The 54175-nt window shown below is 72.2% G+C and carries 62 protein-coding genes and 11 pseudogenes (1 of these 73 only partly in view); 48 read left to right on the top strand and 25 right to left on the bottom strand.

Annotated elements, in window-relative coordinates; translation table 11 throughout:
* Positions 1 to 409 precede the first annotated feature (409 nt).
* From RBJ77_RS18850 to RBJ77_RS18830, 5 genes and pseudogenes are all read left to right on the top strand, one after another.
* The gene (locus tag RBJ77_RS18850) at positions 410 to 562 is read left to right on the top strand and encodes a hypothetical protein (protein ID WP_372346085.1); all 153 of its coding nucleotides are present in this window, start codon (positions 410 to 412) and stop codon (positions 560 to 562) included.
* Positions 562 to 840 carry a hypothetical protein gene (locus RBJ77_RS18845; protein ID WP_372346084.1) on the top strand — a complete coding sequence of 93 codons (279 nt, stop codon included), beginning with the start codon at positions 562 to 564 and terminating at the stop codon, positions 838 to 840. The genes RBJ77_RS18850 and RBJ77_RS18845 overlap by 1 nt, the downstream gene beginning before the upstream one ends.
* A gap of 182 nt (positions 841 to 1022) precedes the next feature.
* A complete protein-coding gene (locus RBJ77_RS18840; RefSeq protein WP_372346083.1) occupies positions 1023 to 1352 on the top strand; it encodes an SDR family oxidoreductase in 330 nt (109 codons plus the stop codon).
* A 212-nt stretch (positions 1353 to 1564) separates the two neighbouring features.
* Positions 1565 to 2062 carry a hypothetical protein gene (locus RBJ77_RS18835; RefSeq protein WP_372346082.1) on the top strand — a complete coding sequence of 166 codons (498 nt, stop codon included), beginning with the start codon at positions 1565 to 1567 and terminating at the stop codon, positions 2060 to 2062.
* Between the two features lie 128 nt (positions 2063 to 2190).
* Positions 2191 to 2403 (top strand): annotated as a pseudogene (locus RBJ77_RS18830) (Imm7 family immunity protein); the annotation flags it as partial.
* Between the two features lie 64 nt (positions 2404 to 2467).
* On the opposite strand, the gene RBJ77_RS18825 reads toward RBJ77_RS18830, so the two are convergent.
* Entirely contained in the window at positions 2468 to 2590 is a 123-nt protein-coding gene (locus RBJ77_RS18825; protein ID WP_372346338.1) for a hypothetical protein, read from the bottom strand.
* Between the two features lie 946 nt (positions 2591 to 3536).
* Entirely contained in the window at positions 3537 to 3779 is a 243-nt protein-coding gene (locus tag RBJ77_RS18820) for a hypothetical protein (RefSeq protein ID WP_372346081.1), read from the bottom strand.
* Positions 3780 to 4454: 675 nt separating this feature from the next.
* Here RBJ77_RS18820 and RBJ77_RS18815 point away from each other — a divergent pair.
* A complete protein-coding gene (locus RBJ77_RS18815) occupies positions 4455 to 4781 on the top strand; it encodes a hypothetical protein (RefSeq protein ID WP_372346080.1) in 327 nt (108 codons plus the stop codon).
* Positions 4782 to 5233: 452 nt separating this feature from the next.
* Here RBJ77_RS18815 and RBJ77_RS18810 read toward each other — a convergent pair whose 3' ends face one another.
* The 3 genes from RBJ77_RS18810 to RBJ77_RS18800 all read right to left on the bottom strand — a co-directional run bounded on the left by RBJ77_RS18810 (position 5234) and on the right by RBJ77_RS18800 (position 6464).
* A complete protein-coding gene (locus RBJ77_RS18810) occupies positions 5234 to 5455 on the bottom strand; it encodes a helix-turn-helix domain-containing protein (RefSeq protein WP_372346319.1) in 222 nt (73 codons plus the stop codon).
* Positions 5456 to 5502: 47 nt separating this feature from the next.
* On the bottom strand, positions 5503 to 5769 hold the full coding sequence (locus tag RBJ77_RS18805) for a hypothetical protein (RefSeq protein ID WP_372346337.1): 267 nt from the start codon (positions 5767 to 5769) through the stop codon (positions 5503 to 5505).
* A gap of 344 nt (positions 5770 to 6113) precedes the next feature.
* The gene (locus tag RBJ77_RS18800) at positions 6114 to 6464 is read right to left on the bottom strand and encodes a hypothetical protein (protein WP_372346079.1); all 351 of its coding nucleotides are present in this window, start codon (positions 6462 to 6464) and stop codon (positions 6114 to 6116) included.
* A gap of 28 nt (positions 6465 to 6492) precedes the next feature.
* On the opposite strand from RBJ77_RS18800, the pseudogene RBJ77_RS18795 reads away from it, so the two are divergent.
* From RBJ77_RS18795 to RBJ77_RS18770, 6 genes and pseudogenes are all read left to right on the top strand, one after another.
* Positions 6493 to 6991: pseudogene (locus RBJ77_RS18795) on the top strand (urease subunit gamma).
* Entirely contained in the window at positions 6975 to 7178 is a 204-nt protein-coding gene (locus RBJ77_RS18790) for an urease subunit beta (RefSeq protein WP_372346078.1), read from the top strand. The pseudogene RBJ77_RS18795 and the gene RBJ77_RS18790 overlap by 17 nt, the downstream one beginning before the upstream one ends.
* A 33-nt stretch (positions 7179 to 7211) precedes the next feature.
* The gene (locus RBJ77_RS18785; protein ID WP_372346318.1) at positions 7212 to 7916 is read left to right on the top strand and encodes a hypothetical protein; all 705 of its coding nucleotides are present in this window, start codon (positions 7212 to 7214) and stop codon (positions 7914 to 7916) included.
* 324 nt (positions 7917 to 8240) lie between these two features.
* Positions 8241 to 8372, top strand: a pseudogene (locus RBJ77_RS18780) (hypothetical protein); the annotation flags it as partial.
* Positions 8373 to 8434: 62 nt separating this feature from the next.
* Entirely contained in the window at positions 8435 to 9088 is a 654-nt protein-coding gene (locus tag RBJ77_RS18775) for a hypothetical protein (protein WP_372346336.1), read from the top strand.
* A 347-nt stretch (positions 9089 to 9435) separates the two neighbouring features.
* Entirely contained in the window at positions 9436 to 10227 is a 792-nt protein-coding gene (locus RBJ77_RS18770; protein ID WP_372346077.1) for an amidohydrolase family protein, read from the top strand.
* A gap of 473 nt (positions 10228 to 10700) precedes the next feature.
* Here the strand turns inward: RBJ77_RS18770 and RBJ77_RS18765 are convergent, their stop codons facing one another.
* Positions 10701 to 10922, bottom strand: coding sequence for a hypothetical protein (locus RBJ77_RS18765; protein WP_372346076.1), 222 nt, complete (start codon positions 10920 to 10922; stop codon positions 10701 to 10703).
* Between the two features lie 195 nt (positions 10923 to 11117).
* Here RBJ77_RS18765 and RBJ77_RS18760 point away from each other — a divergent pair, with 195 nt between their 5' ends.
* The gene (locus RBJ77_RS18760; protein WP_372346075.1) at positions 11118 to 11402 is read left to right on the top strand and encodes a hypothetical protein; all 285 of its coding nucleotides are present in this window, start codon (positions 11118 to 11120) and stop codon (positions 11400 to 11402) included.
* A gap of 231 nt (positions 11403 to 11633) precedes the next feature.
* Here the strand turns inward: RBJ77_RS18760 and RBJ77_RS18755 are convergent, their stop codons facing one another.
* Positions 11634 to 11804, bottom strand: coding sequence for a hypothetical protein (locus tag RBJ77_RS18755; RefSeq protein WP_372346074.1), 171 nt, complete (start codon positions 11802 to 11804; stop codon positions 11634 to 11636).
* Between the two features lie 21 nt (positions 11805 to 11825).
* On the opposite strand from RBJ77_RS18755, the gene RBJ77_RS18750 reads away from it, so the two are divergent.
* Both RBJ77_RS18750 and RBJ77_RS18745 read left to right on the top strand, forming a co-directional pair.
* Positions 11826 to 11954, top strand: coding sequence for a hypothetical protein (locus RBJ77_RS18750; RefSeq protein ID WP_372346073.1), 129 nt, complete (start codon positions 11826 to 11828; stop codon positions 11952 to 11954).
* 36 nt (positions 11955 to 11990) lie between these two features.
* Positions 11991 to 12149 carry a thiamine pyrophosphate-binding protein gene (locus tag RBJ77_RS18745; protein ID WP_372346317.1) on the top strand — a complete coding sequence of 53 codons (159 nt, stop codon included), beginning with the start codon at positions 11991 to 11993 and terminating at the stop codon, positions 12147 to 12149.
* A gap of 79 nt (positions 12150 to 12228) precedes the next feature.
* Here RBJ77_RS18745 and RBJ77_RS18740 read toward each other — a convergent pair whose 3' ends face one another.
* Positions 12229 to 12717, bottom strand: a complete 489-nt coding sequence (locus RBJ77_RS18740; protein WP_372346072.1) for a hypothetical protein — start codon at positions 12715 to 12717, stop codon at positions 12229 to 12231.
* On the opposite strand from RBJ77_RS18740, the gene RBJ77_RS18735 reads away from it, so the two are divergent.
* From RBJ77_RS18735 to RBJ77_RS18710, 6 genes and pseudogenes are all read left to right on the top strand, one after another.
* Positions 12598 to 12909: a hypothetical protein gene (locus RBJ77_RS18735; protein ID WP_372346316.1), complete on the top strand. Its 312-nt coding sequence runs from the start codon at positions 12598 to 12600 to the stop codon at positions 12907 to 12909. The genes RBJ77_RS18740 and RBJ77_RS18735 overlap by 120 nt on opposite strands.
* A gap of 62 nt (positions 12910 to 12971) precedes the next feature.
* A pseudogene (locus RBJ77_RS18730) lies at positions 12972 to 13271 on the top strand (thiamine pyrophosphate-dependent enzyme); the annotation flags it as partial.
* 64 nt (positions 13272 to 13335) lie between these two features.
* Positions 13336 to 13629, top strand: a complete 294-nt coding sequence (locus tag RBJ77_RS18725; RefSeq protein ID WP_372346315.1) for a thiamine pyrophosphate-dependent enzyme — start codon at positions 13336 to 13338, stop codon at positions 13627 to 13629.
* A gap of 52 nt (positions 13630 to 13681) precedes the next feature.
* A pseudogene (locus RBJ77_RS18720) lies at positions 13682 to 13936 on the top strand (gamma-aminobutyraldehyde dehydrogenase); the annotation flags it as partial.
* Between the two features lie 28 nt (positions 13937 to 13964).
* Positions 13965 to 14666: pseudogene (locus RBJ77_RS18715) on the top strand (aldehyde dehydrogenase family protein); the annotation flags it as partial.
* Between the two features lie 106 nt (positions 14667 to 14772).
* Positions 14773 to 15057 (top strand): aldehyde dehydrogenase family protein, encoded by a 285-nt coding sequence (locus RBJ77_RS18710; RefSeq protein ID WP_372346071.1) that lies wholly within the window; start codon positions 14773 to 14775, stop codon positions 15055 to 15057.
* A 30-nt stretch (positions 15058 to 15087) separates the two neighbouring features.
* On the opposite strand, the gene RBJ77_RS18705 is transcribed toward RBJ77_RS18710, so the two are convergent.
* Both RBJ77_RS18705 and RBJ77_RS18700 read right to left on the bottom strand, forming a co-directional pair.
* Complete coding sequence (locus RBJ77_RS18705) at positions 15088 to 15309, bottom strand: helix-turn-helix domain-containing protein (RefSeq protein ID WP_372346070.1); 222 nt, start codon at positions 15307 to 15309, stop codon at positions 15088 to 15090.
* Positions 15309 to 15798 (bottom strand): annotated as a pseudogene (locus RBJ77_RS18700) (DUF2975 domain-containing protein). The gene RBJ77_RS18705 and the pseudogene RBJ77_RS18700 overlap by 1 nt, the downstream one beginning before the upstream one ends.
* Positions 15799 to 16713: 915 nt before the next feature.
* On the opposite strand from RBJ77_RS18700, the pseudogene RBJ77_RS18695 reads away from it, so the two are divergent.
* The 5 genes and pseudogenes from RBJ77_RS18695 to RBJ77_RS18675 all read left to right on the top strand — a co-directional run.
* Positions 16714 to 17613, top strand: a pseudogene (locus RBJ77_RS18695) (NAD(P)-binding protein); the annotation flags it as partial.
* A gap of 672 nt (positions 17614 to 18285) precedes the next feature.
* A complete protein-coding gene (locus tag RBJ77_RS18690; RefSeq protein ID WP_372346335.1) occupies positions 18286 to 18465 on the top strand; it encodes a hypothetical protein in 180 nt (59 codons plus the stop codon).
* A 71-nt stretch (positions 18466 to 18536) separates the two neighbouring features.
* Positions 18537 to 18968, top strand: a complete 432-nt coding sequence (locus RBJ77_RS18685) for a hypothetical protein (protein WP_372346069.1) — start codon at positions 18537 to 18539, stop codon at positions 18966 to 18968.
* 111 nt (positions 18969 to 19079) lie between these two features.
* Positions 19080 to 19528 (top strand): annotated as a pseudogene (locus RBJ77_RS18680) (diiron oxygenase); the annotation flags it as partial.
* A gap of 261 nt (positions 19529 to 19789) precedes the next feature.
* Positions 19790 to 20689 (top strand): ferredoxin family protein, encoded by a 900-nt coding sequence (locus RBJ77_RS18675; protein ID WP_372346314.1) that lies wholly within the window; start codon positions 19790 to 19792, stop codon positions 20687 to 20689.
* Positions 20690 to 21771: 1082 nt separating this feature from the next.
* Here RBJ77_RS18675 and RBJ77_RS18670 read toward each other — a convergent pair.
* Complete coding sequence (locus RBJ77_RS18670; RefSeq protein ID WP_372346068.1) at positions 21772 to 21966, bottom strand: hypothetical protein; 195 nt, start codon at positions 21964 to 21966, stop codon at positions 21772 to 21774.
* Positions 21967 to 22670: 704 nt separating this feature from the next.
* Between RBJ77_RS18670 and RBJ77_RS18665 the strand changes: the two genes are divergently transcribed.
* A complete protein-coding gene (locus RBJ77_RS18665) occupies positions 22671 to 23063 on the top strand; it encodes a hypothetical protein (protein ID WP_372346067.1) in 393 nt (130 codons plus the stop codon).
* A gap of 131 nt (positions 23064 to 23194) precedes the next feature.
* On the opposite strand, the gene RBJ77_RS18660 is transcribed toward RBJ77_RS18665, so the two are convergent.
* From RBJ77_RS18660 to RBJ77_RS18640, 5 genes and pseudogenes are all read right to left on the bottom strand, one after another.
* Positions 23195 to 23422, bottom strand: coding sequence for a hypothetical protein (locus RBJ77_RS18660; protein ID WP_372346066.1), 228 nt, complete (start codon positions 23420 to 23422; stop codon positions 23195 to 23197).
* A gap of 130 nt (positions 23423 to 23552) precedes the next feature.
* Complete coding sequence (locus tag RBJ77_RS18655) at positions 23553 to 23942, bottom strand: hypothetical protein (RefSeq protein WP_372346334.1); 390 nt, start codon at positions 23940 to 23942, stop codon at positions 23553 to 23555.
* 172 nt (positions 23943 to 24114) lie between these two features.
* A pseudogene (locus tag RBJ77_RS18650) lies at positions 24115 to 25011 on the bottom strand (carbohydrate ABC transporter permease); the annotation flags it as partial.
* Positions 25001 to 25351, bottom strand: a complete 351-nt coding sequence (locus RBJ77_RS18645) for a hypothetical protein (protein WP_372346065.1) — start codon at positions 25349 to 25351, stop codon at positions 25001 to 25003. The pseudogene RBJ77_RS18650 and the gene RBJ77_RS18645, both read right to left, overlap by 11 nt.
* A gap of 610 nt (positions 25352 to 25961) precedes the next feature.
* Entirely contained in the window at positions 25962 to 26411 is a 450-nt protein-coding gene (locus tag RBJ77_RS18640) for a hypothetical protein (protein WP_372346064.1), read from the bottom strand.
* 208 nt (positions 26412 to 26619) lie between these two features.
* Between RBJ77_RS18640 and RBJ77_RS18635 the strand changes: the two genes are divergently transcribed.
* The 6 genes and pseudogenes from RBJ77_RS18635 (at position 26620) to RBJ77_RS18610 (ending at position 30636) form a co-directional block, all read left to right on the top strand.
* Positions 26620 to 27036 carry a hypothetical protein gene (locus tag RBJ77_RS18635; protein WP_372346313.1) on the top strand — a complete coding sequence of 139 codons (417 nt, stop codon included), beginning with the start codon at positions 26620 to 26622 and terminating at the stop codon, positions 27034 to 27036.
* Positions 27037 to 27139: 103 nt separating this feature from the next.
* Positions 27140 to 27502 (top strand): annotated as a pseudogene (locus RBJ77_RS18630) (glycoside hydrolase family 32 protein); the annotation flags it as partial.
* Positions 27503 to 27758: 256 nt separating this feature from the next.
* Positions 27759 to 28187, top strand: a complete 429-nt coding sequence (locus tag RBJ77_RS18625) for a GH32 C-terminal domain-containing protein (protein ID WP_372346063.1) — start codon at positions 27759 to 27761, stop codon at positions 28185 to 28187.
* A 46-nt stretch (positions 28188 to 28233) separates the two neighbouring features.
* The gene (locus tag RBJ77_RS18620) at positions 28234 to 28701 is read left to right on the top strand and encodes an NUDIX hydrolase (protein ID WP_372346062.1); all 468 of its coding nucleotides are present in this window, start codon (positions 28234 to 28236) and stop codon (positions 28699 to 28701) included.
* Between the two features lie 51 nt (positions 28702 to 28752).
* Positions 28753 to 29631, top strand: coding sequence for an alpha/beta fold hydrolase (locus RBJ77_RS18615; RefSeq protein WP_372346061.1), 879 nt, complete (start codon positions 28753 to 28755; stop codon positions 29629 to 29631).
* Between the two features lie 180 nt (positions 29632 to 29811).
* Entirely contained in the window at positions 29812 to 30636 is an 825-nt protein-coding gene (locus RBJ77_RS18610; RefSeq protein ID WP_372346060.1) for a hypothetical protein, read from the top strand.
* Between the two features lie 59 nt (positions 30637 to 30695).
* On the opposite strand, the gene RBJ77_RS18605 is transcribed toward RBJ77_RS18610, so the two are convergent.
* Positions 30696 to 31721, bottom strand: coding sequence for a LacI family DNA-binding transcriptional regulator (locus RBJ77_RS18605; RefSeq protein WP_372346059.1), 1026 nt, complete (start codon positions 31719 to 31721; stop codon positions 30696 to 30698).
* 341 nt (positions 31722 to 32062) lie between these two features.
* Entirely contained in the window at positions 32063 to 34390 is a 2328-nt protein-coding gene (locus RBJ77_RS18600) for a hypothetical protein (RefSeq protein ID WP_372346058.1), read from the bottom strand.
* 245 nt (positions 34391 to 34635) lie between these two features.
* Between RBJ77_RS18600 and RBJ77_RS18595 the strand changes: the two genes are divergently transcribed.
* The 4 genes from RBJ77_RS18595 (at position 34636) to RBJ77_RS18580 (ending at position 37423) form a co-directional block, all read left to right on the top strand.
* Entirely contained in the window at positions 34636 to 35106 is a 471-nt protein-coding gene (locus RBJ77_RS18595) for a hypothetical protein (RefSeq protein ID WP_372346057.1), read from the top strand.
* A gap of 247 nt (positions 35107 to 35353) precedes the next feature.
* Entirely contained in the window at positions 35354 to 35635 is a 282-nt protein-coding gene (locus RBJ77_RS18590; RefSeq protein ID WP_255977859.1) for an HU family DNA-binding protein, read from the top strand.
* Positions 35636 to 35770: 135 nt separating this feature from the next.
* Positions 35771 to 36844, top strand: coding sequence for a MerR family transcriptional regulator (locus tag RBJ77_RS18585; protein WP_372346056.1), 1074 nt, complete (start codon positions 35771 to 35773; stop codon positions 36842 to 36844).
* A gap of 69 nt (positions 36845 to 36913) precedes the next feature.
* Positions 36914 to 37423, top strand: a complete 510-nt coding sequence (locus tag RBJ77_RS18580) for a hypothetical protein (RefSeq protein WP_372346055.1) — start codon at positions 36914 to 36916, stop codon at positions 37421 to 37423.
* 6 nt (positions 37424 to 37429) lie between these two features.
* Here RBJ77_RS18580 and RBJ77_RS18575 read toward each other — a convergent pair whose 3' ends face one another.
* A complete protein-coding gene (locus tag RBJ77_RS18575; RefSeq protein WP_372346054.1) occupies positions 37430 to 38656 on the bottom strand; it encodes an alpha/beta hydrolase in 1227 nt (408 codons plus the stop codon).
* Between the two features lie 164 nt (positions 38657 to 38820).
* On the opposite strand from RBJ77_RS18575, the gene RBJ77_RS18570 reads away from it, so the two are divergent.
* The 4 genes from RBJ77_RS18570 (at position 38821) to RBJ77_RS18555 (ending at position 43936) form a co-directional block, all read left to right on the top strand.
* Positions 38821 to 40560, top strand: a complete 1740-nt coding sequence (locus RBJ77_RS18570; protein ID WP_372346053.1) for a phosphatidylglycerol lysyltransferase domain-containing protein — start codon at positions 38821 to 38823, stop codon at positions 40558 to 40560.
* 207 nt (positions 40561 to 40767) lie between these two features.
* On the top strand, positions 40768 to 42207 hold the full coding sequence (locus tag RBJ77_RS18565) for an amidase (RefSeq protein ID WP_372346052.1): 1440 nt from the start codon (positions 40768 to 40770) through the stop codon (positions 42205 to 42207).
* A gap of 41 nt (positions 42208 to 42248) precedes the next feature.
* A complete protein-coding gene (locus RBJ77_RS18560) occupies positions 42249 to 42467 on the top strand; it encodes a hypothetical protein (protein WP_372346051.1) in 219 nt (72 codons plus the stop codon).
* Positions 42464 to 43936: a sodium:solute symporter gene (locus tag RBJ77_RS18555; protein ID WP_372346050.1), complete on the top strand. Its 1473-nt coding sequence runs from the start codon at positions 42464 to 42466 to the stop codon at positions 43934 to 43936. The genes RBJ77_RS18560 and RBJ77_RS18555 overlap by 4 nt, the downstream gene beginning before the upstream one ends.
* A 90-nt stretch (positions 43937 to 44026) precedes the next feature.
* Here the strand turns inward: RBJ77_RS18555 and RBJ77_RS18550 are convergent, their stop codons facing one another.
* On the bottom strand, positions 44027 to 44617 hold the full coding sequence (locus tag RBJ77_RS18550; protein ID WP_372346049.1) for a YdeI family protein: 591 nt from the start codon (positions 44615 to 44617) through the stop codon (positions 44027 to 44029).
* A 169-nt stretch (positions 44618 to 44786) separates the two neighbouring features.
* A complete protein-coding gene (locus RBJ77_RS18545; protein WP_372346048.1) occupies positions 44787 to 45410 on the bottom strand; it encodes a TetR family transcriptional regulator in 624 nt (207 codons plus the stop codon).
* Between the two features lie 78 nt (positions 45411 to 45488).
* Here RBJ77_RS18545 and RBJ77_RS18540 point away from each other — a divergent pair, with 78 nt between their 5' ends.
* From RBJ77_RS18540 to RBJ77_RS18525, 4 genes are all read left to right on the top strand, one after another.
* Complete coding sequence (locus tag RBJ77_RS18540) at positions 45489 to 46181, top strand: NAD(P)-dependent oxidoreductase (protein WP_372346047.1); 693 nt, start codon at positions 45489 to 45491, stop codon at positions 46179 to 46181.
* On the top strand, positions 46178 to 46582 hold the full coding sequence (locus RBJ77_RS18535) for a pyridoxamine 5'-phosphate oxidase family protein (protein ID WP_372346046.1): 405 nt from the start codon (positions 46178 to 46180) through the stop codon (positions 46580 to 46582). Before RBJ77_RS18540 ends, RBJ77_RS18535 begins: the two co-directional genes overlap by 4 nt.
* Entirely contained in the window at positions 46579 to 47490 is a 912-nt protein-coding gene (locus tag RBJ77_RS18530) for a haloalkane dehalogenase (RefSeq protein ID WP_372346312.1), read from the top strand. Before RBJ77_RS18535 ends, RBJ77_RS18530 begins: the two co-directional genes overlap by 4 nt.
* A 120-nt stretch (positions 47491 to 47610) precedes the next feature.
* Positions 47611 to 48825, top strand: a complete 1215-nt coding sequence (locus RBJ77_RS18525) for an FAD-dependent monooxygenase (RefSeq protein ID WP_372346045.1) — start codon at positions 47611 to 47613, stop codon at positions 48823 to 48825.
* 60 nt (positions 48826 to 48885) lie between these two features.
* Here the strand turns inward: RBJ77_RS18525 and RBJ77_RS18520 are convergent, their stop codons facing one another.
* Both RBJ77_RS18520 and RBJ77_RS18515 read right to left on the bottom strand, forming a co-directional pair.
* A complete protein-coding gene (locus RBJ77_RS18520) occupies positions 48886 to 49656 on the bottom strand; it encodes a methyltransferase domain-containing protein (protein WP_372346044.1) in 771 nt (256 codons plus the stop codon).
* A 386-nt stretch (positions 49657 to 50042) separates the two neighbouring features.
* Positions 50043 to 50492, bottom strand: a complete 450-nt coding sequence (locus RBJ77_RS18515; protein WP_372346043.1) for a hypothetical protein — start codon at positions 50490 to 50492, stop codon at positions 50043 to 50045.
* A 506-nt stretch (positions 50493 to 50998) separates the two neighbouring features.
* On the opposite strand from RBJ77_RS18515, the gene RBJ77_RS18510 reads away from it, so the two are divergent.
* The 3 genes from RBJ77_RS18510 to RBJ77_RS18500 all read left to right on the top strand — a co-directional run bounded on the left by RBJ77_RS18510 (position 50999) and on the right by RBJ77_RS18500 (position 53060).
* Entirely contained in the window at positions 50999 to 51691 is a 693-nt protein-coding gene (locus RBJ77_RS18510; protein ID WP_372346042.1) for a 3-oxoacid CoA-transferase subunit A, read from the top strand.
* Positions 51691 to 52359, top strand: coding sequence for a 3-oxoacid CoA-transferase subunit B (locus RBJ77_RS18505; protein WP_372346041.1), 669 nt, complete (start codon positions 51691 to 51693; stop codon positions 52357 to 52359). The genes RBJ77_RS18510 and RBJ77_RS18505 overlap by 1 nt, the downstream gene beginning before the upstream one ends.
* Before the next feature lie 92 nt (positions 52360 to 52451).
* A complete protein-coding gene (locus tag RBJ77_RS18500) occupies positions 52452 to 53060 on the top strand; it encodes a TetR/AcrR family transcriptional regulator (RefSeq protein ID WP_372346040.1) in 609 nt (202 codons plus the stop codon).
* Here the strand turns inward: RBJ77_RS18500 and RBJ77_RS18495 are convergent, their stop codons facing one another.
* Positions 53061 to 53984: a LysR family transcriptional regulator gene (locus RBJ77_RS18495; RefSeq protein ID WP_372346039.1), complete on the bottom strand. Its 924-nt coding sequence runs from the start codon at positions 53982 to 53984 to the stop codon at positions 53061 to 53063.
* Positions 53985 to 53994: 10 nt separating this feature from the next.
* Positions 53995 to 54175, bottom strand: the final stretch of a protein-coding gene (locus RBJ77_RS18490) for an NAD(P)/FAD-dependent oxidoreductase (protein ID WP_372346311.1). It continues 803 nt past the right edge of the window; only the last 181 of its 984 coding nucleotides appear in the window; the start codon falls outside the window, past its right edge; it ends in the stop codon at positions 53995 to 53997.

The following is a 54175-nucleotide window of genomic DNA, read 5'->3' as shown; positions in this document are numbered from 1 at the left end:
GCAGCCACGTACCGATGCTGCGCGAGGAGTGGCAGGCCGCCCCCTGCCGTGTGGTCCACGACCTGGTAGGGCGGCGACTGCGCCGGACTCGCCGACGACGAGGGACGAGATCGTCGACGTCCGGCCGCCGTTCCCCGACTGGCTTCCTGCAGGCGAGCACCGGGAGCGCGCCGCGCGCTTCCTCGCCGAGAGCGACGCGAGAGCTGTCCCGCACGCCGATGGCACTGCTGCCGCCCCTAAGCTGACCGGGAACCACGGCCGGGACTGCGCGCAGCCCGCGCTTCGCCCGCCGGCTCCCGGGCCGAACGCGCGCTCACCGCGGACCGCCTCGCGGCAGCCGTGGAGCACCTGTTCACCGGCACGCAGCGCCTGCGTAAGCCGCGGCGACGGCCGGCCGCGAGGCGACCCGATGAAGCAGCCGCCGACGCCGCACGCCGATCCGCTCGGGCCCGTCCTCAGCCAGCGGGACATCGGCCGGCTGCTCGCCGAGACCGCCGCACGCAACCTGGCGCTCACCGGCCGACGGCCCGCCCCGCCCACCACCGCCACGAGGAGCCGATGATGGGACGCTCGGTCATGGTCACCGGCGGCAACCGCGGCATCGGGCTCGCCGTGGCCACCGCCCTGGCCGCCGACGGCGACCAGCGTCAGCCGTCGCACCAGCCGCGACGAGCAGCCATCCGCCCGACGGACTGCTGGGCGTGCGCGCCGAGATGGCGGACCCGAGAGAGCATCGACACGGCGTTCCGGCAGGCCGAGGAGACGCCCACGGGCCCGTCGAGGTGCGCGTACGTCAACGCCGGTATCACCGGGACAAGCTCCCGCTGCGCATGGATCTGAGTCGAGGACTTCACCGACGTCGTCGACGTCAATCTGCACGGCGCCTTCCGCACCGTCCGCCGCGCGGTGCGCGGCATGCTGCGGGCACGCTGGCGGATCGTCCTGATCTCGTCGATGACCTACGCGTACGGGGCGCCGGGCCAGGCCACCACTGCGCGTCGGCCAAAGCCGGGATGCTCGGCATGGCCCGCTCCCTGGCCTGGGAGACCGGCCCGCGGAACATCACGGTCAACGTCGTCGCGCCCGGCCTGATCGACACGGCCATGAGCCACGGATGCGCGCACGACAGACGCGCACACTCTCCTCTCCATCACCCTCTGCTCGGCCGCGCCGGCGAGACGGCCGACGTCGCCGCCGCCGTGCGCTACCTCGCCGGTGAGTCCGGCCGCTTCGTCACCGGAGCGGTCCTCCGGTCAGCGGCGGCCTGGGCTCGGCGGCCGAGTCCGCACCGCACACCCCGGCCCCGGCCGGGCCACTCCACGACGGAAGAGAAGACACCATGGACACCATGAACACGAGCACGGCCCCGACGAGCGCCTCCGCCGCTGCCACCGCGGCGCGGTCACCGCACCTGGCGATCTCGGGACGTACTCCGAAAGCGGCAAGAGCACCACGACCGAGACCCTGTCGATGGCGACGGGCATACCTCGTACCCACGCGATGACCTCCCGGGAGATCCTCTCGCGACCTCGTCCCGGGCAAGCAGGTCCAGGAACTGAGCGCGATGGAGCTCACGATGCCGCTGCGCCGGCTGGAGGAGCGGATCCACAACGAGTCGGGCAGGAGGGAGCGTTCATCTCCGACGGCTCCTGTGATCCACGAGAGTGGATCTACGGCGAGCGCCCGCATGCGGGTCGGCATCAACCCGGCGCGAACCTGCTGGTGCGGACGGCGAAGAACGTGGCGGGAGCTGCCCGTCAAGCGGTTCTACCGCCAGTACATGGACGCGTACGGCGCCGTCGCCAAGGCGCGCGCCAAGCGGATCTACGACGCCTACGTGCACCTGCCGGTCGAGTTCGAGATGAAGGCGGACGGCCACCGCCGGTCTCCGACCGTTCCGCCGGATGTCCGACGAGCTGCTCATCGACACCCTGGACGAGCTGGAGATCCCGTACCACGTGGTGGGCGGCGGCGTCCGGGAACGCGTGGAGCGGTCGTCGAGATCTTCGACCTGCCCCTGGTGATGCCGCTCGACGAGGCGATCGAGCGGGCCGGCGCATGAGGGTGCGCGAAGCGCCCGGGTCTGGAGCAGGACGCCCGCTTCCACACGATGCCCAGCGCGTCAAGTCCCTGCGGCGGCGCATCTCGTACGCGATGCGCTTCTGACGGCGAGCCGTCTCCCTGCGGACGGTGGCCGTCTCCTACAATCGTGATGACGTGTTCGAGTACCACGGCTGGATCACGGTGCGGGAGACCGCGGGGAGCGACGACGACGAGGGCCGGCTGCGGCAGATCGTCGCGGAACTGCAGCGTCGCATCGACCTGATGGCCGACCCTACCTGCTCGACCTCCGGTGGACAGGGCGGCGAGCCGTTCATCCACCTGGGAGCGTCCAGGCGAGCACCGCTCGTCGAGCGATGTACGTCGAGACTGTTCGAGCAGGTGGCCGCGTTGGCTCCCGGATTTCCTACGGCTGCTCCACATCCTCGACGACGAGGACCCGGCGCACGGCGACGAGGTGCGCGTGGTCAGGCTCGTCGGGGCAGGTCACCCGGCACACCGAAGCCCTGCTGTCCCCGCGCATCCCCACGCTGGAAGATCCTTCACAACGAGTCTGATAGCGGCGGGCGGGACGGACCGGCCCGGTGTGAGGCTGGGGCACATGACGTGGAGAACCGCCCCGCCCACCGCGCTCGTCGCCGTCTGCGGCGTGCTGGCGCTGACTCGCCGGGTGCGGCAGCGGAACGCCGGGCGAACGGGACGGCGGGGCGTCGCGCGGGGAAGCGAGGAGCCCGACGCGCTCCCCGCGCCGACGCGAGCCGCGCCCCGCTCCCGGCAGGGCTCGCGCGACCCCGACGACCTGAACGGCGACGGCCACCGCGATCTGCTGCTGCCCCTCGACACACCGGGCGGCGAACCGCAGTGGGAGCCCGCCGACGGCGGATCCTGGTGGTGTACGGGTCGCGTCGCACGGACTCGATCCGGCGTGACCCGGACCGTGTACGGGCGCAGCGACCTCGGCCTGCCCGCCGCCGATGTCGGTGTCGGGCGTCGAGACGGCCCGAGGACGTCGACGCACGCCGGGCGCCACCGCCGATCTCGACGGCGACGGCTTCGCCGACCTCGCGATACCGACGTCGAGCAGGAGCGGGCGACCCAGGCAACGTCACGGCCCAACGCTGATACACGCTGTACGTCGTCTGGGGCTCCGCGCACGGCCCGGCGCACCCGGCAGGAAGGCCACGCCGTACAACTCCGCAGCGAGCAGCCGTGCTGGGGATCCGGCAGGTGGTGCGCGGGGACTTCGACGGGACGGACGCCCCGACCTGGCAGGAGTGGGGGACTCGGCCGCGACGTGTGGCTCCTGTACGGACCGTTCGACCGGTCGACAGGAGCGCCCGCGCGGACCGGAACGTTGCCCGGCAACGGGAGAGCTGTACGCCGACCCGGGCGCCGTCGGCGACGGCGGCGACGAGCCGCTGGGCGACCGCTGCTCCAGCACGAGATCGACGACGGGAGCAGTCGGGCAACACGCTCTACACCGTGCCCGCCACCGGCCGGGCCGCGAACTGCGGGCGGGCAACGCCCGTGCCTTCGGCGACTTCGACGGCGACGGGCGGCGCGACGTCGCCGTCGGGGACGACGGAAGCCGCAACGACGAGCCCGGCGCGGAGACCGAGCGAGGTCGACGGCTCCCTGACGGTGTACCCGGGAGACGGCGGGCCCCGGTCCGCCGCGAACTCCCGCGGTCCGCGCTCCCGCGCCGCGATTCTCCACACCGCTCGACTGCGAGACGGCGGACCCGGACGGCGCGACGGCCGCGACGGCATCCTGCTCCCGACGTCCGACGGCGTGAGCCTGCTGGAGGACCTCGACGGCGCGGGAGGCTCCGCGACCATGGTCCGCGACTGGCCCCGCCCGGGCCCACGGCAAGAAGCTCTCCGCCCAGCGCCGCCACGCCCGCCCGTACACGGCCGCGGACTTCGACGGCGACGGCCGGGACGAACCGGTCTGAACTGGAGCGCCGACCCGATGTACGGGTATTACGGAGAGAACCCGACACACTGGTGGATCACGGACGGCGTCACTGCCCGCGACCGCACCGCCTTCGACGCGCCAGTGCCTGGGTGGAGCGGGTGCGAGGCGTCAGCCGTCCGGCTGAGGCCGACGCGGCCGAGCCGGCCACGCGCCGACGAGCCCGCTCCGACGAGAGAGGAACAGCGGAAACGTGTCACTCTACGATCAGCTTCCGGCGCTGATAGGCGTCGTGGTACGGCTCGCTCGGCTCGTTCGCCGCACAGAGTCACGAGCCGAGCGTCGCAGATGGCAGCGGCAGCGGGAGGAGCGCTGCGGACGAGAAGCGCTTCGAGACGACACGCGGCCGGTACGCGAACGCCCTCAAGGCCCAGCTCAGGATCGCCCAACGCATCGGCTCCGCCCTCGGATTCACCGACGTGGCCGATCCGCTGCTCGCCCGACGAGGGGCTGCCCCTGCTCGCCGAGGCGGAGTCCCGGCGGCCACCGAGTGGGAGTCGGTCCTCCTGGTCGGGGACGACGTGACCGTCGCGGCGGCGCGCCGCTGGCACGAGACGATCTGGACCATCGAACTCCTCGTACGGGACGGCTCGGTCGACGCCGACAAGTGGACCAGGGCCCATCAGCTGGCGAGACGCGGCGCGCGACGACTTCTACAAGAGCGCCAGGAACGACCTCGGCATCGCGGGCGGCCACCGCCGTCGGGGCAGTGGCCGCGGCCGTGGCGGGCCGAGCTGTCCGGCTGACCGGATGCGCGACATTGTTTGACGCGGCCGGATCGGGCCAACCGCACAGCATGGCGAATCCACAGCAGAACGAGACCATCAAGGGCCGCGCCGCGCAAGGCGGCGAAGTCGGCCACCACCAAGACCACGGAACCGGCCACCGAGTCGGTGACCGAGAAGACCGCGGACGCCGTGGAGTCGGCGGGCAAGGGAGCCGCGCGTGCCGCCGACTCCACGGGCACCGGCGCGGCCCACGCGGTCGCGTCCACCGGCGCCGCGCTGGCCAGCGCCCGCGACAACGTGACGTCGGCCGCGCAGCGCGTGACGTCCGTGGCCACGACGGCCTGGGCGCTCGTCAGAACCGCAAGGCCGTCGCCGCGGGCGTCGGGGTCGGCGCGACCGCACTGGTCGCGACCTCCTTCGCCGCCGGCCGCCGCGCGGAGGGCGGCCGGGCAGGGGCTCCGTCACCCGGCTCACCGGTGGGCGCGTCTGACCGGCGACGGGAGGTCACCCGCGCGCGCGGCGCGCAGCGCCACCGCGACCAGAGCCGTGTCGCCGGGCCTGCGCACGTCGCGGCCGGTCAGCTGGTGGAAGCGGGCGAAGCGGTGCTGAATCGTGTTCCGGTGGCAGTAGAGGGCGTCGGCCGTGTCCGCGACGGAGCCGCTGCCCGAGAGGTGGGTACGGACCGTCTGCAGCAGACGGTCCGCCTCCGTGGCGGTGACGTCGGGGCCGTCGAGACCGCTCAGGACGTCGGCCGCCAGATCGTGGGCGAAGTCGCCCGCCTGGTGGCCAGCACGTCCAGCCAGCTGTCCTCCAGCAGCCGCGGTGACGTGGCGTCGGGCGGCAGCACCTGCGCCGTCGCCACGGCGAGGACCGCGGCGCGCGGCACCGAGGACAGTCCCGTCGTCGGCGGCGCGACACCGCAGGGCGAGTCGCCGAGCTGGTCGAGGACGCTCTCCCGCGTGGTGCGGCTGCCCAACTGCACCACCAGGACGGCGTCCCCGCCCACCACTCTGCTGCTGCACCGGCGCGCCCGCCGCCCGCAGGGATCGCATGCGCCGCCCGGTGCAGTCTCTGAGCTCGTCCGCCGCGGACGACGCCGCGCGCCGGGTAGCGGCCCGACGCCGCGAAGCCCAGGGCGAGGCCCGCGTCCTGACGACCGTCGGGTTGCGGCCCTCGCTGCTCAGGAGCCGGGCGACCCACATGCGCCGCTCGTCCTCCTCGCGCCGCCCCATCTCCAGGATCGTCCGCTGGTACGCCGTCATGATCCCGGTGACGTGTCCCTCGACGGCCTCCCACGCACGTGGTAGCGGACTCCACCAGCTCCGTCATGTCCGCCGGGTCGCGCGCGCTTCACGAGCGCTGCCCACACCACGCGGAAGTCAGCCGGGCCGCCTGCAGGAGCGAGTCGAGCGGGACGCCCTGCCGGGCGCGGTCCTCGCCCACGCGCTGGGAGACGCCGGCGATGTGCGGCGGCACCGGAAGCTGCGCCACGGTGCGCAGCAGCAGCTCGAAGGCGTGCCAGGCGGTGTCCCGGAACTGGATGTCAGGGACGCGGTCCGCGTACGTGGTGCGGACCGGGCGGACCATCTCCAGCCAGTCGCCGATCAGCCCGTCGATGTTGTCCAGGCACTGCCCGGCCAGTTCCGCGATGCGCGGTGAGGGCGGGGGCAGTTCGGCGTCCGGGCGGAGTGGATTGTGCATGTGACCAATCCTGGGTGACGTAGGGGCGATGTTTCAACGTTGGTTTTGTGCCTGCTGCCACGGAAGCTGGGGCAGTCCCGCGGCGCCCCGCCCGGGCCCCGTCGCACAGGAGGGCCACCCGGCCGTGCATCTGACCCCTCGAGAACAGGAACGGCTCCAGCTGTTCACCGTCGCCGAGCTCGCCCGGCGCCGCCGCGCGCGGGGCCGCCGTCTCAACGCTCCCGGAGTCGATCGCCCTGATCTGCGACGAGATCCTGGAGGCCGCCTGGGACGGGCTGAGCCTCGACGAGGTGATCGAGGCGGCGGGCCGGGTCCTGACCGCGGACGACGTGCTGGACGGCGTCGCCGACATCGTGACGACTCGCGCAGGTCGAGGCGCTCTTCCCGAGCGGCACCTCGCTCGTCGCCGTCGACCGCCCGATCGGGCCCGGCAGCGCGAACCACCGGGCGCGGTCCGCACGGCCCGGAGCCCGTCGAGATCAACGTGGGGCGCCCCGCACGACCCTGACCGTGCGCAACACCGGTGACACGGTCGTCTACGTCTCGTCGCACTACCCGCTGCACGAGGTCAACCAGGCCCTCGAACTGGACCGGGAGGCCGCCCGCGGGCTGCGCCTCGACATCGCCGCCGGCACCGCGCTCACCTTCGCGCCCGGCGAGGAGCGCGAGGTCGTCCTCGTCCCCGCCAGCCGCAAGACCCAGGAGCGCGCATGACCAGCATCGACCGCCGCACGTACGTACCACGCCCTGTACGGGCCCACGACCGGCGACCGGATCCGGCTCGGCGACACCTGCCTGTGGGTGGAGGTCGAGGCCGACGACGGCACGCCGGGCGACGAACTCCTCGGCGGCTGCGGCAAGACGGTCCGTGACGGACTGCTGGCCTCGCGCTCCGACCGTGACTCGGCGCTCGACATGGTCGTGGCGGGAGTGGTCCTGATGGACCCGGTGCTCGGGTGCGCAAGACCGACATCGGCATCGAGGACGGCCGTATCGTCTCCGTCGGGGCGCGTGGGCAGCCCGGACGTCATGGACGTCGAGTACGCCATCGACTCGCACACCTCGAGTGGTGCCGGGAGAAGGGCTGATCGCGACACCCGGCATCGTCGACAGCCACGTCCACCTCTCCTCGCCCGAAGTGGCGCCGCCGCGCTCTCCGCGGGCGTCACCACGCTCGTCGGCATGGGCCTGGGCGGTGTCTGGGAGATCGGCTGCAACCCGCCCACAACCTGCACACCTGATGAGCGCCTGGCAGGGCACCCCGCTCAACATCGCCTTCCTGGCCCGGGGTTCGTCGAGTTCGCGGGCGCTGCTCGACGAGGTCGACCCTCGCCGGGGCCGGCGGCTTCAAGATCCACGAGGACTTCGGGGCGACGCCCCGCATCATCGACAACTGCCTCGACACGGCCGAGCAGGCCGACCTTCCGGTGGCCCTGCACACCGACTCCATGAACGAGTCGGGCTATCTGCGGGACACCACCGGCGCCACGCGGGGCCGGACCGATGCACGCGTACCACGTGGAGGGCGGCGGCGGGCGCGACTCCTGGAGATCCTCTCCGAGCCGAACATCCTGCCGTCGTCGACCACGCCCACCATCCCGTACACCCCGAACACGGTCGGGGAGCTCTTCCCGATGACGATGACCGTGCACCGGCAGAACCACCACTCCGCGAGCGACGTCGCGATCTCAAGGGCCGGATCCGCGAGCACGCCATCGCCGCCGAGAACGCCCGCTGCACGACCTGGGGGCCATCTCCATCGTCAACTCCGACTCCATGGGCATGGGCCGGATCGCCGAGACCGTGCGCCGGACCTGGCAGCTCGCCCACGTGCAGGCCCTCGCCAACGGCGGCGGGGGAGTGGAACGGCCCGAGAACGTACGGGCGTTGCGCTACCTCGCCAAGATCACCCTCAGTCCGGCGATCGCCCACGGCCTGGCCCACGAGGTCGGCAGCGTGCAGGCGGGCGGATGGCGGACCTCGTGCTGTGGGACCCCAAGCGGTTCGGCAGCAAGCCCGAGCTCGTCATCAAGTCCGGGTTCGTGGCGTGGGGCAACACCGGCTCGGGCTCCGGATCGACCCGGCTCACCCAGCCGCGCGTCTACCGGCCCTACTACGGGCGCTCGGTGCCGCGCCCGCCCGGCTCGCCAAGGTCTTCGTCGCCGAGGCCGCCCTCCAGTGACCGGGCCGCGCGGGCGGCCCTGCCGAGCGGTCTGACGTACGCGCCGATCCGCGGCAGCCGCGGTCTCACGCGCGCCGACATGCTGCACAACACCGCGACACCGCGCGTCGTCGTGCCCCGCGAGCCCGCGCCCGTCCTCGTCGACGGCGTGGCCACCGGCACTGCGCGCCCGCCACCGAGCTGCCGCTCGCGCAACTGCACCACCTGGCCTGAGAGGCAGCCACTCCCGATGCAGACTCGACCTGCTCGTCCGCAACGCCCGCATCCGCACCCTCGATCCCGACCGTCCACCGCCCACACCCTCGGCGTCCCAGTACGGCACCGTCGTGGGCTCGACGACGACGTGGCGGACCTGCCCGCGCGGCGCGACTCGACGCGGGCGGCGCCACCGTGCTGCCCGGCTTCAACGACGCGCACTGCCACACCGCCTGGCTCGGCCTGACCTCACCCAGCTCGACGTCTCCACGGCCCGCTCGGTCGACGAGGTGTACGCCGCCGTCGCCGCGTACGCGGCGCACCTCGCCCCGGACGCCTGCGATCGGCGCCGGGCTCTTGACCACCACAAGCTCGGCGGCCACCATCCGCACCGCGACGCCCTCGACCGCGCCGCGGGCGGCCGGCCCGTCTGGCTCAAGCACACCTCCGGACACGCCTGCGTCGTCAACACCCCGGTGCTCGCCGCGGCCGGCGCGCAGCCGACGACGCCTTCCGCGACCCGGTCGGCGGCGTCGTATCCCGCGACGGACTCGGCCGCCCGGACGGCCTGTTGGAGGAGACCGCGCAGCGCTCGTGCAACGTTTTCAGCAGGTGCTGCCGTACCCGGTGGAGACCGTCGCCGACGCCGTCGAGCGCGGCGACCCGGCGCTACCTCACCGAGGGAGTCACCAGCTTCACGGAGGCGGGCACCGGCGGTGGCTGGATCGGCCAGCCACACCGGTCGAGCTCGGCGCCTACCAACTCGCCCGCGACACCGGACGGACGGCACACCCGCGCCCAGCTCATGGCCGCGTCCGGCGTGCTGCACCGCGTGACCTCGCACGCCGACGACGGCATCACGCTCGGCTCGACCTCGGCCTGCGCACCGGATTCGGCGACGACCGGCTCTCCCTCGGACCGGTGAAGATCTTCCTCGACGGCTCGCTGCTGGGCCGCACGGCCGCCGTCACAGAGCCCTTCTGCGGCTGTCCCCACAGCGAGGAGCGGCCCACCGGCTACTTCCAGGGCGACGCCGACGCGATGACGGACCTGGTCGTCGCCGCGCACCGGTCCGGCTGGACCGTGGCCGCGCACGCCATCGGCGACCGGGCCGTCGACCTCGCCCTCGACGACGCGATCGCGCGGAGCCCGCGCGCGAGCGCGCGCGCCCCGGCGCTCCGGCACCGGATCGAGCACGCGGGCGTGGTCCGCCCCGACCAGCTGGCCCGCTTCGCCGAGCTGGGCGTGGTGCCCGTGCCGCAGCACAACTTCCTGCACGCCTTCGGCGACGCGATGGCCGCCGCAGCTCGGCGAGCGCACCGCCTGGTCGTACCGGATGAGGCGTCTCGCCGCGGACCTGGACTGCCCGTCCCCGGCAGCTCCTGACCGGCCCGTGGCGCCCGGCGCACCAGCTGCCCGCGATCCAGTCGATGGTCACGCGACTGACCGGACGGGCGTGCCGTGCGGTCCGGACGAGAGCGTTCCGGTCGCTTGCCGCGCTGCGCGCTCTGGACCGAGGGATCCGCTCGCGCCACCGGCTTCGGCGGGCGCGAGGCGCCTCGTCCCCGGCAGCTCGCCGACCTCACCGATCCACGGACGGCGACCCCGTCCAAACGCACCGACCCCGACCGCATCGGCGCGATCCGGGTCCTCGCCACGGTCGTGGGCGGCGATCCCGATCCACGACCCGGCCGCCCTCACCCGCACCGCACGCTCCGGTCCCCGTCCCTCCCGGCCGCCGGGCCGCCCTCCCGTAGAGAACGCGTGCGCACGCCCAGCAAGCCCGACCTGAAGGACATCAGAAGACTGCTGACGGCAGCCTTCAGCGGCACCGCACTGGAGTGGTACGACTGCTTCCTCTACGGCACCGCCGCCGCGCTCGTCTTCACACAAGCTGTTCTTCCCCGAGCTGGATCCGGCGCCGCGGTCGGCACGATCGCCTCGTTCGTGACGTTCGCCGTCGGATTCGTGTGGCCCGGCCCATCGGCGCCGCGATCTTCGGCCACATCGGTGACCGCCACGGCCTGCAAGGTGTCACTGATCATCACGGTCGTGATGATGGGCGCCACGACGGGCCGCATCGGCTCATGCTGCCCACGTACGACACACCATCGGCATCTGGGCGCCCGCACTGCTGTCCGCCCTGCGCTTCCTCCAGGGCATATCGGTGGGCGGCGAATGGTCGGGCGCGATGCTGCTCACCTCTGGAACACACGCCCAAGGAGAAGCACGGCAGCTACTCGTCCATCCCCCAACTCGGCTCGCCCGTCGGCACGTTGCTGTCCAGCGGCGCCTTCGCACTGGTCGGCACGCTGCCCGACGACGCCTTCTACTCGTGGGGCTGGCGCCTGCCGTTCCTCATCGCATTCCCGCTGCTCGGCTTCGCGCCTCTACCCGCGCATGCACATCGAGGAGTCCCCGGTCTTCCGCAAGATGCTGGACGACGCCGAACGCAACAGGGGCCGAAGCCCGCACCGCTCGTCGAGGCGTTCCGGCGCACCTGGGGCCGCATGATCGTGGCGTGGGCGCCGCGTTCCTCGGCGTGGGCGGCTTCTTCCTGATGAGCACGTTCATCATTCCTACGGCACCGACGAACTCGGCATCGACGAAAGCAGACGATGCTCAAAGCTCCACCGTCATCGGCTCGGTCGTCGAGATCGTGGTGCTGGTCCTCGCCGGACGGCTCGCCGACCGGATCGGTGCCTGGCGGGTCTGCGCCCTCGGCGCGCTCGTCACGATGGCCGTGGCGTTCCGCCTGCCTGGCTCGTCGACACGGAGGAGACCGGCCTGGTCTACCTCGGTGTCTCGCTCGGCATCGGCGCCCTGTCGATCCCGTACGCACCGATCGGCGCCGTCGTCTCCGGGATGTTCCCCGAGGAGTTCCGGTACAGCGCCGTCGCCATGTCGTACAACCTCGCGGGCGTCCTGTCCGGCTTCGTGCCGCTGATGGCGACCTCGCTCACCGGCGCCGCCGACGGCGCCTCGTGGGCGCCGCCCTGCTGCTCATGGCCATCGCCGCCTGCACCGTCGCCGGCTCCCTCGCCGCCGGGACGGTCCTGCAGCCGGCGCGGCACTCTTCCACCCCGTCCCAGAACGTCGAGGTCCCCGCATGAACCGGCACCACCTGCCCGCGCACCGGCGGCCAGGTCCTGATCGACCAGCTCGCCGCGCACGGCGCCGACACCGCGTACGGCGTGCCCGGCGAGAGCTACCTCGCCGCGCTCGACGCCCTGCACGACGCCCCGGTCCGCATGGTGGTGTGCCGGCACGAAGGCGGCGCCGCCTACATGGCGGAGGCGCACGGCTAAGCTCTACCGGGCGCCCCGGGATCTGCTTCACCACCCGCGCCCCGGCGCCACGAACGCGCTCGTCGCCCTGCACGCCGCCCTACCAGGACGCCACCCCGCTGATCCTCTTCATCGGCCTCGTCCCGCGCGACCACACCGACCGGCACTCGTTCCAGGAGCTGGACCTGCGCGGCACGTTCGGCGCCTGCGCCAAGCTCGTCGAGACCGTCGACGACGCCGCCCGCATCCCCGAGTACGTGGCCCGGGCCTGCCCGCCGTCGCGAGCAGCGGCCGCCCGGGGCCGGTGGTCATCGGCCTGCCCGAGGATCATGCTCACGGACACCGTCCAGGTCCCCGACGCCACCCCGCTGCCCTGGTCCCGGACGGCGGCGTCGCCCCTGCCGAACTCGCCCGCTTCGAAGCCCTGTTGACCACCGCGGAGCGCCGCTCGTGATCCTCGGCGGCAGCGCTGGACGCCCGACGCCCGCGCCGACGTACGCGACTGGCCCAGGCGTGGTCGCTGCCCGTCGCCGTCGACTTCCGCTGCCAGGACCTGCTCGACAACGAGACCGAGAACTACGTCGGACACCTCGGCTACGGCCGGGACGACCGGCTCGCGGAACGGGTGCGCACGGCGGACCTGCTGATCGCCGTCGGCGCCGCGCCCGGCGACGTCACGACCGACGGCTTCACGCTGCTGCCGCACGACGGCAGCGGGCCCCGCCTCGTGCAGGTGCTGCCCGACGCCCAGCCCCTGGCGTCCTGCACCGGGCCGAACTGACCCTGCTCGCCGCCCCCGCCGCCTTCGGGGCGGCCGTCCGCGGGCTGCGGCCCGGCGGGCCCGTGCCCTGGGCCACGTTCACCAAGCAGGACCGCCGCCCACCTCGCCTTCCGCACCCCGGCGCCGGACGACGACCCGCTCGACCTCGGCGCCGTCTTCGCCGCGCTCGACGCGCGGCTGCCCGCCGGCGCCGTCGTCACCTTCGGCGCGGGCAACCGCACGCCATCTGGGCCCAGCGCTTCCTCACCCACCGGGCGGGCGGACGCCAACTCGCCCCGCGCAACGGCTCGATGGGCTACGGCATCCCCGCCGCCGTGGCCGCCGCCCTCCGACACCCCGGCCGCCGCGTCGTCTCCATCGCGGGCGACGGCTGCTTCCTGATGAACGGACAGGAGCTCGCCACCGCCGTCACCGAGGGCGCCGCCCCTGCTGATCCTCGTCCTGAACAACTCCCAGTACGGAACCATCCGCCAGCACCAGGAGCAGACCTATCCCGGCCGGGTCAGCGGCACCGCCCTCGGCAACCCCGACTTCGCCGCGTACGCCCGGGCCTTCGGCGCCCACGGCGAGACCGTCACCGTCACCGAGGAGTTCGGGCCGGCCCTGGATCGCGCCCTGGCCTGCGGCCGGGCCGCCCTCATCGAGCTGAAGGTGACCGACGGGCGGCTCGCCCCGGCGTCACCGTGGCGCGCGCTGCGCAAGGAGACCGCCGGTGTCTGACCTCACCCTGCACAACGTCGTCGACGGCCGCGCGGCCGAGGCGTCCGACCGCATGGAACTGACCGACCCCGCCACCGAGGAGGTGTACGGCACGGCGCCCCGCTCCTCGGCCGCCGACGTGGACACCGCCGTCGCGGCCGCCCGCCGCGCGCCCTGTCCGGCTGGCGGCGCAGTACCCCGGCCCGGCGGCAGGAGGCGCTGCTGCGCCTCGCCGAGCTGGTCGTCGAGCACGCGGACGAACTCGCGCGCCGAGGTGCGCGCCACGGGCAAGCCCCGCGAGACCACCCGTACTCTCGAAATCCTGCGCGGGGCCGACCAGTTGAGGTTCTTCGCCGGTGCGGCCCGCGTCCTGGAGGGCGTCGCCGCGGGGGAGTACGCCGAGGGCCAGCACCTCGTACGTGCGCCGCGAGCCGGTCGGGGTCGTCGCCCAGGTCACGCCCTGGAACTACCCGTTCATGATGGCCGTGTGGAAGCTCGGCCCCGCTCTCGCCGCCGGCAACACCGTCGTCCTGAAGCCGTCCGACACCACGCCGTGGTCGACGGTCCTGCTCGGCGAACTCGCGCAGCGCGCCTCCCGCCCGGCGTCGTGAACATCGTCTGCGGGGACCGGGACACCGGCCGGGCCCTCTCGTCGCGCACCCGACGTCGACATGGTCGCCATCACCGGCAGTACCCGCGCCGGATCCGAGGTCATGGCGGAAGCGGCGCGGGACGTGAAGAACGTCCACCTCGAACCGGGCGGCAAGGCCCCGGCGATCGTCTCGCCGATCGTCGACCCGGTCCGCACGGCCCGCGCCCTGGCCGACGCCGCGTTCTTCAACGCGGGCCAGGACTGCACCGCGGTCACCCGGGTCCTCGTGCACCGCGAGGCGCACGACGCGCTGCTGGCCGCGCTCGTCGAGGCCGCGCGACCACCACGACGGGGGCGCCGGACGAGGACGGCGTCTTCCACGGCCCGCTCAACAGCGCGGCCCACGCGGCCGCGTCGCGTCCGTCGTGAGTCGCTGCCCGCGCACGCCACGGTGGAGACGGGCGGCGCGCTCCTCGACCGTCCCGGCTACTTCTTCCCGCCCACCGTGGTCTCCGGGGAGTCCGCCAGGACGACGACGTGGTGCAGGGGAGGTCTTCGGCCCGGTCGTCACCGTGCAGCCCTTCGCCGGCGAGGACGAGGCGATCGCCCTCGCCAACGGCGTCGACCTGGGCCTCGCCTCCAGCGCGTCTGGACCGCGGACCTGGCCCGCGCCATGCGTGGTGAGCGCCGAACTCGACTTCGGCTGCGTCTGGCTCAACTGCCACCAGGTGATCCCCTCGTCGAGATGCCGCACGGCGGCTACGCAGCAGTCCGGCATCGGCCGCGACCTCAGCCGCTACGGCCTGGACGACTACATGCGGGTCAAGCACGTGATGGCGGCGCACCAGGCACCCTGAGCCGCGGGAAGGGAGGACGCCGCGGGCCGGTCAGTTGCCCGCGGCGTCTCCGTCCTCCCAGCGCAGGAGGTCGCCCGGCTGGCAGTCGAGCACCTCGCAGAGCGCGGCGAGCGTCGTGAACCGCACCGCCTTGGCACGGCCGTTCTTGAGGACCGCCAGGTTGGCCGGGGTGATCCCCACCCGGTCCGCGAGCTCGCCCACGGACATCTTCCGCTTGGCCAGCATCACGTCGATGTCGACGGCGATCGGCATCAGATGACCTCGTTCAACTCGGCCTGCATCCGCGTCGCTTCGACGTCGCGCGCGACGGCCTGGGCGAGCAGCATCCGCAGCACACGAGCACGATGAGGGCGACCCCAGGATGGCGACGCCGATCCCGCCCATGATCAAGGTGACTCGGATCGTCCCGCTGACCGGGCGCGTTGACGCCGGTGACCGCGAACCACACGGGGACACCGCCACGATGGACCCGATCACGCCGTCCACGTACCGGAAGGCGGCGTCCGAGAACACGGTCCCGCGCCGCACCATCGCCACCAGCCGCCACACACAGACCAGGGCGACCTGGACCGGCACCATCCCAGGATCGTGATCACGCGCATCACGGTCAGCGTGAGCGACCCGTCCTCCGGATCGTTCCCGCTCACCAGCACCCACAGCATCGACGCCTGCACGAACAGGGTGCCCGCGAGCACCACCGCGAGCACGACGCAGCAGCGCCCGCGCGGTCAGTTGTCCCATGCCTCATCCCTCCATCGACTTGCGATGGGAATCTATCGAAATTCGATAGATGGAGCACGGGGCTCCTGCGGTGAGAGTGCATGCCGTCGTGCGATGCAGCAAAGGGCTGTCGACTCCTTGAGCAGGTGCGTCATGCAGGCAGATCATGGACGCCGGGGTCGGCCTGCCATGGGCAGCGGCCGGGGCGAGGGAGTCATGCGGCACGTGCCGTTCTTCCGCTGGGTGCTGACGCTCGGTGTGGTGCTGTTCGGCCTGGCGGCCTACGCGTACACCTCGTATCCCGAGACGCGGCAGATCGACCTCACCGTGCTCAGCGAGAAGCCGGACGGCCGGTGCACGGTCCGCTGGGAGGACCGTTCCGCGACGGGGATCACTGGCGTGAGGGCCCTTATCGGTGCGATCCGGACCGTGACGCGACTACTCAAGCCCTCGCACGACATCCTGGGCGCGGTGGACGGCTGGGAGAGCGGGTTCATGTTCACCGAGGTCGGACAAGGGCGAGTTGGACTCGCCGCTCGACGACACGGATCCCAACGCGCTGTCCGACACCCTGGTCCTGATCGGCGTGGCCCTGATCGCCGTGGGACTTGTCGGGGGAACATCCGCTCCGCGATGGGGGTGAGGGGCGCCCACCCCAGGACCATGGCGCGGGCACGGGCGTTGCGCGATGAGCCGACCAGGTGGTCCGTGACCACGAACGAGCCCGCGATGCCGTGCGCAGGGCGTGGCACGCGCTGCGCCGCGACCGGATCGACGCCGAGCTCGCCGCCGTCCCCGTCGGGCGACTGGTCCGAGGTGCGGCGGACAGACAGGCGGTGCTGGCGGCCGGCGTCCGTACCGCGCGCGACGTGCTCGACGCCGGGGCGGCGGGCCTGGCGCACATGGGCCTGAGCCCTCGCTCGGCCCAGCGCGCCCATGCCGACGCGCGCCGCCTCGCCGACGACATCGAGGCGGATCTGTCGGCGCACCTCGACACCGACGCGCCGGGGCCGCACACGGTCGACCTGCTCGTCGCGCTGCACGTCCTGCTGGAGGCAGGCGCGGATGCCGATCGGACGGCACACCTCGCCGGTGAGCTCTGCGGCCGATCTCGAACGGCTCCTCGCCGACGCCGAACCCGCCGCCGGGCGCCTGAGCATGCTGCGCGCCGGAACGGACCAGCGCGAGAACGCCCGTTGCGCCGTCACCCTGCGCTGCGCTCCCTCGCATGGCCGCCGCAGAGGAGAAGTCCCCGCCCGCTTCGCCCAGGCGTCCGTCGACCTGCTGCGCGGACCGGACGACCCCGGCCTCGGCCTGTCCGCGCGGGCGGATTTCGCGCACCGCGCGGGGCAGCTACTACGGATTGCTGGCCCGGGTGGTGGACTCCGACGGCGCTCTCGCCCGTCCCTGACCCGGCGGCGAGAGCCGTCGAGCGGAGGGAGCGGCGCACGCAACCCCGCCACGTTCTCCCCACCCAACGTCCACGCTCCTTGGGTATTTGCCCTGCTCCCGGCCTATTTGCATGTGATCCAGTCACGTTACCGGAGGTATCTGAAACGCGGTGTCGCAGGTAAGTTGCCGGTACCGCAGAGATGCGGAGCCGCGTGTCTGCGCAACCGTCGGCGCTCCCAGTGGCGGCGACCCTCCGCCTTTCCCTGCCTCTCCCCGGGGCCCGCGAGCGAGAGTGAGGACCCTCCGCGATGGAGCAGCAGCAAGTCGCACGTCCTGGTCATCGGCGCCGGAATATCCGGCATCAGTTCCGCGCGGCACATCCTGCGCGGCAACCCCGGCGCCTCGCTCGTCGTGCTCGAACGGCGCGCCCGCGTCGGCGGTACCTGGGACCTCTTCCAGTACCCCGGCATCCGCTCCGACTCCGGCACGTCCACCTTCGATTCTGGCTTCCGCCCGTGGCGCGACGCACGCATCCTGGCCGGCGGCGCGGAGATCAGGCAGTACGTCGAGGACTGCCGCGGCCGACGACGGCGTGCTGAGCACGTCCGCTTCGGGCGCCGGGCGATCAGCGCCGACTTCTCGCAGGACACCGGCCGTTGGACCGTAGAGGTCGAGGACGAGAGCACCGGCGAGCGCGAGTCGTACAGCGCGGGCGCTACCTCGTGGGGCGACCGGCTACTACGATTACGACACCCCCTACCGCCCGCAGTTCCCGGGCGAGGCGGACTACCAGGGCACCTGGTCCACCCCAGCACTGGCCGGAGGACCTCGACCACACCGGCAAGCGCGTCGTCGTCATCGGCTCCGGCGCCACCGCCATCACCCTGCTGCCCGCGATGGCCGACGAGGCCGCGCACGTCACCATGCTGCAGCGCTCGCCCACGTACGTCCTCGCGCTGCCCGAGGTCGACCGGTCACCTTCCTCCTGCAGAAGCTGCGCGCCCCCGCCCGGCTCACCCACAAGATCGCCCGGACCCGCAACATCGCGCTGCAGCGCAGGGAGTTACGCCTTCTGTCGCAAGTGCCCGCCTCGCCCGCAAGGCGCTCCTCGGCCTGGTGCGCGCCCGGGCCGGCAAGAGCGTCGACATGCGCCACTTCAGCCCCCGCTACAAGCCGTGGGACCAGCGCCTGTGCGTCGTCCCCGGCGGCGACCTGTTCAAGGTGCTCAAGAGCGGCAAGGCGTCGATCGCCACCGACCACATATCGACACCTTCACCGCGGACGGCATCCGCCTGAAGTCCGGCGAGGAACTGAAGGCCGACGTCGTCGTCACCGCCACGGGCCTGAGCGTCCGCCTCCTGGGCGGCATGACGATCACCGTCGACGGCAGCCCGGTGGACGTCAAGAACCGCGTCCTCTACAAGGCCGTGCTGCTCGAAGGCGTCCCCAACATGTCCCTCGTCATCGGGTACACCAACGCCTCCTGGACCCTCAAGGCGGACCTCGCGGCCGACTACACCGCCCAGCCTGCTCGCGCACATGCGCGCAGCCACGGCCACGACATCGCCACCCCGCTGGCCTCCGACGACGACCGGTCGGAGTTCTCCGTCATGGGCGAGGCACTGACCTCCGGCTGCCATCGCACGCGCAACGAGGTCATGCCGCGCCAGGGCACCCGCGACCCGTGGCGCCTGTGGAACAACTACTACCGCGACCGCGCCATGCTCCAGGACGCCCCCGTCGAGACGGCTCCCTGCGCTCGAGAAGGCCGCCCGCACGGACGTCGCCGCCGACGCTGAGCCGACGCGCGCGCCGCCTGACCGTCCGACTCGGCCCCACCAGCGCCGCCACCGCCCCACAGCACCGTGCACCGCCACCCCCGCCGGCCGAGCAGACAAGCGAGGACGAAGATGACCGCGCACCTGACCAGGAAGCTCTACGACGAGCGCCTGCGGACCCTGTCCGAGGGCTCCGTGAACGTCAACTTCAACGCGTTCACCGACATCAAGTGGGACGACCCCGAGTTCGCCGTGGACGTGCAGGACCCCGCTGGGTGCTCACGTCGGCGGACGCCCTCGGCGCCCACCCTGGTACGCCAGGAGCAGCCGCTGGACACGCAGATCCGGATCGGATCTGGCGCTGGGCGGTGATCGCCAAGGTCGGGATGCAGTTCGAGAACCTGCTCATGCGCGGAGCGCTGGACTACGTCTACCAACTGGGCAACCAGAACCTGGAGTTCAGGTACCTCACCCACGAGATCACCGAGGAGACCCACCACACCCAGATGTTCCAGGAACTGGTCAACCGCACCGGCGTGGACACCGCCGGCGGCAAGCGCTGGTTCCGGCAGCTCAGCCGCGTCCTGCCGCTGTTCGGCTCGCTCTACCCCGAGGCGTTCTTCACCGGCATCCTGGCCGGCGACAGAGCCCATCGACCACCTGCAGAGGGCGCGCTGCGCAGCGGAGAGCCGGTGCACTGCCGCAGCGCATCATGCAGATCCACATCGCCGAAGAGGCCCGGCGACATCTCCTTCGCGCACGAGTTCCTGCGCCTGCGCGCGTCCCGCGGTACGGCAGGACCCGCCGCGCGGCGCCCTGTCGGTCCTCTTCCGCTGATCCGTATGCGGATCCTGTGCGACGTCATCATGATCGACCGCAAGTCCGCCGCCGAGGTCGGCATCCAGGCCTGGGTCGTCAGGCACGTCTTCTGGAAGTCCGAGGCCGGTCAGAAGATGCTCCACGACCTCTTCTCCGACGTGCGGATGCTCGCCCAGGACATCGGCCTGATGAACAAGGTGTCCCGCCCGCTGTGGAAGGCCCTGCGCATCGACGGCCGCCCGGCAGGCTTCCGCGGCGAGCCTCCTATCCCGCACGCGGACTCGAGCGCCCGCGGACCACCGCACCACCCTTTCCCCGAACGGAGACCAGCCCGCCAAAGTGCCGTACGTCGTCACCCGATCCTGCTGCGCCGGCGCCTCCTCAGCGTGCTGGCCTGCCCGGTCAACTGCATCCACGCCCCGGGCGAGCCCGGTTTCGGGACCGCCGACATGCTCTACGTCGATCCGCGCACCTGCGTGGACTGCGGCGCCTGCACGACGGCCTGCCCGGTGGACGCCTCGAGCCACACGGCGCTCAGCGAGCCGGAGCTGCCGCCTCCTGGAACTCAACGCCTCCTACTACAGCGAGAATCCGCACGACGACCGCGCGCCCATGCACGTCGTGCCCCGGCAGCGCACCTTGCCGCCGGGCGAGCTGTGCGTGGCCGTCGTCGGCGCCGGTCCGCCGGCCTCTTCGCCGCCGACGAGCTGCTGCGGCACCCGGGCGTGCGCGTCACCGTCTTCGACCGGCTGCGACCCCGTACGGTCTCGCGCGGGCCGGCGTCGCACCGGACCACCAGGACACCAAGCAGGTCACCGAACTCTTCCGCCATCGAGTCCCAGCCCGGCTTCAGCTACCGCCTCGGCGTCCGGATCGGCACCGATCTCACCCACCCGACCTCCTGCGCGCGCACCACGCGGTGATCTACGCGACCGGCGCCGCCACCGACAAGCGCCTCGGCATCGCCGGCGAGGACCTGCCCGGCAGCGTCTCCGCCACGGACTTCGTCGCCTGGTACAACGGCCACCCCGACCGCGCACTCGACGACCACCCGCTGGACACCGAGCGCGCCGTGGTCGTCGGCAGCGGCAACGTCGCTCGACGTCGCCCGCATCCTCACCGCCGACCCCGACGCCCTGGCCCGTACCTCGACATCTCCGACCGGGCGTGCTGGCCGCACTGCGCGCCAGCAGGTCGCGCGAGGTCGTCCTGCTCGGGCGCCGCGGACCCGCCCAGGCGCCGCGCGATTCACCGTGCCCGAACTCCCCGCGCTGTCCGCCCTGAAGGACGTGGACGTGTACGCAAGCCGAGAGGCTGGCCCGACGACCTGGCGCCCGATGCCACCGCCGAAGACCCGGCTGCTCGCGGAACCCGCCGCCCGCACCCCGTCGAGGGCCGCCGCCGCATCGTCCTGCGGTTCCTGGCCCGGCCCGGTGCGGCTCACGGGCGACGCCGCCGTACGAGCCCTGGAGAGTCGCCGCCACCGAACTGCGCACCGACGAGGACGGCACCGTCACGCGCCAGCGCCCACCGACGCCACGCAGACCCTGGAGACCGGCCTCGTCCCGCGTTCCATCGGCTACCGCGCCCGCCCCGTCCCCGGCCTGCCCTTCGACGAGGACACCGCGACCGTGCCGCACGAGGGCGGCCGGGTCGAGCCCGGCGTCTACGTCGCCGGCTGGATCAAGCGCGGCCCGACCGGCTTCATCGGCACGAACAAGACCTGCGCCCACGAGACGGTCGAGTCCCTCCTCGACGACTTCTGCCGCCGGCCGCCTCACGCAGCCGGAACCGGGCGCGGGCCCGGTGACGGACGCCTCTGGACCTGGCGGCCTGGCGCGCGATCGACCGGCGGAACGAGCGGCGGGCGAGGCCCAGGGCCGGCCGCGCGTCAAGCTCACCGACACCGAGTCCCTGCGCCGTGCCGCCGCCCGGCCCGCGCCCGGCGCTGCGCGGCTGACACCGGCGCGAGCCACCACCCGGCGGTCGGCGCCGACCGCCGGGTTCACGCTCCCTTGAGGTCCGCCACCCGCTGCTGGGGCGAGAGCTCCACGCCCAGGTCCCGCAGCGTCGCGTCGAGCACCGCCCAGACCGAGCGGCACAGCATCGCCCGCAACTCGTCCTCGGACTGCTCGCGCTGCGGGTCACGCACCCACTGGTTCACCGCGGTGTCGACGAACCCCACGATCCCGACCGCCACCGACCGGGATCGGCGCCTCCGCCACCCCGAGCGCCTTCAGGACGTCCCTCGAACCGCTCGCTGAGCATCAGGGCGATGGCCGTCTTGGTGTCCGCCACCAGCGACCCGTCACCCATCGCGTGCTCCCCGACGCCCATGTAGGCGTACAGGCGCGGATGCTGGGCCACCCAGTCTCAGATGGGCGCCCACCACACGGTGCACGGCTTCCTCGATCGTCCCGTCGAAGGTGAGCGTGGGCTCCATCCGCCGCATGAACGACTGCACCACGCGGCGGCGGATCAGACTCGTCCAGCGCGGCACGGTCCTCGCCCGAAGTGCCGGAGAGCACCGAGCGCGGCAGCCCCACCTCCTCCGCGGGCGCGCTGCACTCCGGAAGTGCGCGCCCACTCCGCCTCGATGAGCGCGACCGCGGCGTCCACCAGCTCGACCTGGCGTTGCGCCTTGTGCTCGGTCCAGCGGGTGGAACGTCCATCGGTCTGAGGCTTGCCGCCGGTTCTGTCCGCCACCCCGTGAGGATATCTGCCCGTTCGAACACTCCGCGGACCTTCGTCCCCGGCGTCGGACGATGGCCGGCCGGCTACCGAGTTGACCCATGATTCAGGGTGACAAATGCACCTGCCCACAGGTCTTTGTGCTCTATAGAGTTGTCCTCACAAGGCGCCGGGAGAGCCCGAAGCCGCAGCTCAGAGGCAGGACGCACCGTCATGAACGCGCAGACCGCACCCAAGGCCCTCCTCACCCGTGCCGACACCGCCGAGACCACCGCGGACCCCAGCAGCGTGATGACCCTGCTCGCGGACTACGGCACCGGCGGCAGCGACCTCACCAGTTACCGCTCCACCTTCGCCAAGGGCGCGGTCGGCGCTCTCCGCGCACTCCACACCAAGGCGTCCGAGCTGTTCTTCGCTCATCGACGGAGCCCTGCGGGTCCTCATCGACGACGAGGTGAAGGTGCTGGAGAAGGGCGACTTCCCGCTGGTCCCGCCGCACACCGCGCACGCCTTCGCCGCGGCCCCGGGCCGTGCGGCGGACGTGCGCTGTTCGGTTCGGCCCGGGCATGCCGCGCTTCGACTACCTGCGCCTGCTGGGCCGCGTGATGCGCGGCGAGGCCGGCTTCGAGGCAGATCAGAAGTCGTCGAGCTGTACGACAACCACTACGTCGACAGCCCCGTCTGGCGGCCGCGCTGGCGGAGGCCAAGTAGCCCTGCGGGACGGACCGCTCAGCCCTTCAGGCCCGACGACGTGATCCCCTCCGCAGCGGCCGCTGGCCGACCACGAACACCGCGACCGCCGGGATCATCGACAGCACGACGCCCGCCAGGACGACGGAGATCGACCCGGTGCCGAGGTTGCCCTGGAGGGAGACCAGGCCCAGCGGCATCGTGAAGTTCTGGTTGCTCGTCTCCAGGATGAGCGGCCGGAAGAACTCGTTCCAGTGGTAGTTGAAGGCCAGCACGCCGACGATCGCCAGACCGGGCGTGGCCAGCGGCGCGTAGACGGAGCGGAAGACCCGCCACGGGCCCGCGCCGTCGATCGCGGGCGGCCTCGCCCAGTTCGCTTCGGCATCGTCATGAAGTACTGGCGCATCAGGAACGTGCCGAGGCCGTCGGCACCGCGGGCACGATCAGCGCGAGGAGGTGTCGGTCAGGCCCATGCCCTTCAGGATCAGGAACACCGGCACGATGGTGACCTGCACCGGCACCATCAGCTGGTGGCGAGGACCAGGCCAGGAACAGCGGTCGTTTGAAGCGGAAGTCCAGGCGGGCGAAGGCGTAGCCGCCGAGCCCCGCCGTGATCATCTGGCCGACCGCGATCAGACCGGTCACCAGCGCGGAGTTGAGCGCCAGCAGCCAGCGCGTCGAGCTGGTCGAAGACCTGCCGGTAGGCGGCGAGCGTGCCGCCCGTGGGCAGGATCCTCGGCGGCAGGTCGAAGGACTGGGCCGGGAGCGCAGTGAGGTGGAGACCGTCCACAGCACCGGCCCGACGGTCGGCAGCGCGACGACGAGCAGACCCGCGACCCGCGCGGTGGTGCCGAGCCGGCGTGCGGTCAGCGCCCCGGCCCGCTCGCGCAGCCGCCGACGAGGACGGGGACGACGCGGGGGACGGGAGGAGTACTGACACGGAGGTCATCGTTCGGGGCCCTCTGCACTGGTAGTGCACGAAGCGGCGGCTGAGGCGGAACTGGAGCGCCGTGACGGCGAGGACGAGCGCGAACAGCACCACGCCGATCGCCGACGCCTCCCGAAGCGCAGCTGCTCGAAGGCGGTCTGGTAGAGGACCATCACCGCGGTCGGGTCGCGTCGCCGGGTCCGCCGTCGGTGAGGACGTACGGCTGCTCGAAGACCTGGAGGGCGTTGATGACGCCGGACGACCGAGGCGACGAGCAGCGTGGGGGAGAGCAGCGAGAGCGTGATGCGCAGAGTGCTTGCGCAGCCCCGTCGCGCCGTCCATCGCGGCGGCTTCGTGGAGTTCACGGGGGATGTTGGCGAGCCCGCCGACGAAGAGCAGGAACGAGAAGCCGAACTGCTGCCACACGTGGACGAGGACGACCGCCGCCATGGCCCAGCCCTCGGAGGTCAGCCAGGGCACCGGCGCGGCGCCGAACTGTCCGAGCACCCAGTTGACGACGCCGAAGTCCTGGTTGAACAGGTACTTCGATGACGACCGAGATCGACGCGGCGGACAGCACGAGCGGGAAGAAGAACGCCGAGCGCAGCGCCTGCTGGATCCAGCGCGGCATCCGACCCTGCAGCGCCAGGGCGAGGACGAGGGCGATCGTCAGCTGGAGGGTCACGGCGAAGACCATGAACAGCAGCGTGTTGCCGAAGGCGGTCAGGATCGACGTGTCCGTCGCCAGTTCGCGGTAGTTGGCGAGTCCCGCCGAGGTCGGCGGGTCGATGACGTCCCAGTGGAAGAAGGACAGGATCACCGAGCCGACGATCGAGCACTCACCGTGAAGACGGCGACGCCGAGCACCGTCGGCGCGAGGAACAGCCAGGTGAGCCCGGTGGCGGGCGGGCGGGGTGTGTGGTGCTCATGTGTCACGCTCCATGGCGCGCTCCAGGTCGCGTTGCAGCGCCCGCAGCGCGGGCTTGACGCTGCCGGCGCTGCCGAGCGCGGTCGCGGTGTGCTTGGTCAGGGCCAGGTCGACGGCGGCGACCTGGGGCGGGGCCGGGATGGGTCCGGAGGCCGGGAAGCGGTCGAGGGTGTCGTAGAAGACGTCCCAGTGGGCCGGGCCGGTCGTCGCGTACCGCCGGGCCGTCGGCATCGAGCGGCGGGCCGGGGTCGTCCGGTTCTTCTGGAACAGCCGGGTCATCACGTCGCGGCGGACCGCGTACTTGACGAACTCCCAGGCCTCGTCCTGCCGTTCGGAGGTGCGCAGCACGGCGTACCCGGCGCCGCCGTACTGGTGGCGCTGGGTACGCCAGCGCGGGAGAAGAACCGGGCGTCGTACGCGTCCCGTTCGACGCCCAGCCTCGTGCAGTCCGCCGGCCCAGAAGCCGCCCGCCGGGGTGAGCGCCGACGCGGCCGGTGGAGAACGCGCCGATCAGGTTGGTGCCGCTGCCGCCCTCGGGCCGGGAGCACAGCCCGTCGTGGACGAGCGAGGCCAGGTAGTCGTAGAGCCTCCTCGACCCGGTCGTCGAGCGCCTGCGGGGCGCCCCAGCGGTAGCCGCCGCCGCGGCCGCGCCGCTGCTTCTCCGGGTAGAAGCGGTTCCAGAGCCAGTCGCCGCCGGGGCATGGACTCTGGTGAGGACGTTCGTGCCGTTGGCGAAGAGCCAGGGCACGACGCCGCCCCGCAGGCGGTTGGTCCAGAAGAACGGGGTGAAGCCGCGTCCGCCGGACCGCTTCATGTCGCGCAGCAGCGCTGTGAAGTCGTCGCGCGTCCAGTCGGCGGGCGGCAGTTGGGCGTGCGTGCGCCGGAGCACCTCTGCCGCTGAGGTACATGTTCGCGGCGTTGAACTCGACGGGCAGCTGGTACAGGGATCCCTCGTACATCATCGACTCGACGAGCGAGGGATGGACGTCGGCGAAACTACTCGCGCAGCTCGTCGGCGTCGCGCCGCACCAGGCGTCGAGGGCGACGCCGAGCCGCTTCGCGAACAGCTGCACTCCCTCGGTCGCGACGTAGACCACGTCGGGGGCGCTGCCGCCGCGATCAGCGTGAGGATCTTCGAGAAGAAGTCGTTCCAGTCGGTGGCCTGTACGGCGAGCAGCCGGACCCTGATGCCGGTGCAGCCGCTGGAAGTCCTCGACGGGACGCTCTGCTGGCTCGGGTCGATGGCGGAGCCGAGGACGGCGACGGTGAGCGTCGAGCCGTCGCGGCCCGGGATGTCGGAGGCGCTGAGCCGGTCCCAACTGGCGGCGGTGGCGCCGAGGCCGGCCGCGGTGAGGCGTAGCCGCCGGCGCTGCAGCACGGTGCGGCGGCTCGGGGCGGTGAGGGTCATCAAGCAGGCCTAACTCGTGATAGTTGGGTGGCCCCCGGATGATGGAAGGGCGGGAGGGCCCCGTCAAGAGGGTCGGACGAGGTTTTTTCGCTTGCCTCATTCCCCTTGCGGGACTTGACCTGTCACGAGTTAGGTTGGCGACCTCGGAGCCGGCCCGACGACGCCGGGACGCTGAGGCGCCGAGACTCCCTGCCTCTGTCGAAGGCCGATCCATGACGCCCAGACCCGTCACCCGCGCGCGCCGCCCTCCTCGGCACGCCTCCGCCCTGGGCGCACTCGCGATCCCCGCCACCGCGTCGGGCGCTCGGCGAAACCCCGGCAGGCCCGGGCGCTGGGCACATACCGGGCGGCGTACCACTTCACGATCCCCGACAACTGGAAGAACGACCCGCAGCGCCCGATCTGGGTCGACGGCGCGTACGCCTGCTTCACGCTCTACAACGCCGACTACATCACGGCGCCGAGGGCACCGCCTCGGCGCCTCGCCACCTCCACCGACCTCGTGACCTACACCGATCGCGGGGTGGCCCTGCCCAGGACACGACGCCCGCCGGTGACGCCTGGTCGGGCAGCGCCGTCGTCGACGACGGCGACACCGCCGCCGGCTTCGGCGCCGGCGCGGTGATCGCCCTGGTCACGATGGAACCGGACGCGGCCGCCAACTCCCAGGCGCAGTACCTCTGGTACTCGACCGACTCCGGCCGCACCTGCCGCCCGGCGCGGGGCCGGTGCTGCCGAACGGGGTCCAGGACTTCCGCGACCCCAAGGTCGTGCGGGACACCGAGCGCGACCGGTGGGTGATGGCGCTCGCCGAGCGGAACAAGATCGGCCTCTACACCTCGGACGACCTGAGGTCCTGGACGTACCGCAGCGAGCTTCGTCCGCGACGGCTACGGCACGCTCGAATGCCCCGACCTGTTCCGCATCGAGGCCACCGACGGCACCTGGCACTGGGTCCTCGCCGCGAGCGCCAACGGCACGGCCGCCGGCCTGCCCGCCACCTACGCCTACTGACGGGCACGTTCGACGGGAGCACGTTCACGGCGGACGCCGACGCACCGCAGTGGCTGGACCACGGCCCCGACTGGTACGCGGCCGTCACCTGCGAGAGCGCACGACGGACGGCACCGTGGACCCGAAGGCCCGCTACGCGTTCGCGTGGACCAACAACTGGGAGTACCCGCACAGCACGTGCCCACCCTCGTCGCCGACGGCTTCAACGGAACCGACTCGATCACCCGCAGAGATCACGCTCCGCCGCGCGGCCGACGGCACCTACTTCCTCGCCTCCGCCGCCACCCCCGCACTCGACGCCTACGCCAAGAGCACGGTGCGCCTCGGAGAGACGTGCCGGTCGACGGCACCAAGACCCTCGACCACACCGGCACCGCGTACGAGATCCGCGGCGAACTGCGCTGGACCCCGGGCACCACCGAAAACGTCGGCTTCCAGCTCCGCAAGGCGCCCGGCGGCACCCGCCACGTCGACGTCGGGGTCTACGTGGCGGGCGGCTACGCCTACGTCAACCGCGGCGGCACCCTCTACCCGGGCGGCACCCGCGAGACGCACACGCCGGTCGCGGCGGACGCGGGGAAACTGGCGGTGCGCATCCTCGTCGACCGGACGACCGTCGAGGTCTTCCTGGGCGACGGCCGCTACGTCCACACCCACCAGGCGTTCGGTCTTCCCGGCGACGACGGGGTGGCGTTGTACGCGTCCGGGGGAGCGGGCGCCGTCTTCGGGGACCTGGAGATCGTCGAGTACGGGGTGGGGTGAGTCGACCGACGTGTCCGGCGGTCCGGCACGGCATACCGTCGGCACGGTGGATTCGACGCACCGGCCCGCAGCCCGGGTCATCTGCCTGGACGCCGCCCACCGCCTGCTGCTCCTGCACTGGCGGGATCCGTTCGACGGGACGTGGCTCTGGGAGCCTCCGGGCGGTGGCATCGAGCCCGGCGAGACACCACTCGTGGCGGCGCGACGCGAACTCGCCGAGGAAACCGGCCTCAGCCCCGCCGCCGTCCTGGACCGGTGGGTGCCGGTCGACCGTGACGTGCGGTGGAACGGCAAGCGGTACATCGGGACGGAGCACTTCTTCCTGGCCCGGTTCGCCGAGGAACGACCCCCACCGGTGCGGACCGGACTGCTCCCCGACGAGGAGGCCACCCTGGACACGCACGCCTGGATCGCGTGGTCGGACCTCAGCTCCCTCGCGGACCCGGTGGAGCCGCCCCACCTGCTGACCGTGCTGCGTTCCCTGGCGCCGCACGGCCCGTGGAGTGACGCCTGAAGGGGATCCGGGCGGCGATGAGTTTCGGCGACGAGACAGGTCCTACCTGGCATGAAGCGAACCTCGCTGACCGTCAGAGCCAATGAGACCGTCCTGGGCATCGAGTCGTTCGGCGACGACGACGCGCCGCTGATCCTGCTCGTGGGCGGGACGACGATGCTGTCGTGGCCGGACGCACTGTGCGCACGCCTCGCCGCGGGCGGGCGCCGCGTGGTGCGCTACGACCTGCGGGACAGCGGGGCGTCGACGACGGCCGACCCGGAAGCGCCCGCCTACACGCTGCGCGACCTCGCCGCCGACGCGGCCGCCCTCACCGAGGTGCTCGGCGGCGAGCCCGCGCACCTCGCGGGGATCGGCGTCGGCGGGATGGTCGCCCAGGTGGCCGCGCTCGACCATCCGGCCGCCTTCTCGGCGCTCACCCTGATCGGTACCCGCGCGGTCGCCCCCGGCCCGCCCGACGCCGACCTCCCCGACCACGACCAGGCGACGATGGGCCGGCTGTTCTCGCGCCCGATGCCCGCGTGGAGCGACCGCGAGGCGGTCGCCGACTTCGCCGCCGAGGGTGCGGAGATCCTCGGCGACGACCCCGTCGCCGCGCGGGCGATCGCCGCACGCATCTGGGACCGCACCCCCGGCACGGCCCCTCAGGTCCAGATGGCCAACCAACTGGGCATGGTGTTCTCCCGGCTCGACTGCACGCCCCGCTGGCGCGAGCGCCTGCCGGAGATCACGCTCCCCACACTCGTCGTCCACGGCGACCGCGACCGGTTCTTCCCCGCCGGCAACGGAGAGGCCATCGCGCGCGAGATCCCGGGAGCCCGGCTCCTCGTCCTCAAGGAGGCCGCCACCGCGCTCCCCGACAAGGTGACCGAGGAGGTGGCGGAGGCGATGCTCGGGGCTCACTCACGGGACACGACCGAGGACCGCTAAAGTAGCGATCTTCGGGCGGCTCGGCCCCTGGAGTCACAGAGGCGTCCCCCTATGAACTTCCGCCCGCCGTCTGCTCGTTCCGATCCCGCGACTCACCGCGTGTGGCGGCTGCCCGTCGCGGATGCCGTACGCGGGTACCGCGCCCAGTGGTGGAGCGTGGGGCCCGCCGGGGAGCTTGCGGTGCTGCTGGTGCACCGGCGTCATCTGGATCGCAGCCGTCACGTCAAGGGCTGGATCGGGCGGGGGCCGAGCGTTCCGTTCAGTGCTGAACTGGTCACCATCACCGGGCAGCAGGAGCGGCGCACTGTGGTGAAGGACATCCGGGTGCGACCGAGTCACCTGGCTCGGCTGCCGGATTCCCGGTTCCTGCTGGTGGGTGGCCGCACGCTGCGGAGCGAGGCCGGTGACGCCTGGCAGACCAACGCCGTGGTGTTCTCACCGTCGGGAACACCGGAGGCCGAGTTCTGCGTCGGCGACGACATCCCCGCACTCGTCACCGACGCCCGGGGCGGGATCTGGACGGCCTACGGAGACGAAGGCATCTACGGCGGCCATCCCGAGTCGGCAGCGGGGCTCGCGGGCTGGAACCTCCAGGGCCAGGCGGTCTGGGCGCCCGCCGGGCGGCTGCCCGACCACCCACTGGAAGGCTGCACCGCCGCGACCGAGAGCGAACGGGTCTGGCTCGTGTGGTACTCCGGCAGCGGCAAGGGAGGCACCTTCCTCACACGCATCACTCCGGAGACCGGGGACGTGGTCAGCTACCCAAGTCCCGTCTCCGGCCCGGACGGATTCGCGGTCCGTGGCCACCGCGCGGTCCTCACGCGCCGGCACCACAACAAGCGCTCGGTCGAGCTCACACGTGTCGAACTCCGAGGCACCGACTGGACAGTCGTCAGCCGTCGCACGCTTCGCGTTCCCGGTCGCGTGGTCATGCACTGCGGTCAGGGCCGTGACGGTTTCCTCTGGCTCCGCGCGGGTGATGCCTGGCTGCGCGTCGAAGCGTGAGCACACGACCGCAGTACGGGAAGCCACGGCGGTGAGTCGCGATGGGGACGGGCGCGTCGTCACCGGACCGGTGGTGCCACCGAATCCCGCCCCACCACTGGGCAGTTCACGCGGCTCACCTCGCCGGAGGCGACCGGATCGCCCGACTCGACCGCGTCGAGGAGCGTGTTCACCGCTGTGGCGCCCATGGCGTGATGGGGGAGGGCGACGGTGGTCAGGGCCGGGACCAGGTGGGCGGCCATCTCGTCCTGGTCGTCGTAGCCGACCACCGACAGGTCGCGTGGCACGGACAGGCCGAGGCGGGCCGCGGCGAGCAACACCCCTGTCGCGACACGGTCGTTGGCGCACACCACGGCCGTCGGCGGGGCGGACTCCAGGACGCGCAGCGCGGCCGCGTAACCCTCGTCGATCTGCCAGCCGACCCGCAGCACCCGCCCGTCGGGCACGGCCAGGCCGTTCTCGCGCAGGCCGTCGGCGAAGCCGTGCGTACGGTCGTCGGCGGCGATGTTGCCCGCAGGGCCGCCGATCAGGGCGATGTCCCGGTGTCCGGCAGCGAGCAGCAGGTCGACGGCGCTCCGTCCGCCCGCCCGCTCGTCCGCGACGACCGCGGCGTAGGTCCCGGCCGTCCGTGGCAGGCAGTTGGCGAGGACGGTGCGGCCGGGCTCCAGGCCCTCGGGCACGTCCGTGGCGGTGAGCTCCATGGACGCGTGGACGAATCCGTCCACGCGGCGGGCGCGCAGTTCGGCGACGGCCTCCTTCGCGGCCGCGCTGTCCCGCCCGGATTCCATCAGCAGGATCTGGTGACCGCGGGCACGCGCCGCCTCCATCGCGCCCAGGATCATCCGGCCCGCGAACGGACTCGTCGCGATCGAGTCGCTGAGCATGCCGATCACCCCGGTCCGCCGGCCGCGCAGCGAACGCGCCACCTCGTCGGGACGGTAGCCGAGCGCGTCGGCCGCCTCCTTGATGCGCTGCTGCGTGCGGGCCGAGAGGTTTCCCTCCGCCCGCCCGCTGAAGACGAACGACACGGCCGCACGCGAGACGCCCGCGCGTTCGGCGACGTCACGGGCGGTGGGGCGCTTCACCGTCGGGGCTCCTTCAGGACAGGACGTCCGATCGGGCACGGTAGCGCGTCCGATCGGACAGGGGCACGGGAGACCAGTGTGCCTTCCTCCTCTTTCCTCCTGCCTCCCGGGAGGGGCGGGAGCCGGTCAGCGCGCGAGCAGGTCGACGGTGAACTCCCGCAGGTCGGAGACCAACGCCTCTGCTTGTTCCAGCGCGGCGAAGTGACCGCCGTGGTCGGCGTCGGTCCAGCGGACGATGGTGTTGGTCCGTGGGACAGCGTGCGCCTGGTTGCGTCGAGGCTACTCTTCTGGGCGGGTCGGCGGCCGCGTCCTCCGAGCGGCGCGCAGCTGGACGCGGCAGCTCAGGTGAGATGCGGCTTGAAGTTGGCCGTCACATCGCTGTCCTTACCGGGAGGCGGCGTGCACGGTGCGCGCGCGAAGGCAGCGCAGTCGCCTGACCAGCTGCCGAAGTCGACGCCCGATTCCGCTCCCGACGCGGTCAGTAGGAAGTCGTCCGTGGTGGCCTGGAGTTCACAGACGAGACCGGTCCGGCCGGTGCACTCCGTGCCGGGCTGGTTGCTCTTGACCGTGGCGCCCATGCTCCGCCCGGCGGCGAGCCGGACCGTGACGAGGACGTAGCCGGTGCCGGTGAGGTTCGCCGTCGCGGGCGCGAGATCGCCCGAAGCCAACGTCAGCCGGGTTTCGGCCGGTCCTGTCCGGGTCGGCGAGAACTCCACGGACACGGTGCAGGTCGCCTTGGCCGCGAGGCGGGACGAGCAGGTGTCGTCCGCGGTCGAGAAGCCGGAGTCGTCCGGGATGGTGGGCGGTCCGAGGTCGATGGCCCGGGCGTTGGGGTTGGTGACCGTGAAGTCGAGGACCTGGGCCTCGGCACCGGGGAAGACGTGTGCGGGCAGGAAGCTCTGTGCCTCCGCGGTGATGACCGGCGGGGAGAGCGGGCCGCCGCCCGGCGAACCGCCCCCGCCCGGCGAACCGACCCCGCCCGGTGCACCGCCGTCGGGGGAGCTGCCGCCCGGGGAGGGGCTGCTGCCACCGATCGTGCCGCCGTCCAGGGTTCCGGGGGAACTCGTCGACGAGGGACCGGGGGCCAGGGACGAGGTCGCGCCGTCGTCCGTGCCGCCGGAGCCGCCCACGACCTGGCCGAGTACGGCGCCCACCGCGATGACGGCGACGACGCCCGTGACGGCGCCGATCACCCGGCGCCGCACGGCGGACGGTGCCCGCGGGGGAGCCGGTGGCACCGTCGCGGACGTCACCGGGACGAGCAGGGCCAGGTTGGCGGCGGTGACCGCCGCGCCCGCCGTGTCACCGAGCTGCGTGCGCAGGTCCAGCGCCCGCTGCAGCAGGCGGCGCGCGTGCTCCGTACGGTCGTTGAGGAAGTGCTGGACGCCCTGCTGATGGCTGAAGAAGGCCTCGGCCGCGGCGTCCCCGGCCTCCCGCGCGGCGGTGATCCCGTGGGCCAGCGCGGTCTGCCAGGCCTGCCAGTGACCCTGCACGAACAGCACCCGCTCGACGACGGTCACCAGCCGTATGACCCCCTGCCACTCACGACGTTCCGCCGCGAAGCCGAGCAGGCTCACCGCCGCGTCCAGGGCGCCGCGCGCCTCCGGACCGTCCGGGTCGCGGGACCCCAGCCAGGCCGCGAGGGAATGCAGCGCGGAGGCGAGGCCGATGGAGCGGTACAGGACGTTCCGGTACGGCTCCGCCTTGCAGACCGGCAGCCCGAACCGGTCCTCGCTCTGCTCGGCCAGGCCGCGCGTGGTGAGGGACTCGAAGGTCTGGGCGAGGTAGGCGACATCGGCCATCTGCGCCAGCACGTGGGCGGGCAGCAGTGCGCCGCCGAGCAAGGTGAGTACGGCCAGGGCACGGCGGGCCTGGGGTCCGACGGCCGAGATGCTGAGCGCGTCCAGGGCGGCGGGGTCGGCCTCGGCCCGGCGGGCGAGGTCGTCGAGGGTGCGTCCGTCGATCCGGGCGAGCGCGCCCGCCTGACGCAGGTGGAGCGGCTGTCCGCCGACGGCGTTCACCAGACGTCGTACGGCGGGCATCTCGGCGTCGGTGATCGGTCGGCCCAGCTCGCGGGAGAGCAGGACCAGCGCCGAGGGCTCGGTCAGACCGGGCAGGTCGGACGTGGTGCCCAGCGGGCCGAGCAGCGGGGCGGTGGCGCCGATGGCCAGGGCGCAGCCTGGCAACACGCTCCGCAGATAGGCGAGTTGCCGGGTCCCGTACCGCAGGTCGTCGAGGGCGACGAGCCCGGTCACCTGACTGAGGGCCCGGGCACACTCCTGGGTGGTGAGCCGGACGTTCCCCGGGCCCGGATAGACGTAGAAGCACCGCATCAGGTCCTGGACCAGGTCTTCCAACTCGGTCCCGCCCACGCGTACGTACGTCGCCCACGCCGCTCCGGGGCGGGCGGCGCACGCGTTCAGCAGGAGCGTGGTCCTCCCCGAGCCGCAGACACCGGTGAACTCCACCGCCGCTCGCCTCTCCGACGCCCGCTCGATGTCGGCGAGTTGACGGTCGCGGCCGACCATGAACGGCGGCTGCGGAGCGGGTGGCCCGTGGGGGAGCCTCATGGGCCCCGCGCCCGGGATGCGAAGGGGCAGGCGCGTCAGACGGGCGCCGTGCCGGTCGGTGAGTGTGACGCCGAGATTGCCGAAGACAATGCTGTTCATTCCTCCCCCTGGGAATGAACGGGGCGCCCGACTGGCGCCGGTCTGTCCACGATGGGCAGGGCCGCGAACGGTGTCAAGCCATGGCGGTGGGTCTCCCTTTGGGGACTTCGTCTACGGGGTGAGCGTCTCCCGGAGCGGCGGGAGTTCAGGTGTCTGTGGGTGATGTTCGTGGCTGTGGATGCTCTAGGTTGGCCTGCGTGAGTGACCGGGGGCGGAGTTACCGATACGTGGGGCCGGTGGAGTTGATGGCCCTGGTGCGAACGGGTGGTGGATGCCGCATCAGCTCCGCCGCGGACTTCGACCGCTGGATCGCCGAGCGTTCGCAGCAGGAGCTGGCCGAACCGTTCACCTACGTCATCGGTACGGACGGTCTGCTTCGGTTGGCGCCGCGGCGGAGCGAGCACGTGGTCTGTGCCGGTGGGGCGATGGTTCTCGGCGCTGGTGAGATCGGCTTCGTGCAGGAGAGGGGCCGGTGGGGCGTCCGTGAGGTCAGTAACCAGTCCACCGGGTACTGTCCGGACGTCGCGTCCTGGGCCGTGGTCGCCGACGCCTTGGACGGTGTCGGGCTCGGGCGGCCCGACCGCTTCACGCACGAAGTGGTGTTCCGGCGGTGCCCTGGCTGCCAGGAGCACAACATCGTTCGCGAGGACGACTTCGTCTGCGTCTTCTGCGGCAGCGATCTGCCCGCGACGTGGAACGTGGATCCCGAGGCGTGAAGCCGGAAGGCGGATGTCATTGGTGAGCGCCGAGCGCCGAGCGCCGAGCATTGCGCATTGCGCATTGCGTATCGGCGGGAGCGGGATCTGGAGGGTGGCCGGTTCGGACCTGTCATATCAGGACCTTCTTCCGCACATCCCGCGTGGGTGCCCGTCCGTTGTCAGTGGCGGGTGGCAGCATGGGGAGCTGATCTGGTCCCGCTGCGTTGAGGAGCGGGATGTGGCAAGTGTGATTCGGAGTACGAAGATGACCCGCAGTGAATTGGTTGCCGCGCTGGCCGAGCGCGCCGATGTGTCCCGCAAGGACGCCGACGCCGTACTGGCGGCGTTCGCCGAGACCGTCGGTGATGTTGTGGCCAAGGGCGACGAGAAGGTCACCATCCCCGGTTTCCTGACCTTCGAGCGCAGCCACCGTGCCGCGCGTGAGGGTCGCAACCCGGCCACGGGTGAGGCGATGACCATCCCCGCCGGTTTCGGCGTGAAGGTCGCCGCGGGCTCCAAGCTCAAGGAAGCCGCCAAGGGCAAGTAGCACCCAGTAGGTGTGAGGGGCGGTCACCCGGACACCGGGTGGCCGCCCCTCATGCGTGCCACGGGTGCCGCACGTCGATGTTGACCTTCGAGTTGGTTGAAGCCCAATGATGGCGGTGTGCCAAATCCTGAGCTGATGCCCATCGGAGTGTTCGCCCGGCGCACTGGTCTGACGTCCAGCGCGCTGCGGTTCTACGCCGACTCCGGACTGCTGTCCCCGGCCGAGGTCGACCCGGTCTCGGGCTACCGCTACTACGGGCCTGACCAGCTGGCGCGGGCGACCGCGCTGCGTCAGCTCCGTGAGATCGCCATGCCGCTGGCCGAGGTCGAGACGGTCCTCGACGCAGGGGCGGACGAGGCGGCGCGGCTGCTCGACGAGCACGTGGCCAGGATCGTGGAGGACGCGGCGTCCGCCCGCCAGAAGGCCGCCGTCGTCAAGGCAGCGCTCGGCGGCGACGTGCCAGGACTGCTGATCGCCACGTTGAAGGGACCCGTACTGGCGGATGCCGTCGAACAGGTCCTGACCGCGACCGCGCAGGAGCCCGGGATGCCGGTGCTCGCCGGGCTGCACATCGAGGTGAGCCGCGAGGCGATCGCCCTGACGGCGACCGACCGGTACCGGCTCTCCACGCGGACCCTGGTGCCGGCGCCGCCCGCGGAACAGACCTGGGCCGGCACCGTCGACGGCGACGACCTGCGGGCCGCGGTCGCCACGGTCCGGCGCAGTGCGGTGATCCGCGTCGAAGCGGTGCCGTACGGGATCCGGCTGCGCATGCCCGAGCGGGAGGACCGGTACTGCCGACTGCTGGCCGAGGACTTCCCCGATCACCGGTCGATGCTCGCGTCGCTGGGCGAGGTCGGAACACGCGCGACGGTCCCGAAGGAACTGCTGCTGCGCGCCCTGGAAGAACTCCCCGGCGCACACGTCGAGTTGTACGTCTCCGAGCGCGGCGTGAACGTCCGGACCCCGGACGGCGAGCAGCCCGGCATTCCGCTTCCCGCCGACGTGACGGGCGAGGCGCTTCGGATCCGGTTCGAGACGACCACGCTCTATCCCGCCGTGAGCACGGCCGTCGGTCCCGACGTCATGGTCGACCTGAGGGGACACGACCAGCCGGTCACGATCCGCTCCGCCGACCGCGGCGATCTCACCACGCTGGCCATGCCCGTCGGGCCCGACCACTCAGCCCGACGCCCCCGACGCCCCTGACGCCCCTGCCGATCCCGCCGTCCTCGATGGCATCGATGACCCCGACAGCACCGACGTAAGGAGTTCCGCATGCCCACCGCACCCCCCACCCCCGACCCGACCATGGAAGCCATCGGCCGCGCCGTCGTCGCAGGCCGGACGGGCGACACGCTCTCCGCCCGCCACCAGCTCCTCGACCTGTGGGCCGCCATCGGCGTCACCGGCGACCCGCTGCACCGTTGCTCACTCGCCCACTACCTCGCGGATCTCTACGAGGATCCCGCCCAGGCCCTCGCCTGGGACGTGCGGGCCCTGGACGCCGCCGACGCGGTGACCGACCGGCGCGTCCAGGAGCACCACGCCGGACTCCACGTCGCCGGGTTCTATCCCTCGCTCCACCTCAACCTCGCCGACAACTACCGCCGGCTCGGGTCCTTCGACGCGGCCACCGAGCGCATCAACGCGGCCAGGGAGCACGCCCCCAGCCTCCGTGACGATGCCTACGGCGCCTTCCTGCGCACTGCCCTCGACGAGGTGGCCGAGGCCATCTCGCGGCGGGACGTCACCAAGCGGTCGTCCGCGCCCGGTCCCACCGTCTGACACGGACTACCGGCGGCCGACCGCGGGGCGCGCGGCCGCCTGTGCGGTGCGGTGGCGCCCAGGGGCCGGAGTCGTGTCCTGCGGGAACGTCAGCTGCCTGCCCATCCACTCCATCGCGGGGCCGATCTCGCGCAACCACGTCGTGAAGTGGTGGCTGCCGCGCGGCAGGATGATCCGCGCCGACGTCATCGGCGGCCGCACGGCCTTGAGGAACCGCATCGTCGGACCGTAGTCGCGCTCGCCCTGCCGACTGCTGGCCACCAGGACCGACACCTGCGGGGCGGGCAGGTGCCTCAGTCGCCAGACGAGGTCATGTCCCTGCCGGCGGCGCCGCGCCTGCGGCCCGCCGCCGAACAGGCTGCCCGTCGTCAGGTCGTCGCTGACCCTGTAGTCGGCGGACAGGGCCGCGGCCGACGTGTACACCTTCGGGTCGCGCAGGGCGAGTTGGAGCGCGCAGGAGCCGCCCGACGAGTAGCCGAGGACGCCCCACGCGCTGGGGTCGTGGCCGATCCGGTACGCCGACTTGAGGGCGTCGGGAAGGTCCTTCGTGAAGAACGTCTCCGCCTTCGGGCCACCCGGCACGTCCACGCACTCCGTGTCGCGCGGCGGCGCGATCGTCGGGCGCACCATCACGACCACCGTCGGCTGGAGCCGGCCCGTGCGCTCCAACCGGTCGGCGGTCTGCGGGACATGGAGGAACTGGGCGAGGTTCATGATGCCGCCCGGATAGCCGCTGACCGCCACGATCACCGGGAACCGCTGCCGGTGGTACTGGCGCTGGAAGTACTGGGGCGGCAGGTACACGAACGCGGGGTTGATGGCGCGGGTGCGCCGTCCGATGATCCGTACCGACTCCACCCGGCCCACCCGCGCGGCCGGCCCCACGGGCAGACCCCTGACCCGGTCCAGGCCCTGGGGCCCGGCGGGCTGGACGAGGCCGCTGCGCGCCGCGTACACGCCGGGCCCGGTACCCGGGGCGGCGATCCGCGCGGGAGCCGTGGACACGTGGCCGAGCAACTCGCCCCAGGTGCCGTAGAACTCGAAGCTCGCGTTGACCGCGACCGCGCACGCCGTCAGGACGGCCAACTGGGTGGCCGCGATGACCCCCAGCCTGCCGAGCACGGCCACCGGGCCGCGCCGGGCCAGTCGTGGCCACACCCACACCGTGAGTCCCACGCACACCAGCGCGACCAGCGCCGCCGCGTACTCGAGCGCCCGACTCGTCAGGCCCATGTTCGCTCCACATCTCGCCGGGACCAGGACACTGCCGTCACGGGGCAGCTTCCACCGGGAAAGAGGTCAGGGCCGGGAAGTGAGTTTGCCCCGGCGCGCGTTCTTACCGTCCTCCTTACCTGCCCTTACCTCAGCGATGGGCGACTCTCCTACGCTCAGCGGCCGTGAAGCCTCGCCCTGCCACCGTCGCCGGTCACACGTGCCTGTTCATCGGGCTCGTCGACGTCGCGACGGCCGTCTCCCCGCACGTGCGCGCCAGCCGCATCGAGCGCATCGCGCCCTACGTCCCCGGCCTCGCCGACGACGTGGCGCGGGCCACCGCGCTCGTCGTCGGCGTCCTCCTGGTCCTCCTCGCGCGCGGGCTGTGGCGCCGCAAACGGCGTGCTTGGGAGGCGGCCGTCGGACTGCTCGCGGTGAGCGCCGTGGTGCAGGGCGTGGGCCACCACGCGTTCGTCGCCGCCGCCGTCGCGGTGCTGCTGTGCGTCGGACTCGTGCTGCTGCGGGGCGAGTTCCACGCCTTGAGCGACCCGCGGGGCAGAACCCGCGCCCTGGGCAACCTGCTGCTTCTCGGCGCGATCAGTGTCGGCCTCGGACTGCTGATCGTCGGGGTGCGCGCCGACCACGAGGCGGGACACGGCATCACCTTCGCCGACCGGTTCCGGCAGGTCGTCCACGGACTGGTGGGCATGGCCGGCCCGCTGACCTACGACAGCGACCGGATCGGTGACGTCGTGCAGGTGTCGCTCCTCGCCCTCGGTCTGCTCACCGCGTCCACCACCGTCTATCTGGCGCTGCGCCCGGTCCGGGTCGCCCCGACCGGAGGCGACGCGCGGCTGCGCACCCTGCTCGGCCAGGAGGGACGGCGTGACTCGCTCGGCTACTTCGCGCTCCGCCGGGACAAGACCGTCCTGTTCTCGGCCACCGGGAAGGCGGCCATCGCCTATCGCGTGGTCTCCGGCGTCGCCCTGGCCGGCGGCGACCCCATCGGGGACCCGGAGGCCTGGCCGGGAGCCATCAAGGAGTTCCTCGAACAGTGCGCGCGGTACGCGTGGACCCCGGCCGTCATGGGCTGCAGCGAGCGCGGCGGGCAGGTCTGGGTCCGTGAAGGCGGCCTGAGAGCAATGGAGTTGGGCGACGAGGCGATCGTCGACTGCACCGAGTTCAGCCTCCGGGGGCGGGCCATGCGCAACGTCCGGCAGATGGTCAACCGCATCGAACGCAGCGGCTGCTCCTGCCGGGTCCGGCGCGTACGCGACCTGACCGACGAGGAGAAGAAGCAGCTGCGCGAGGCCGCCGCTGCCTGGCGGGGGAGTGCCACCGAACGCGGATTCTCCATGGCGCTGGGCCGGTTCGGTGATCCGGCCGACGGCGACTGCGTCGTCGTCACCGCCCACCAGACGGACGCCGACGGAACGCAGCGCGTCCGCGCGCTGCTGCACTTCGTGCCCTGGGGCGAGGACGGCCTCTCCCTGGACCTGATGCGCCGCGACCGCACCGCCGAGCCCGGGCTGAACGAGCTCCTCATCGTCGCCGCGCTGCGCGCCGCCCCCGGCCTCGGCATCGCCCGTGTCTCCCTCAACTTCGCCGTGTTCCGGGCCGCGTTGGCGCGCGGCGAGCGGCTCGGCGCGGGTCCCGTGCTCCGCTGGTGGCGGGCCCTGCTCGTGTTCCTCTCGCGCTGGTTCCAGATCGAGTCGCTGTACCGCTTCAACGCCAAGTTCCGCCCGCAGTGGCAGCCCCGCTTCGTCGTCTACCCGACGGCCCGCGACCTGCCGCGCATCGTCTGGGCGTGTCTGCAGGCCGAGGCGTTCGTGGTGCTGCCGCAGCCGGCGGAGCTGCTGCGGCAGTGGGTGCGGGGCAGGGCCACGAAGGCGTCAGGGAAGACGGCGGTGACCACCGCCTCGTAGGGTTGCTCGTCCATCGGCGGGCTGCTGCTCGCGGAACGCCTGACCGCCAGACCGCCAGACCGCCAGACCGTCTGACCGTCTGACGGTATTGGACATCTGGCTTCGGTTGTCTGTCTAAAAAGTTCATAGCGCGCGAACTGTTGACTGAAGTAGTCAAGGTCACTCAGTGTGGTGCCGCACACCACCGCTCACCGCACGAGGACTGCCATGCCCGTACGCCCTGCTGCCTCCGGTTCCGAAGACCTCTGTTTCCTCGACGCCGTCGAGCTCGCCGAGCTGATCCGCCGCCGCGAACTCTCCGCCCGCGAGGTCGTCGCCGCCCACCTCGACCGCATCGACCGCGTCAACCCCGCCATCAACGCGATCGTCACCCTGGACCCGGAGGGTGCGCTCGCGGCAGCGGGCCGGGCCGACGAACGCACCGCGTCCGGCGCCGAGTTGGGGCCGCTGCACGGGCTGCCCATCGCGTTCAAGGACACCCACCTCACCCGCGGCATGCGCACCACCCACGGCTCCCCGCTCTTCGCCGACCACGTCCCCGATGAGGACGAACTCCTCGTCCAGCGCATCGAGTCCGCGGGCGCCATCCGCATCGGCAAGACGAACGTCCCTGAATTCGCGGCCGGTTCGCACACCTTCAACACCGTCTTCGGCGCGACCCGCAACCCGTACGACCCGACCCGCTCGGCCGGCGGCAGCAGCGGTGGTGCCGCCGCCGCGCTCGCCGCCCGGCTCCAGCCCCTCGCCGACGGCAGCGACATGGGCGGCTCGCTGCGCAACCCGGCGTCCTTCTGCAACGTCGTCGGCCTGCGCCCCACGCCCGGACGGGTCCCCTCGCTGCCCTCCGGCGACCTGTGGGAGACCCTCGCCGTCGCCGGGCCCATGGGCCGCACCGTCGCCGACACCGCCCTCCTGCTGTCGGTCATGGCGGGCCCCGACCCGCGTTTCCCGCTCTCCCTGGAGACGCCCGGCGCCGTCTTCCGTGCGCCGCTGGAGCGCGACCTCACCGGCCTGCGCGTCGCCTATGCCCCCGACCTCGGCGGCCGCGTCCCCGTCGACCCCGAGGTCCGCGCGGTCGTCGAACAACAGGTCGCGGTCTTCGAGGAGCTGGGCTGCACCGTCGTCGAGGACTGCCCCGACCTGGACGGCGCCGAGGACGTCTTCCGCACCCTGCGCGCCCACACCTTCCAGCAGGGGTTCGGGGCCTTCCTGGACTCCGCCCGCGACTCCCTCAAGCCCAGCCTCGTCTGGAACATCGAGGAGGGTCTGAAGCTCACCGGCGCCGACGTGGCCCGCGCCCGCGCCGAGCACACCCGCCTGCACCTCGCCGCCGTCCCCTTCTTCGAGCGCTACGACGTACTGATCGCCCCGGTCAGCCAAGTGGCGCCGTTCGACGTCGAGGCGGAGTACCCCACCGTCGTCGACGGGCAGCCGCAGCACACCTACCTCGACTGGATGCGCTCCGCGTACCTCCTCACCGTCCTGGGCGCACCCGCCCTCTCCGTCCCCGCCGGCCGCACCCCGGCCGGACTCCCTGTCGGCCTGCAGATCGTGGGCCCGCCGCGCGCCGACCGTGCCGTCCTCGAGATCGGCGCCGCCTTCGAGGCCGCCACCGGACACGGCAAGCGCGTCCCCGACCTCCCGTAGAGCGATCCCTCCGCGCTCAACTCCCCTCAGCTGGAGCCCTGATGAGATCACCGCATGCGCTCTGGGCCGCCGTGCCCGTGCTGGCCTTCCTCGGCACACCGTTCCTGCCGTTCGTCAACGGACCGCACCTGTGGTTCGGTCTCCCGTCCGTCCTGTGCTGGTGCCTGATCTGGACCGTGGGCACCACGGCGGCGCTCGCGCTCGTCGACCGCGGCACGCGGTCCACCGTCGGCTACGAGGACGAGGAGGCCGCCGCGTGAACAGCACCATGCTCGTCACGATCGCGGGCATCGTCGCCATCGCGGCGGTCGGCGTCAGCGGCCGGCGCGCGCCCAGCAAGGAACTGGGGGAGTGGACCGTCGGCAAGCGCGGGTTCTCCACCTTCACCACGTGGTTCCTGCAAGCCGGCGAGGCGTTCACCACCTTCAGCTTCCTCGGGCTCGCGGGCATCGCGTTCGGCGGCGGCGTCGCCGCGTCCTTCGCGGTCTGCTACCTCGCCATCAACTTCGTCCTCCAGTACTTCACCAGCCCCCGCATGCGCCAACTCGGTCAGCAGGGCGGATACTTGACCCAGGCGGACTTCTTCGTCGACCGCTACCGAAGTCCCCTGCTCGGCAAGGTGGTCGCCGTCGTCGGCGCCGTGTTCCTGCTGCCCTACCTCCAGCTGCAGATCACCGGCCTCGGCATGATCGTGCAGCTCGCCACCGGCAGCCGCACCGGCGGCAACCTGAGCATGGTCCTCGCCACCGCCCTCACCGTCGCCTTCGTCCTGTGGTCGGGCATCCGCGGCATCGCACGGGTCGCGTACCTCAAGGACGCACTGATGATCATCGGGCTCGTGGTGCTGCTCGCCGGAGTCGCCCTGACCGTGCACGGCGGCATCGGCGGCCTGTTCGAGACGATCCGCGACAGTCACCCGCACCTGCTCACCCTCGACCAGGACGGCTACGACAGCACGTTCTTCGTCACCGCCGTCATCATCTCCGGCATCGGCGGCGGCCTCGGCACCATGGCCCACCTGTGGCCGCCGGTGCTGGCCGCCCGCAGCGGACGCGTCCTGCGCTCCAACGCGATCTGGCTGCCCCTCTACCAGGTCGCCCTCGGCATCCCGATCGTCATCGGCTTCGCCGGGGTCCTGCTCGCCGGGAAGGACACGGCACCCAACAGCGTCGCCCTCACCCTCGCGGGACAGACCCTGCCGGGCTGGCTCGTCGGCCTCGTGGCGGTCGCCGCGGCCTCCGCCGCGATGGTGCCGTCCGCGGCCATCGTCGTCGGCATCTCCAGCCTGCTCTCGCGCAATCTGCTGAGCGTCCGCAACGAGCGCAGCCAACTGCGCGTCAACCACGCCTGCGTGATCGCCGCGGCGGGCCTCGCCCTCGCCCTCGGCCTGGCCCGCCCCGGACTCCTGTCCGACCTGCTGCTGCTGACGTACGGCGGTCTGACCCAGCTCGCCCCCGCGATCGTCATGGGCCTGGCGAAGCAGGTGCGGCTACGGGCCGTACCCGCGCTCATCGGCATCCTGTCCGGCGTCGCGGTGCTCGCCTGGCTGACGTTCGGCGGCGTCGACGTCGGAACCGTGGACACGGGGCTGATCGCCCTGGCGGTGAACATCGTCGTCACGACGGTCGCCCAGCTGATCGCCCGCTCCAGGCCGACGGCCGAGCCGCAGCCGCCCGCCAACCCGCCGACGAACGCCACCGGTTCACCGGTCTCGGCCGGTCACGCGTAGGTCATGCGAACGGTGCGGTTCCGCGGTCCCGAACGGCGTGAGGGACGGCAACCGCACCGTGTTCGTACGGGGTGCCGGCTGGTGTCGGTGTCAGGAGCTCCGGTCCCCCGGCGGGAGCGCGCCCCTCAGGACGCCCATGGCCTTGTCGAGCCGCGACTTCCTCGCAGTCGGCGTGAGCGCCTGGAGCAGCGGCAGGATCAGCTGGTAGCGGGCGGTCCTGTCGAGCGCCTCGAACGCCCTCCTGGCGTCAGGGTCCGCGTCGAGCGCCGCCGCGAGGTCGGGCGGGACCGCCGCCGCGCTCTGGGACTCGTAGGCCGCGGCCCATCGGCCGTCCGCCTGCGCCCGGCGCACCTCGGCCCATCCGGGTTCGCGCATCCGCCCGGCGGCCGTCAGCGCCGCCACCTTGTCCACGTTCACCTGCGACCACAGGCTCTTGGGGCGACGCGGCACGTACTTCTGCAGGTAGTACCGCTCGTCGAGCGACCGCCGTTGCCCGGAGATCCAGCCGTAGCACAGCCCGATGTCGACCAGTTCGTCGTCGGTGACCGTGGGAATGCCGGACTTCTTCTTGGCCACCTTGACCCACACGCCCTCGTGGCGCGTGCAGTTACCGGCCAGCCAGCTCTCGAACGCCGCGGCGTCCTCGAAAGCGATGACCTCCACCCCCGCGATCTCCTCCATGGGCACAGGCTAACGCCCGCACGTCCGGAACCGGCGCTGCCCTGATCCATCGTCACCGACCGACGCCGACAGTGAGGTTGAGAGCCGACGCGGCGTACGACGACATGTGGCGCGGGCACCGGAGGGTGGCCGGGGATTCCGTGACGCCGCGGTGAGTGAGCGGCTCCGGTCAGGGCCGAGCGCCGCCCCTGGCGATCCCCGTCGGGCGTGACCGCGGCGCCAGTGCCGTCCGCAGGGCCGGAGCGAGGACGCGCCGTGCTTCGGACGGGGGGAGGGCTGCCGGGGTGGGCAGGGGGTTGAGGTAGCGGGTGTAGACGAGGCCGCCGAGGACCGTGACCGCCGCCGTCGCGCGGGCGGTCGCGTCCCGGCCGCCGAGGAATTCAACAAGGCGGGCCAGCAGCTCCCTCTCCAGGTACTCGCGGATGACCTCGGCGGCCTCGTCGCCCTGGGCGGTGAGCCGGCGGAAGTCGGCGTCCTCCCACAGCCCGGTGACCGCGTCGATCAGCCGCTCGGGCAGGGTGACGGGGTCGCCCTGCAGGACTTCGTCCACGGTCAGCGCGCGGGCGCACTGGAACTGCATCACGTCCGCGAACAGGCCCTTCTTCGAGCCGAAGTGGTAGGCGATCAGCGCCGGATCGACCCCGGCGGCCCCGGCCACCGCACGCAGGGTGGTGCCCCGGTAGCCGCGTTCAAGGAACAGCGAGCGGGCCACCGTGACGATGGACTCGCGGGTCGGCGGGTTGCCGCGGGGGCGGCCTCGGGTGCGGGCGGGGGCAGCGGCGGCGTTATTCATCAGCGTTGAGCCTGCTTTTCGCGGTCGGCACAGTCAAGGGCGTTCCACCCCACGACCCCCACGAAGGGATGCCCGACAATGCGCATCGCAGTCTTCGGCGCCAACGGACCGACCGGCCGCCACCTCACCGGCCAGGCCCTCGCGGCGGGGCACGACGTCGTCGCCGTCACCCGCCGCCCCGGCTCGCTCCAGGAACGGCCCGGCCTCACCGTGGCCGTCGCCGACGCCACCGACCCGGCGGCCGTCGACACCGCACTGGACGGGACGGACGCCGTGCTCTCCGCACTGGGCGCACGCTTCAGCAAGGAGACCATCACCACCTACTCGGCGAGCGCCACGGCCATCACCGAAGCGATGACCCGGCACGGCATCAAGCGGCTGCTCGCCGTCAGCTCGAGCATCGCCGACCCGCAGTGGCGGCCCACCGGCGCGCACTTCTTCAACCACGTACTCGACCCGCTGGTGAACCGGCGCCTGGGCCGCACCCTGCACGCGGACATGCGCCGCATGGAGACGGTCATCCGCGAGACCGGCCTCGACTGGACCCTCGTCCGGCCGTCCGGACTCTTCGAGCACCCGGTCGTCACCGACTACGTGACCGCCGAGACCAGCGCCGACGGCGTCTTCACCGCCCGCGCGGACCTCGCCGCGAGCATGCTGCGCGAACTCGATGAACGGCAGTACGTGCGCACGGCCATGGGCGTCATCACCACGACGGCCAAGCCGAACATCGCCAAGCTGATCTGGAACGAGGGCGTGAAGAAGAAGTGACCCGGACGACCGGTGAACTACCCACTGCCGTAAGGGCGTTCCTCGCCCGCGACGCCGCGGCCACCCTCACCACGCTCCGCCCCGACGGCACCCTGCACGTCACCGCCGTCCGCTTCACCTACGACGCCACGGCCGGACTGGCCCGCGTGACCACCCGAGCAAGCACCCGCAAGGCCCGCAACGTGCTGGCCGGCGGCGCCTTTGCCCGTGCCGCGCTCTGCCAGGCGGACGGCTTCCGCTGGGTCACCCTCGAAGGCCGGGCCTCGGTCAGCGCCGACAGCACGCGCCTGGCCGCCGCGGTGCGCCGCTACACCGCCCGCTACCACGCGCCGCCGCCCGCCCCGCCGGACCTCGTCGTCATCGAGATCGACGTCGAACGCGTCCTGAGCCTGAACCTCTGAACTCCCCGCACCGAAAGCGAAGTGACACCACGATGCCCACTCTTCCCGTTCTCGACTCCACCGTTCACCACCGTGAGTCCGGCGACCCCGACGGCCTCCCGTTCGTCTTCCTGCACGGCAACCCCACCTCCTCCCACCTGTGGCGCGACGTCCTGCCGGGCGTGGCCGCGCCGGGCCGCCGCCTCCTCGCCCCCGACCTCATCGGCATGGGTGACTCCGGCAAGCCCGACCTGGCCTACTCCTTCGACGACCACGCCCGCTATCTCGACGCCTGGTTCGACGCGCTGGGCCTCACCGAGGCGGTGCTCGTCGGCCACGACTGGGGCGGCGCGCTCGCCTTCGACCGTGCCGCCCGCCTCCCGGACCGGGTGCTCGGCATCGCCTTCACCGAGACCATCGTCAAGCCACTGGCCGGCGACGAATTCCCTTCGGCGGGAAGGGAGTTGTTCACCCTCCTGCGCACCCCCGGAGTGGGCGAGGACATGATCCTGAACAAGTCACTGTTCATCGAGCGGCTGCCCGACACCCTCGTCACCCCGCTCGCCCCCGCCGATCTCGACGCCTACCGCCGCCCCTTCCCGACCCCGCGCAGCCGCCGCCCGGTACTGGCGTGGGCCCGCATGATGCCGCTGGACGGCGAACCAGCCGACGTCGTGGCCCGCGTCGAGCGGTACGACGCCTGGCTGGCCGCCAGCCCCGACGTACCCAAGCTGCTGGCCGCGTTCGAGCCGGGCCCGGGCGCCATGACCGACCGGCAGGCCGTCGCCTGGTGCGAGGAGCACGTCGCGGGCCTGGAGGTGTCCCGGCACGGGATCGCCGGACACCACTCACCGGAGGACCGCCCCCAGGAACTGGCCGCCGCGATCAGCGCGTGGGCCGACCGGCACGGCTGGGGGAAAGGAGTCTGAGAGGACGGCGCCTCACCGGAACATTTTTCCAATACACGGGCGGGGCCGGGCTGCGACAGTGGCGGCCTGAGGACAAGCGAAGGACGAGCCAACGACGAGCGAAGGACAAGGGGGAGCGCCATGCGGGTTCTCGTCTCAGGCGCCAGCATCGCCGGTCCGGTCCTGGCGTACTGGCTGAACAGGCACGGATTCGACGTCACCGTCGTCGAGCGCACGCCGGCTCCCCGGAGGACCGGCGGTCACGCGGTCGACCTGTTCCGGCCCGCGATGACCGTCTCGGAGCAGATGGGCGTGCTCCCGCTCATCGAGGAACGGGCCACCGGCACACACCGGATGACGGTCCGTCAGGAAGGAGTGCGAAAGCCGGTACGGGTGGACCTGTCCAAGATCTTCGGCGCGGCCTCCGACCGGCACGTCGAGGTCATGCGCGACGACCTGAGCGAGATCTACTACGACGCCACGCGCGACGACGTCGAGTACGTCTTTGACGACTCGATCGCCGAGATCCCGCCCGAAGGGGAGGTGCGGTTCGAGAACGGCGCGCCGCGCCGCTTCGACCTCGTCGTCGGAGCGGACGGCCTGCACTCCACGGTGCGCCGCCTCGTCTTCGGCGACGAGTCCCGCTTCAGCACCTTCATCGGCGCCCACTTCGGAGTGCTGAGCCTGCCGAACTTCACCGGCCTCGACGGAGAGCTCCTGCTCCACGTCGGGGTGGGGCGCACGGTCGGCATGTACGGGGAGCGGCACCTCGGCGACGCACGGGCGCTGTTCCTCTTCCGCAGCGAGCGCGCGCTCAAGGTCCACCACCACGACGTGCCCCGGCAGAAGGAACTGCTGCGCAGCGCGTTCCAGGGGATGCACGCCGAGGTGGACCGATGGCTGGACGAGCTCGACCGCACCCCGGCCTTCTACTTCGACTCGATCACCCAGATCCGCATGGACACCTGGTCGCGGGGGAGGGTGACGCTCGTCGGCGACGCGGCCCACTGCCCGGGACCGGCCGTCGGCGGCAGCACCACCCTCGCGGTGGTCGGGGCGTACGTCCTCGCCGGGGAGCTGGCGCGGGCCGACGGCGATCACACAGTCGCCTTCCCCGCCTACGAGCGGGTGATGGCGGAGTACGTGCGGGCCGGCCGTGCCTCCGCGCTCAGCGCCGCGAAGACCCTGATCCCCACCTCGCGGCTGGGGGTGCGCGGGCTCGCCCAGGGCGCCCGCCTGATCTCCGCCCTGCCCGCGGGGCCGGCCCGCACGCTCCTCCGCCTCACCACCAAGAGCGCCCGCCTGTACAACTCGATGACCATCGACGACTACGCACCGGCGGGGCGGTCGCGGTGATGAACCGGGCCGGGGAACCGCGGGGCCGGTTCGTCGCCGGCCGGCCCCGCAGCCCCGGAGTCAGGCCTCCTTGCCGAAGACGAGCACCTCGGTGGAGGCCACGCCCATGCGGGCCAGGAAGCTGGCCTCCAGGGTGCAGCCGAGGGAGGCGAAGAGGTCGACGCAGGTCCGGCGGGGCAGGGCGGCCGGATAGGAGTCGTGCCCGTCGCCGCCCTGTGTGGCCCAGGTGCGCATCGTGTCCGGGCCCAGACACGTCTCCGTCATCGCGTCGAAGACGATCCGGCCGCCGGGCCGCGTGACCCGCGCCATCTCGAAGAAGTAGCGGGACGTGCCGAGGAAGGTGAGGGTGTTGAAGACCTTGTGGGCCTGCACCAGGTCGACGCTGGCGTCCGGCGTCGCGGAGAGACTGCACCCCTTCGTCGGCTGGGCGACCACGCCGAAGGTGTCCACCAGGTAGTCGGCCCAGGGCTCGGCCGTCTCGTAGATCTCGTACCGGCCCGGCGCACATTCCTTGAGGGTCTTCTCCAGATACCGGCCCGACCCCGGGCCGATCTCCAGCACCGTGCCCGGCGCGGAGGAGAAGACGCCGAGTGCGCTGAGTTCGTCGATGGTGGACTGGGTGGCGCCGGGCGTTCCGTTCATGACGTCGTCGATGTAGTCGCCGACCGACAGGCCGGCCGACCTGGCCGCCCGCATCGTGGCCTCGAACGGGAGGAAGTCGTCCACCCCACCACGGTTGTTGGTGCTGCGCACGATGTCGAAGCCGGCACGTCCCAGGAGCCGTTTGACCCCCGACCTCAGTGCGGCGGTGCCCTTGCCCGGTGTCTTCATCGGTCCTGTCCTTCCTGGACGGCCGGCGGCGCCGCGAGGCGGGTCCGGCAGGGTGCGGCCTGGGTGCGGCCGGGCTCCGGGGCGGACGGCGTCGGCGTGGTCAGTGCCGACGTGAGCACCCTGCGTACGGGCACGGTCCGGTTCCGGCCCGACAGGGGCGAGCCGGAGACTCTGGACCGGGATGCGCGTTCCCTCGGGTGCGCGATGGCGGGCAGGCCGGACGGGCCTGCCCCGATGGCGACGACAGGACGCGTCGTCGTACCAGACGTGCGAGACATGAGTTTCCCCCCTGGCGCGGCACTCACGCAGAGTCGGGCCGCGCCCTGGCATGGATGTGCAGGGTCATACGTACAGAAGGCCACCGGTCTGACGAGACTGCGCAGTACTCAGACGGCCAGTGGCAGGAGTCTGGGAGGGCCACGGCGCAGGACCGTGCCGGCCAGGAAGAGAGTCCCGGGCGGAACCCGCCCGGGACCGGGAGTGGTCCGCCACACCGCGCGCACCACGGCGGGTTCCCGCGACACGGGCAGCGGAACGAACAGGCGCCGCAGCAGGATCCGCAGCGCCTCCCAGCGTCTCCTGCCCGCCGCGACGAGGACGCGGCGGTGGCAGGTGTCGACGCCGTACAGCACGACGGCGCACAGCGCGGCCGGCGCGACGACCCCGGGCCGACCCGCGTGAACGGGGACGCCCACGGCACCGTCGGCCCGCGAGAACCAGTAACTCATCACCGCCTGACAGGCGAAGGCCAGGTGGTGCGTCGTGACCGCCACGGCCGTCCCCAGGATCGAGAACAGCCCCGCGCGGACAGCGGCGACCAGCGCCAGACGCGGCACACGGCCGCGGCGACGCGCACGGTACGCATGCCCAGATCCCCCCATGACTCACCCATGATGGGGCGTATGCCGCGCCCTGTCATCACCGCACGGCCCCAATCGCCCCTGGCCTCATGCCCGTTGACCACACGGAGCTCATCAATTGTCCTTAACCGGTGGTGCGGGGCGCGCGCCGGGTCCCAGGGGGACATGAAGGAGCTCACGGCTCAGGTCCGACGAGCATCGGTGGGTGCCAACTGCTGCGCCGACTGAGTCAGGGAGGCATGGGCCGCGTCTGTCTCGCGGCGGACGGGAGCGGCGGGCTGATTCGCGCAGTGCCCGTTCTGCTGTGCGGAATCCGTATGCGCCCGCCGAGTGCCGCCTTGCACGCTGAGGGCTGTGACGTACTCCTTCATCTCCTCCATCCCGCCCGCGCGGCGCTCCCTCCGGACGAGAAACCTCCCCGGACCCTGCGCCCCAAGTCCCGGCCTCCCGGGTCCCGACCGTGCTGAGGACGAGGTGACCGCGTGAGGACGAGCATCGCGGACACGGCCGACGCGGCCGTGGTCGGCATCGAGGACGGGGCGACCGTCCTGGTCGGCGGGTTCGGGCTGGCGGGCATGCCGTTCGACCTCATCGACGCCCTCATCCGACAGGGCGCGGACGATCTCACCGTCGTGTCCAACAACGCCGGCAACGGCGACGTCGGCCTCGCCGCGCTGCTCAGGGCCGGCCGGGTGCGCAAGGTCGTCTGCTCCTTCCCGCGGCAGAGCGACTCCTACGTCTTCGACGAGCTGTACCGGGCCGGACGGGTCGAGCTGGAGGTCGTGCCGCAGGGCACCCTCGCCGAGCGGATGCGCGCCGCGGGGGCGGGCATCGGGGCGTTCTACAGCCCGGTCGGTGCGGGCACCCCGCTCGCCGAAGGGAAGGAGACCCGCGAGATCGACGGGCGCGTCCACGTCCTGGAGCACCCCATCAAGGGCGATGTCGCGCTGATCTCCGCCCATCGGGCCGACACCGCGGGCAACCTGGTCTACCGCAGGACGGCCCGCAACTTCGGCCCCGTGATGGCCACCGCGGCCAGCACGGTCGTCGCCCAGGTCGGTGAGATCGTGCCCGCCGGGCAGCTCGACCCGGAGAGCGTGGTCACCCCCGGCATCTACGTCGACCGCGTCGTACGGACCGAGGTCCGTCGACTCACCGTGCAAGGAGCCCGCTGATGACGACCGCCGCCGAATGCCGGGAGCACCCCGACCTGGCTCCGCTCACCACCGACGAGCTCGCCGCCCGTATCGCCCGGGATATCCCGCCCGGCTCGTACGTCAACCTCGGCATCGGGCAGCCGACCCGGATCGCCGAGCACCTGGCGCCGGACGCCGGGATCGTGCTGCACACCGAGAACGGCATGCTCGGCATGGGCCCGGCCGCGACCGGCGACGCCGTCGACCCGGACCTCACCAACGCCGGGAAGGTGCCCGTCACCGAACTGCCCGGGGCGGCCTACTTCCACCACGCCGACTCCTTCGCGATGATGCGCGGCGGCCACCTCGACGTGTGTGTCCTCGGCGCGTTCCAGGTGTCGCACCACGGTGACCTCGCGAACTGGCACACCGGTGACCCCGACGCGATCCCGGCCGTCGGCGGCGCGATGGACCTCGCCGTCGGCGCGCGCGAGGTCCTGGTGATGATGAAGCTGTTCACGCGGGACGGCGCCGCCAAGTTCGTCCCCGTCTGCACCTACCCCCTCACCGGCGCCGGCTGCGTCAGCCGGGTGTACACCGACCACGGCGTCTTCGAGCCGGGGCCGGACGGCGTCCGCGTCCTGGAGACGTACGGCACCACGGCCGACGCGCTGGGCGAGCGACTGGGCGTCGACCTGATCCGGTAGTCCGGCGGTCCGGCGGTCCGGTGGTCCGCCCGGGTCCCGGCGGTCATCTGCGTCTGCGTCAAGGTTCCGTACACGACGTTAGGATCGTGACCATGGCGAACCTTCGTGAGGCGCAGAAGCAGATGACGCGCCGCCTGCTGCTGGAATCGGGACTCGACCTGTTCAAGACGAAGGGGTACGCCGCCACCAAGGTCGACGACATCGCGAAGGCGGCGGGCACCACCCGCGTCACCTTCTACGCGTACTTCCCCTCGCGCAGCGACCTGATGAAGGCGCTCATCGACGAACAGCTCAACGAGGCGCTGCAGCGCGTCCGTTCGCCCGAGCACGGCTCCACGGCGCAGGGTCTGGTCGCCACGGTGACCGAGGGCACGCCCGAGGCGATCATGGCGTGGCTGCGGCAGGCCGCGGACAGCTGGCCCACGATCCGGCCCATCATCCGCATCGGCCGTGACGCCGCCGTGGTCGACCCCGACCTCACCGACCTCGTCGAGCGCTGGCTGGAGGAAGCCATCAGCGACATCGAGGACGGACTGACGGCGGCGGGCCGGCTGGAACCGCACCAGCGCCACTTCCGCGGCGTCCTCGCGATGGCCGAACTGGACTACGTCGCCCAGCACTGGGACCGCACCGACTGGAAGCTCACCCGTGAGCAGATGCTCGACGAGCTCGGCGCCAGCTGGGTCCGGCTCCTCGCCTGATCACGGGCGCCGCGCGGCGTCGAACAGCAGGGACCGCAGCCACTCGACGACGTACTGGTCGGTGATCCGGGGGTTCCAGACCATGTCGATGCCGAGTCCGGGCAGCGGGAACGGGAACTCCTCGGTCCGCAGGCCGCAGAGCGGCGCCATGGCCTCGGCGACCCGTTGCCGCAGCAGCGCGACGCCGCCCGCGCGGGAGACCAGATACGGCACCAGCAGGAAGTCGGACACCAACTGCCCGATCCGGTAGGGGATCTCGCGCTCGTCGAGGACGGCGTACGGGAACACCTGGCGGCCGGTGTCGACGACGACGTGCGGCTGGGTGGTCAGGAGGTCGAGCGCGCTCGCTTCGGCGGGGGCGTCGGGGGACGCGACGACCACGCACCGGTCGTCGTACAGCCGCTCGCGCGGGAACGGCGACACGTGGCCCTCGGAGACGAGGGTGACGTCGACGCCGTGGTCGGTGAAGGTGGCCTCGGTCGGCACCGTGAACGTCCGCAGGCGCAGGGTCACGCGCGGGGCCCGCCGCCTGACGAGCCGGGTCAGCGGGGGACCGATCACGGACGCCGTGCTGGTCGTCATGGCGACCGTGACGACGCGTTCGTCGGTGGCGGGGTCGAAGCTGGGGAAGTTCACGATGTGCGCGGCCTGTTGCAGGGCGCGGCGCAGCGGCGTGATCAGCTCCAGGGCGTGCGGGGTGAGCGTGACGCCCTTGCCGTGCCGGACGACGAGTTCGTCGCCGAGCAGACGGCGCATGCGGGTGAGGGCGTGGCTCATGGCCGGCTGGGACAGGCCGACCCGCTCGGCTGCCCTGGTCACCGAGCGCTCCTCCAGCAGGGCGAGGAGGGGCACCAGCAGGTTGAGGTTGACCGAGGCGAGCCGGTCGAGACCCGAACCCGTGGTGCCCGTTCCGTCGTCAGCCATGGCGCGAACCCTACGTCGTCGGCTCCGTCATCCGGCGCAGCCGGGGGATCGGCACCCGCAGGCCGAGCGCGGCGGCCGTCGCGCTGCCGTCGGCGTGCGACCAGCGCATCAACGCAGGTCCGCCGCCCGGTTCCCCCTCCAGATAGGTGGGCACTCCGGCCGTCGGCAGCCGTCCGGCCGCCTTGAGGGTC

The sequence above is a fragment of the Streptomyces sp. KL116D genome (assembly GCF_030766975.1).
Lineage (GTDB): Bacteria > Actinomycetota > Actinomycetes > Streptomycetales > Streptomycetaceae > Streptomyces > Streptomyces longispororuber_A.
The sequence above is the reverse complement of the archived record's forward strand: the minus strand, read 5'-3'. Positions and strand labels throughout refer to the sequence as shown.

Excerpts from the sequence above, each read along its gene's own strand:
- RBJ77_RS18495 (WP_372346039.1), bottom strand. The coding sequence starts at position 53,984 with ATGGCTGACGACGGAACGGGCACCACGGGTTCGGGTCTCGACCGGCTC.
- RBJ77_RS18520 (WP_372346044.1), bottom strand. The coding sequence starts at position 49,656 with ATGAAGACACCGGGCAAGGGCACCGCCGCACTGAGGTCGGGGGTCAAA.
- RBJ77_RS18580 (WP_372346055.1), top strand. The coding sequence starts at position 36,914 with ATGCCCACCGCACCCCCCACCCCCGACCCGACCATGGAAGCCATCGGC.
- RBJ77_RS18850 (WP_372346085.1), top strand. The coding sequence starts at position 410 with ATGAAGCAGCCGCCGACGCCGCACGCCGATCCGCTCGGGCCCGTCCTC.
- RBJ77_RS18665 (WP_372346067.1), top strand. The coding sequence starts at position 22,671 with ATGAACGCGCAGACCGCACCCAAGGCCCTCCTCACCCGTGCCGACACC.
- RBJ77_RS18640 (WP_372346064.1), bottom strand. The coding sequence starts at position 26,411 with ATGACCCTCACCGCCCCGAGCCGCCGCACCGTGCTGCAGCGCCGGCGG.
- RBJ77_RS18565 (WP_372346052.1), top strand. The coding sequence starts at position 40,768 with ATGCCCGTACGCCCTGCTGCCTCCGGTTCCGAAGACCTCTGTTTCCTC.
- RBJ77_RS18840 (WP_372346083.1), top strand. The coding sequence starts at position 1,023 with ATGGCCCGCTCCCTGGCCTGGGAGACCGGCCCGCGGAACATCACGGTC.
- RBJ77_RS18585 (WP_372346056.1), top strand. The coding sequence starts at position 35,771 with ATGCCCATCGGAGTGTTCGCCCGGCGCACTGGTCTGACGTCCAGCGCG.
- RBJ77_RS18540 (WP_372346047.1), top strand. The coding sequence starts at position 45,489 with ATGCGCATCGCAGTCTTCGGCGCCAACGGACCGACCGGCCGCCACCTC.
- RBJ77_RS18600 (WP_372346058.1), bottom strand. The coding sequence starts at position 34,390 with ATGAACAGCATTGTCTTCGGCAATCTCGGCGTCACACTCACCGACCGG.
- RBJ77_RS18705 (WP_372346070.1), bottom strand. The coding sequence starts at position 15,309 with ATGCCGATCGCCGTCGACATCGACGTGATGCTGGCCAAGCGGAAGATG.
- RBJ77_RS18590 (WP_255977859.1), top strand. The coding sequence starts at position 35,354 with ATGACCCGCAGTGAATTGGTTGCCGCGCTGGCCGAGCGCGCCGATGTG.
- RBJ77_RS18505 (WP_372346041.1), top strand. The coding sequence starts at position 51,691 with ATGACGACCGCCGCCGAATGCCGGGAGCACCCCGACCTGGCTCCGCTC.
- RBJ77_RS18550 (WP_372346049.1), bottom strand. The coding sequence starts at position 44,617 with ATGGAGGAGATCGCGGGGGTGGAGGTCATCGCTTTCGAGGACGCCGCG.
- RBJ77_RS18685 (WP_372346069.1), top strand. The coding sequence starts at position 18,537 with ATGACGATCACCGTCGACGGCAGCCCGGTGGACGTCAAGAACCGCGTC.
- RBJ77_RS18675 (WP_372346314.1), top strand. The coding sequence starts at position 19,790 with ATGCGGATCCTGTGCGACGTCATCATGATCGACCGCAAGTCCGCCGCC.
- RBJ77_RS18765 (WP_372346076.1), bottom strand. The coding sequence starts at position 10,922 with ATGCGGCCCGTCGTGGCGCCCATCATCACGACCGTGATGATCAGTGAC.
- RBJ77_RS18500 (WP_372346040.1), top strand. The coding sequence starts at position 52,452 with ATGGCGAACCTTCGTGAGGCGCAGAAGCAGATGACGCGCCGCCTGCTG.
- RBJ77_RS18545 (WP_372346048.1), bottom strand. The coding sequence starts at position 45,410 with ATGAATAACGCCGCCGCTGCCCCCGCCCGCACCCGAGGCCGCCCCCGC.
- RBJ77_RS18800 (WP_372346079.1), bottom strand. The coding sequence starts at position 6,464 with ATGCACAATCCACTCCGCCCGGACGCCGAACTGCCCCCGCCCTCACCG.
- RBJ77_RS18560 (WP_372346051.1), top strand. The coding sequence starts at position 42,249 with ATGAGATCACCGCATGCGCTCTGGGCCGCCGTGCCCGTGCTGGCCTTC.
- RBJ77_RS18835 (WP_372346082.1), top strand. The coding sequence starts at position 1,565 with ATGGAGCTCACGATGCCGCTGCGCCGGCTGGAGGAGCGGATCCACAAC.
- RBJ77_RS18575 (WP_372346054.1), bottom strand. The coding sequence starts at position 38,656 with ATGGGCCTGACGAGTCGGGCGCTCGAGTACGCGGCGGCGCTGGTCGCG.
- RBJ77_RS18615 (WP_372346061.1), top strand. The coding sequence starts at position 28,753 with ATGAAGCGAACCTCGCTGACCGTCAGAGCCAATGAGACCGTCCTGGGC.
- RBJ77_RS18845 (WP_372346084.1), top strand. The coding sequence starts at position 562 with ATGGGACGCTCGGTCATGGTCACCGGCGGCAACCGCGGCATCGGGCTC.
- RBJ77_RS18525 (WP_372346045.1), top strand. The coding sequence starts at position 47,611 with ATGCGGGTTCTCGTCTCAGGCGCCAGCATCGCCGGTCCGGTCCTGGCG.
- RBJ77_RS18775 (WP_372346336.1), top strand. The coding sequence starts at position 8,435 with ATGGCGGACCTCGTGCTGTGGGACCCCAAGCGGTTCGGCAGCAAGCCC.
- RBJ77_RS18595 (WP_372346057.1), top strand. The coding sequence starts at position 34,636 with ATGGCCCTGGTGCGAACGGGTGGTGGATGCCGCATCAGCTCCGCCGCG.